The 41922-nt window shown below is 64.4% G+C and carries 44 protein-coding genes; 23 read left to right on the top strand and 21 right to left on the bottom strand.

The features are described 5' to 3' along the window. Positions 1 to 124: 124 nt before the first annotated feature. From FJ988_RS09330 to FJ988_RS09320, 3 genes are all read right to left on the bottom strand, one after another. Positions 125 to 1105: an SH3 domain-containing protein gene (locus FJ988_RS09330; protein ID WP_140816725.1), complete on the bottom strand. Its 981-nt coding sequence runs from the start codon at positions 1103 to 1105 to the stop codon at positions 125 to 127. A 153-nt stretch (positions 1106 to 1258) separates the two neighbouring features. Then, the gene (locus FJ988_RS09325; RefSeq protein WP_140816723.1) at positions 1259 to 2017 is read right to left on the bottom strand and encodes a metallophosphoesterase; all 759 of its coding nucleotides are present in this window, start codon (positions 2015 to 2017) and stop codon (positions 1259 to 1261) included. Between the two features lie 34 nt (positions 2018 to 2051). Then, the gene (locus FJ988_RS09320; protein WP_140816721.1) at positions 2052 to 2411 is read right to left on the bottom strand and encodes a helix-turn-helix transcriptional regulator; all 360 of its coding nucleotides are present in this window, start codon (positions 2409 to 2411) and stop codon (positions 2052 to 2054) included. A gap of 194 nt (positions 2412 to 2605) precedes the next feature. Here FJ988_RS09320 and FJ988_RS09315 point away from each other — a divergent pair, with 194 nt between their 5' ends. Further along, a complete protein-coding gene (locus FJ988_RS09315; RefSeq protein WP_140816719.1) occupies positions 2606 to 3784 on the top strand; it encodes an MFS transporter in 1179 nt (392 codons plus the stop codon). A 35-nt stretch (positions 3785 to 3819) separates the two neighbouring features. Here FJ988_RS09315 and FJ988_RS09310 read toward each other — a convergent pair whose 3' ends face one another. Continuing rightward, complete coding sequence (locus tag FJ988_RS09310; protein WP_140816717.1) at positions 3820 to 4284, bottom strand: MarR family winged helix-turn-helix transcriptional regulator; 465 nt, start codon at positions 4282 to 4284, stop codon at positions 3820 to 3822. A gap of 189 nt (positions 4285 to 4473) precedes the next feature. On the opposite strand from FJ988_RS09310, the gene FJ988_RS09305 reads away from it, so the two are divergent. Next, on the top strand, positions 4474 to 5268 hold the full coding sequence (locus FJ988_RS09305; protein ID WP_140816715.1) for an SDR family oxidoreductase: 795 nt from the start codon (positions 4474 to 4476) through the stop codon (positions 5266 to 5268). A gap of 21 nt (positions 5269 to 5289) precedes the next feature. Here FJ988_RS09305 and FJ988_RS09300 read toward each other — a convergent pair whose 3' ends face one another. Then, positions 5290 to 5889, bottom strand: a complete 600-nt coding sequence (locus FJ988_RS09300; protein WP_140816713.1) for a LysE family translocator — start codon at positions 5887 to 5889, stop codon at positions 5290 to 5292. An 89-nt stretch (positions 5890 to 5978) separates the two neighbouring features. Between FJ988_RS09300 and FJ988_RS09295 the strand changes: the two genes are divergently transcribed. Continuing rightward, the gene (locus tag FJ988_RS09295) at positions 5979 to 6854 is read left to right on the top strand and encodes a LysR family transcriptional regulator (protein ID WP_407067754.1); all 876 of its coding nucleotides are present in this window, start codon (positions 5979 to 5981) and stop codon (positions 6852 to 6854) included. Between the two features lie 58 nt (positions 6855 to 6912). Here FJ988_RS09295 and FJ988_RS09290 read toward each other — a convergent pair whose 3' ends face one another. Next, positions 6913 to 7755 carry a protein-L-isoaspartate O-methyltransferase gene (locus FJ988_RS09290; RefSeq protein ID WP_140816771.1) on the bottom strand — a complete coding sequence of 281 codons (843 nt, stop codon included), beginning with the start codon at positions 7753 to 7755 and terminating at the stop codon, positions 6913 to 6915. 71 nt (positions 7756 to 7826) lie between these two features. After that, positions 7827 to 9185 carry an Nramp family divalent metal transporter gene (locus FJ988_RS09285; RefSeq protein WP_140816709.1) on the bottom strand — a complete coding sequence of 453 codons (1359 nt, stop codon included), beginning with the start codon at positions 9183 to 9185 and terminating at the stop codon, positions 7827 to 7829. Between the two features lie 238 nt (positions 9186 to 9423). On the opposite strand from FJ988_RS09285, the gene mntR reads away from it, so the two are divergent. From mntR to FJ988_RS09265, 4 genes are all read left to right on the top strand, one after another. Then, a complete protein-coding gene (gene mntR / locus FJ988_RS09280) occupies positions 9424 to 9876 on the top strand; it encodes a manganese-binding transcriptional regulator MntR (RefSeq protein WP_140816707.1) in 453 nt (150 codons plus the stop codon). Between the two features lie 90 nt (positions 9877 to 9966). After that, entirely contained in the window at positions 9967 to 10155 is a 189-nt protein-coding gene (locus FJ988_RS31140; protein WP_140816705.1) for a hypothetical protein, read from the top strand. Between the two features lie 176 nt (positions 10156 to 10331). Next, positions 10332 to 11246: a neutral zinc metallopeptidase gene (locus tag FJ988_RS09270; RefSeq protein WP_140816703.1), complete on the top strand. Its 915-nt coding sequence runs from the start codon at positions 10332 to 10334 to the stop codon at positions 11244 to 11246. A gap of 166 nt (positions 11247 to 11412) precedes the next feature. Then, entirely contained in the window at positions 11413 to 12681 is a 1269-nt protein-coding gene (locus tag FJ988_RS09265) for a TCR/Tet family MFS transporter (RefSeq protein WP_140816701.1), read from the top strand. Positions 12682 to 12687: 6 nt separating this feature from the next. On the opposite strand, the gene FJ988_RS09260 is transcribed toward FJ988_RS09265, so the two are convergent. Continuing rightward, positions 12688 to 12993 carry a helix-turn-helix transcriptional regulator gene (locus FJ988_RS09260; protein ID WP_140816699.1) on the bottom strand — a complete coding sequence of 102 codons (306 nt, stop codon included), beginning with the start codon at positions 12991 to 12993 and terminating at the stop codon, positions 12688 to 12690. Positions 12994 to 13012: 19 nt separating this feature from the next. Beyond that, positions 13013 to 14218 carry a glutamine-hydrolyzing carbamoyl-phosphate synthase small subunit gene (carA, locus tag FJ988_RS09255; RefSeq protein ID WP_140816697.1) on the bottom strand — a complete coding sequence of 402 codons (1206 nt, stop codon included), beginning with the start codon at positions 14216 to 14218 and terminating at the stop codon, positions 13013 to 13015. Between the two features lie 262 nt (positions 14219 to 14480). Here carA and FJ988_RS09250 point away from each other — a divergent pair, with 262 nt between their 5' ends. Next, complete coding sequence (locus tag FJ988_RS09250) at positions 14481 to 14930, top strand: GatB/YqeY domain-containing protein (RefSeq protein WP_140816695.1); 450 nt, start codon at positions 14481 to 14483, stop codon at positions 14928 to 14930. An 82-nt stretch (positions 14931 to 15012) separates the two neighbouring features. Here the strand turns inward: FJ988_RS09250 and FJ988_RS09245 are convergent, their stop codons facing one another. Next, positions 15013 to 16008: a hypothetical protein gene (locus tag FJ988_RS09245; protein WP_140816693.1), complete on the bottom strand. Its 996-nt coding sequence runs from the start codon at positions 16006 to 16008 to the stop codon at positions 15013 to 15015. Between the two features lie 188 nt (positions 16009 to 16196). On the opposite strand from FJ988_RS09245, the gene FJ988_RS09240 reads away from it, so the two are divergent. Both FJ988_RS09240 and FJ988_RS09235 read left to right on the top strand, forming a co-directional pair. Further along, positions 16197 to 16754, top strand: a complete 558-nt coding sequence (locus FJ988_RS09240; protein WP_140816691.1) for a GNAT family N-acetyltransferase — start codon at positions 16197 to 16199, stop codon at positions 16752 to 16754. Positions 16755 to 16963: 209 nt separating this feature from the next. Further along, positions 16964 to 18505: a hypothetical protein gene (locus FJ988_RS09235; protein WP_140816689.1), complete on the top strand. Its 1542-nt coding sequence runs from the start codon at positions 16964 to 16966 to the stop codon at positions 18503 to 18505. An 18-nt stretch (positions 18506 to 18523) separates the two neighbouring features. On the opposite strand, the gene FJ988_RS09230 is transcribed toward FJ988_RS09235, so the two are convergent. The 3 genes from FJ988_RS09230 to FJ988_RS09220 all read right to left on the bottom strand — a co-directional run bounded on the left by FJ988_RS09230 (position 18524) and on the right by FJ988_RS09220 (position 21759). Then, positions 18524 to 19708: an MFS transporter gene (locus FJ988_RS09230; RefSeq protein ID WP_140816687.1), complete on the bottom strand. Its 1185-nt coding sequence runs from the start codon at positions 19706 to 19708 to the stop codon at positions 18524 to 18526. Positions 19709 to 19808: 100 nt separating this feature from the next. Continuing rightward, complete coding sequence (locus FJ988_RS09225; protein WP_140816685.1) at positions 19809 to 20018, bottom strand: DUF2061 domain-containing protein; 210 nt, start codon at positions 20016 to 20018, stop codon at positions 19809 to 19811. Between the two features lie 76 nt (positions 20019 to 20094). Next, complete coding sequence (locus FJ988_RS09220; protein WP_140816683.1) at positions 20095 to 21759, bottom strand: Na/Pi cotransporter family protein; 1665 nt, start codon at positions 21757 to 21759, stop codon at positions 20095 to 20097. Between the two features lie 361 nt (positions 21760 to 22120). Here FJ988_RS09220 and FJ988_RS09215 point away from each other — a divergent pair, with 361 nt between their 5' ends. The 6 genes from FJ988_RS09215 to FJ988_RS09190 all read left to right on the top strand — a co-directional run bounded on the left by FJ988_RS09215 (position 22121) and on the right by FJ988_RS09190 (position 28712). After that, positions 22121 to 22489: an RcnB family protein gene (locus FJ988_RS09215; protein ID WP_140816681.1), complete on the top strand. Its 369-nt coding sequence runs from the start codon at positions 22121 to 22123 to the stop codon at positions 22487 to 22489. Between the two features lie 139 nt (positions 22490 to 22628). Beyond that, positions 22629 to 24569 (top strand): DNA primase, encoded by a 1941-nt coding sequence (gene dnaG, locus FJ988_RS09210; RefSeq protein WP_140816679.1) that lies wholly within the window; start codon positions 22629 to 22631, stop codon positions 24567 to 24569. Positions 24570 to 24991: 422 nt separating this feature from the next. Beyond that, positions 24992 to 27019 carry an RNA polymerase sigma factor RpoD gene (gene rpoD / locus FJ988_RS09205; protein ID WP_140816677.1) on the top strand — a complete coding sequence of 676 codons (2028 nt, stop codon included), beginning with the start codon at positions 24992 to 24994 and terminating at the stop codon, positions 27017 to 27019. A 164-nt stretch (positions 27020 to 27183) separates the two neighbouring features. After that, the gene (locus tag FJ988_RS09200) at positions 27184 to 27477 is read left to right on the top strand and encodes a GYD domain-containing protein (RefSeq protein WP_140816675.1); all 294 of its coding nucleotides are present in this window, start codon (positions 27184 to 27186) and stop codon (positions 27475 to 27477) included. 68 nt (positions 27478 to 27545) lie between these two features. Continuing rightward, positions 27546 to 27926: a thiol-disulfide oxidoreductase DCC family protein gene (locus FJ988_RS09195; RefSeq protein ID WP_246688489.1), complete on the top strand. Its 381-nt coding sequence runs from the start codon at positions 27546 to 27548 to the stop codon at positions 27924 to 27926. 126 nt (positions 27927 to 28052) lie between these two features. Next, on the top strand, positions 28053 to 28712 hold the full coding sequence (locus FJ988_RS09190; protein WP_181183474.1) for a PadR family transcriptional regulator: 660 nt from the start codon (positions 28053 to 28055) through the stop codon (positions 28710 to 28712). Between the two features lie 83 nt (positions 28713 to 28795). Here the strand turns inward: FJ988_RS09190 and FJ988_RS09185 are convergent, their stop codons facing one another. Next, positions 28796 to 29056 (bottom strand): YiaA/YiaB family inner membrane protein, encoded by a 261-nt coding sequence (locus tag FJ988_RS09185; RefSeq protein ID WP_140816673.1) that lies wholly within the window; start codon positions 29054 to 29056, stop codon positions 28796 to 28798. A gap of 64 nt (positions 29057 to 29120) precedes the next feature. Then, positions 29121 to 29798, bottom strand: coding sequence for a PspA/IM30 family protein (locus tag FJ988_RS09180; protein ID WP_140816671.1), 678 nt, complete (start codon positions 29796 to 29798; stop codon positions 29121 to 29123). A 175-nt stretch (positions 29799 to 29973) separates the two neighbouring features. Between FJ988_RS09180 and FJ988_RS09175 the strand changes: the two genes are divergently transcribed. Further along, positions 29974 to 30615, top strand: coding sequence for a TetR/AcrR family transcriptional regulator (locus FJ988_RS09175; RefSeq protein WP_140816669.1), 642 nt, complete (start codon positions 29974 to 29976; stop codon positions 30613 to 30615). A 52-nt stretch (positions 30616 to 30667) separates the two neighbouring features. Continuing rightward, positions 30668 to 30964 carry an HlyU family transcriptional regulator gene (locus FJ988_RS09170; RefSeq protein WP_140816666.1) on the top strand — a complete coding sequence of 99 codons (297 nt, stop codon included), beginning with the start codon at positions 30668 to 30670 and terminating at the stop codon, positions 30962 to 30964. Positions 30965 to 31014: 50 nt separating this feature from the next. Here the strand turns inward: FJ988_RS09170 and FJ988_RS09165 are convergent, their stop codons facing one another. Further along, on the bottom strand, positions 31015 to 31947 hold the full coding sequence (locus FJ988_RS09165; protein WP_140816664.1) for a 3-keto-5-aminohexanoate cleavage protein: 933 nt from the start codon (positions 31945 to 31947) through the stop codon (positions 31015 to 31017). 195 nt (positions 31948 to 32142) lie between these two features. Then, positions 32143 to 32772: an FMN-dependent NADH-azoreductase gene (locus tag FJ988_RS09160; RefSeq protein WP_140816662.1), complete on the bottom strand. Its 630-nt coding sequence runs from the start codon at positions 32770 to 32772 to the stop codon at positions 32143 to 32145. Between the two features lie 114 nt (positions 32773 to 32886). Between FJ988_RS09160 and FJ988_RS09155 the strand changes: the two genes are divergently transcribed. Further along, on the top strand, positions 32887 to 33837 hold the full coding sequence (locus tag FJ988_RS09155) for a LysR family transcriptional regulator (protein WP_140816660.1): 951 nt from the start codon (positions 32887 to 32889) through the stop codon (positions 33835 to 33837). Here FJ988_RS09155 and FJ988_RS09150 read toward each other — a convergent pair. Continuing rightward, positions 33776 to 34396, bottom strand: coding sequence for a TetR/AcrR family transcriptional regulator (locus FJ988_RS09150; RefSeq protein WP_140816658.1), 621 nt, complete (start codon positions 34394 to 34396; stop codon positions 33776 to 33778). The two genes, FJ988_RS09155 and FJ988_RS09150, sit on opposite strands and share 62 nt — an antisense overlap. 66 nt (positions 34397 to 34462) lie before the next feature. On the opposite strand from FJ988_RS09150, the gene FJ988_RS09145 reads away from it, so the two are divergent. Beyond that, positions 34463 to 34885, top strand: coding sequence for a VOC family protein (locus FJ988_RS09145; protein WP_140816656.1), 423 nt, complete (start codon positions 34463 to 34465; stop codon positions 34883 to 34885). A gap of 5 nt (positions 34886 to 34890) precedes the next feature. Here FJ988_RS09145 and FJ988_RS09140 read toward each other — a convergent pair whose 3' ends face one another. Beyond that, complete coding sequence (locus FJ988_RS09140) at positions 34891 to 35838, bottom strand: S1C family serine protease (RefSeq protein ID WP_140816655.1); 948 nt, start codon at positions 35836 to 35838, stop codon at positions 34891 to 34893. 170 nt (positions 35839 to 36008) lie between these two features. Between FJ988_RS09140 and FJ988_RS09135 the strand changes: the two genes are divergently transcribed. The 3 genes from FJ988_RS09135 to FJ988_RS09125 all read left to right on the top strand — a co-directional run bounded on the left by FJ988_RS09135 (position 36009) and on the right by FJ988_RS09125 (position 38535). Continuing rightward, positions 36009 to 36884, top strand: coding sequence for a S1C family serine protease (locus FJ988_RS09135; RefSeq protein WP_140816653.1), 876 nt, complete (start codon positions 36009 to 36011; stop codon positions 36882 to 36884). 8 nt (positions 36885 to 36892) lie between these two features. Then, positions 36893 to 37534: a response regulator transcription factor gene (locus tag FJ988_RS09130; protein ID WP_140816651.1), complete on the top strand. Its 642-nt coding sequence runs from the start codon at positions 36893 to 36895 to the stop codon at positions 37532 to 37534. Positions 37535 to 37668: 134 nt separating this feature from the next. Next, entirely contained in the window at positions 37669 to 38535 is an 867-nt protein-coding gene (locus tag FJ988_RS09125) for an NAD(P)-dependent oxidoreductase (protein WP_140816649.1), read from the top strand. Positions 38536 to 38542: 7 nt separating this feature from the next. Here the strand turns inward: FJ988_RS09125 and FJ988_RS09120 are convergent, their stop codons facing one another. Together FJ988_RS09120 and FJ988_RS09115 are read right to left on the bottom strand one after the other, a co-directional pair. Continuing rightward, positions 38543 to 39058, bottom strand: a complete 516-nt coding sequence (locus FJ988_RS09120; RefSeq protein ID WP_140816646.1) for a TIGR00645 family protein — start codon at positions 39056 to 39058, stop codon at positions 38543 to 38545. Positions 39059 to 39430: 372 nt separating this feature from the next. Then, positions 39431 to 41785 carry an OmpA family protein gene (locus FJ988_RS09115; RefSeq protein ID WP_140816644.1) on the bottom strand — a complete coding sequence of 785 codons (2355 nt, stop codon included), beginning with the start codon at positions 41783 to 41785 and terminating at the stop codon, positions 39431 to 39433. Positions 41786 to 41922: the final 137 nt, after the last annotated feature.

The raw sequence follows: 41922 nt of genomic DNA, 5'->3' as shown, positions 1-41922 counted from the left end.
TATCGGGCAGAGTTTGGCGGGATGTAACCCCGAATATGTGGGAGTAGGGGAGTAGGGGAGTAGGGGAGTAGGGGAGTAGGTTGCTTCTTCCGCTACTGCCTTTCTGCCCTACTCCCTTACTCGCCTAGTTTCCCAACGCCAGCCCGTCCGTGATCTCGAACCGTTCGGAAACGCCGATGCGGATCATGTTGAGCGTGCCTTCGCGCGTGGAGCGGAAATCGGCATCCGCATCCGAGCCAGCCGGCTTGCCGGCATTGAACGAGATAAGACGCGTGCCGCCGTCCGGCCAGGTCACGGTGATGTCGGCCTTGCCGTCCTTGCCGCGCACCACCTTCACCGCGCAATGCGTCATCGGCTCGCCGACATAGCGCGCGCATGGGATGTCGCCGTCAGTACCCGCCGGAACCCAGGCAGCCTGCGGCGGTTTCGGCTCCAGCCGGGCGATGCTCTGCGTTCCGGCGGCTGCGGAATTGTCTTTGGCCACATAGGCCATGCCGATCGCATCCTGCATGGCATTGTCGGTGATGGTGGCGATGGAAGGCGGCGCGGCGTGGTCGCTGTTGCCGAGCCGCGATCCGAGATCCGGTGGCGGCGCGATCGGCTGCCGCGGCGCGCGGCTGGTCGCGCTGGCGTCCATCGGGGCAGGGGCTTCGGCGACGGGCGCGGTGTCGTTAGGGCCGACGCTGGTGATCATCTCGCCCGCTGGGTTGGCCGGAGCCTCACCGGCGTTTGCCGGCGGGGCGACCGCAATCTGGTCTTCCGGGACAGCGGCCGGGTTGTTGGGTGTGAGATAGCGCGCCGGCGCCCAGCCGAAGAGGCTCGGGTTCTTGAGATCCTGGACCTTGCACCAAGGGTAACCGTTGAAGATGTTGCAGCCGTAATTCTTCACGCTGGTGCCGCTCGGCAGGCGCGCCTCGGTCTTGCCGACGGCCGACGCGGTGGCGCGGAGGTTGAGCAGATCGTCGGGCGCCAGGCCGCTGACGATCGAAATGATGGGATCCGGGGAGGCTGGTGCCGACGCCTCCTGGGCGATGACCGGCAGCGCCGCGAAAAGCAGCGGGGCGGCAGTCAGCAGGGTTCTGCGGAGGGTCAGTCTGCGCCTCATCACCTGGCCGTGGGCGGCGAATTTCCGGTTCGGCGAGCCGGTTCCAAGGGATGGCCGCCAAGCGGTTTTATAGGGGACGGAATGTCGCGGTGTCATCCGCAAAAGTTCTTGATGTGGATGCGAGCTCCGTTCGATCCCGGATATGAGCTTCGCTCAATCCTTCATAAACCCCGTCCGCAGCGCGTGCGCCCATTCCGGCCGGCCGGCTTCTTCGGCCTGCCGCGCCGCCGCTTCGTGGTCGTAGTTGACGGCAAAGGTTTCGAAGCGGTGCGGTTGGCCCTGGCGATCGAGCTCGACGATGCCGTAGCGCGCGTGCGGCGTGCCCTGCTCGGAGACATGCGCCGGCGGCGTGTCGTCGTCATAGGCGGGACAGCCGACGCTGCCCGGATTGAAGATGACCGTGCCATCCGGGATACGGATCAGCTCGCTTCGGTGGCTGTGGCCGCACAGCACCAGCCGGCAGGCGGGATCGAGCGGTTTCAGCCGCCGCCTGATCGCGGCCAGCGGCGCGCGAACCAGCTGGCCATCGACAACGGCATCGGCGAGATATTTTTCATCATGGTCGGGCCTTGCGTGGAAGGCGATTACGCCGGGCGCGATCTCCAGCGTCAGCGGCAGGCCGAGCAGCACCTCGCGCTGCGCCTTTGTCAGCCGCTCCCGCGCGTAGCGGTCGGAGGGCCACATCGGTTCATCGGCCGGGTCCTGCGCCACGCGACGGTCGTGGTTGCCGCGCACCGTCGGCAGCTTGAGCGCCTGCAAGCGCTCAATCGTCTCGCGCGGCCAGAGCGGCCCTGAGACGCAATCGCCGAGATCGACGGTGATGTCGGCGCCGCCGCGCCGCTTCAGATCGTCGAGAACGGCCTCCAGGGCAAGCACATTGCCATGGATGTCGGCGATGACGGCAATGCGCATGAGGGCTCCGTGGTGAGGCAGCAGCGTCGGGCGGTCAGGCCTGGACTTCGATGTCGGCGGTCGTGCCGACCGCGGGCAGGGCCGGATCGCCGTCGGCCGCCAGGATCACGCTGTCGAGCAGGCCTGGGAAACGCTTGTCGAGATCGTCGCGGCGCAGCGTGATCAGCCGGCTGGTGCCGACCGCTTCGGCGCGGGTGACGCCCGCCTCGCGCAGTTTGGCGAGGTGGTAGCTGAGGTTGGTCTTGGAGGCAAGGTCGAGGAACTGGCTGCAGTTCATCGCCACGCCTTCCTTGCTCGCCAGATAGCGCACGATGGCGAGCCGGGTCGGGTCGCCGAGCACGGCGAGCACGATCGGCAGGCTGATCTGGTCGGTGGTCGGATGGGGCAAGGTCATGGCTCAGAATTAAGCACAAACGGCACGAACTTCAACGCAGCTCCTTTTATGGCCGATGCTAGGTGCTTCCTCATTTCGGTCCTGTCCTGACACAGGGCTGTCAGCAGGGTTCAGCTATTTTTCCCCTCATTGGTTGACATCATGCCCTGTTATGTCCAATTGTTCAATAACTTTTGAACTAAGGACAGTTCCCCATGGACAAGCGGATTTTTTGGCTCGCGCTCGGATCGTTCGCGATCTCGACCGAAGGCTTTGTCATCTCAAGCCTTCTTCCCGATATCGCCGCGGATTCCGGCATCTCCGTGCCGCTCGCCGGTTCGCTGATCACCGCCTTCGCGCTGGCCTATGCGCTCGGCACGCCGGTCCTGGCGACGCTCACCGGCGAGTGGGACCGGCGCCGCGTCATCCTGTGGACGCTGGTGTTCTTCGTTATCGGCAACATCGTCGCGGCGTTGAGCTCATCCTTCGAACTCCTGTTGATCGCGCGCATCGTCATGGCGCTGTCATCCGGCCTGTTCGCCGCGACCGCGCAGGGCACGGCGGTGGCGCTGGTCGACGACCATCACCGGGCGCGCGCTATCGCGGTGGTGGTCGGCGGCACCACGGTGGCGGTTGCCATCGGCGCGCCGCTCGGCGCGCTGGTGGCGGCGATTGCCGGCTGGCGCGGCACTTTCTACGCCATTGCCGGCCTCGGCGCGCTTTCCGGCGCGATCCTGTGGTGGCGGCTGCCGCGCGGCCTCATCGGCACCAGGCTGCCGCTGCGCGCCAGGCTGGCCGCCGCCGTGCGGCCCGGCGTGCTGCCGATCCTGGCGACGACGACCTTGGCTCTTGTCGGCGCCTTCACCGTCTTCTCCTTCATCGCGCCGCTGGCAATCCAGGGCGGCGGCCTCAGCCCGCTGGCGCTGCCCGGCATGCTGCTCGCCTTCGGCGTCGGCGCCGTCATCGGCAACATCGCCGGCGGTCAGGCGGCGGACCGCTTCGGCGCCACGCGCACCGTCGGCTGGTCGCTGACGCTGTCGGCCGTGATGCTGGTTACCTTCTCGCTGATCCCGACCTTCCTGCCGCATTCGGTCGCCGGGCCGGCGCTGATGGCCATGATGGTGCCGTGGGGCATCGTCGGCTGGGCTTTCCCGCCGGCGCAGGCGAGCCGCATCATCAAGCTGGCGCCGGATGCCGCGCCGATCGTGCTGTCGCTCAACGCTTCCGCGCTCTATCTCGGCGTGGCGCTCGGCGCCGTGGTCGGGGCAAGGGTATTGCGCTTCGGCGTGCCCGCCGATCTCGGCCTGGTCGCGGCGGTGTTCCCGATCGTCGGCCTGGGTGTCGTGCTGGCTGGCCGGGTCTTTGCCAAGCCGGTCGCCATGCCCGCCGAGTAGGAAACAGGTTGCGGAATTGAGCGGCGGCCGCTTCTTCAGATCGAGGGGGCGGCCGTCGGCAGTTCCAGATCCAGGTCGGCCACGGCGTCTAGCGCTGCGCGCAGCTTCGCGGCCTGCTCCACGCCGACCTTCGCCTCGAATTGCTGCTGCGCGACGCTCCACAATATGAGCGCCTCGTCGAGCTTGGCCTGCCCCTGCGGCGTCAGCCGCAAACGCTTAACGCGGCGGTCGTTCGGGTCGGCAAAGCTCTCGACATAGCCGTCGCGGACCAGCGGCTTCAGCGTGTGGCCGAGCGCGGAGAGATCCATGATCAGGGCGTCGGCGACGGTGCTCATCGCCGGCTCGTCGCTGACATGGATCTGGAAGAGCAGGCCGAACTGCGTGCCCTTCAGGCCCGACGGCGCCAGTGCGTCGTCATAGAAGCGGCCGAGGCTGCGCGCGGCGCGTCTGAGCGTGGCGTTGTTGCAGCGGCTGAATCCCGGGCTTTGAGCCTTATCCATGCGAACTCCTTGCCGGGGAAAGCCTGTGCCGGCCCGCCTCAAAAATAGTTTTCGCCGTCGCCGTTGACAAGATAGTGGCATATACCTACTTCGGCAAAAGTGGCATATGCCACTAATTGAAATTCGAGCCGAAACGCGGATCTCCGGCCGGCTGCATCGCGCTGGCCAACAGGACAAAGGAACAGGACAATGAGCACGAAGGACAACAAGGGCACGGCCGTCATCACCGGCGCATCGTCGGGCATCGGCGCGGTCTATGCCGACCGTCTGGCAGGACAGGGCTACGATCTGGTGCTGGTGGCGCGGCGCGCCGACCGGCTTCAGGAAGTAGCGGACAAGCTGTCTTACGCCTATGGCCGCAAGGTCAGCACCATCGTCGCCGATCTCGCCGACGATCGCGATTTGCGGCGGGTCGAACAGGCGATCGCCGCCGACGAGAGCGTGACGCTGCTGGTCAACAATGCCGGCGTAGGTGGCCTGGAGACGATCGCCGACGCCGACGCCGACGCGGCCGAGCGCATGATCAAGGTCAACGTCGTGGCGCTGACCAGGCTGACCCGCGCTGTGCTGCCGGGCCTGCTTGCGCGCAATCGCGGCGCGATCATCAACATCGCCTCGGTCGTCGCCTATGGCATCGCCGTCGGCGGCATCTATAGCGGCACCAAGGCCTATGTCGCTAACTTCACCGAAGCGCTGCAGAAGGAGGTCGCCGGCACTAATGTGAAGGTGCAGTCGGTGGTGCCCGGGCCGGTCCGCACCGAGTTGTGGGACGTCTCTGGAATCAGCCTAGACAGGATCAATCCGGACTGGATCATGAGTGCCGACGATCTGGTCGACGCAGCACTTGCCGGGTTCGCCCAGGGCGAAACCGTCACCGCGCCAGGCCTTGCCGACGCGGCCGAGCTGACGGCCTATCTCGGCGCCAGGGATCACTTCTTCGGCAGCCTGTTCTCCGGCAAGCCGGCGGCGCGCTACGCGGCTTGAATGGAAATTGGCGGTCGGCTTTCAGGCCGCCCGCCACATCGGGATGATCGAGGCGGCGAGCACCAGCGCCAGCACGATGTTCAGCGCCCGCCACTGCCATTCGGTCTTGAGCAGCCGCGCAAGCAGCATGCCGGCCACGCACCAGATCGACAGTGAGATCGCCGCGGTGAGGCCGAAGGTCGAGCCGAGCAGCAGCGCGAGCTGCCCCGGTCCGTCGGCGAGGGCCGCGAAGGAGGCCGCCGCGCCCAGCCCTATCGCCCAGCCCTTGGGATTCATCCACTGGATGCCAGCGCCGCCGAAGAAGCTGTTCGGCCTAGCCATGGTGACATCGAGATTGGGCGGTCCGGCTCGGCCGATCTTGAGTGCCAGCCATAAGAGATAGAGCGAGCCGGCGATCTTCATGGCAAGCTGCAGCGACGGCATGGCCAGCAGCAAGCCGGCGAGGCCTGCCGCTGCGGCTCCGGTCACCGTGGCGAGGCCGGCAGCGCTTCCGGCCATCAGCGGCAGCGAACGGCGAAAGCCGAACTGCGCGCCGGACGCCGTGGACAGGGTTGTGGCGATGCCGGGCGTGGCGGTGGCCACGAAAGCGAACAGGATGAGCGGCAGGATGGGCTGGAGCATGCGTGGAACCCTTCATCGAAGGCTCCATCGTAGACTCGGGCCGACATCAGTAAATGCAATGTTTGATATGGTTTGCATTAGTATCTATAATGCCAGCCATGATCCGCGATCTCGACACCACGCTTATCCGAACGTTTGTTACGACCGCCGACAAGGCGAGCATGACGGCCGCCGCCAACGCCCTTCATCTGACGCAAGGCGCCGTCAGCCAGCAGATCAGACGGCTGGAGGACGTACTTGGGCAGGTGCTGTTCGAACGCGACCGCCGCGGCTTGAAGCTGACGCTCGCCGGCGAGCGGCTCCTGGAGAAAGCCAAGCGCCTCTTGCGACTCAACGACGAGATCCTGGCCGAGATCAGGGGTGGGACGGTGGCGGGCCAGGTCCGGATCGGCGTGCCCTACGACCTGGTCGGCACGCTGCTTGCGCCTGTGTTGAAGGCCTATGCCGAGGCCTATCCGCAGGTCGAGATTTCGCTGGTCTGCGCATCGTCGCCGGAGCTTGCAGCGGCCCTGGCTGCCGGCACGATCGACCTCGCCGTCATCGAGGAGCGCGTCGGCCCGACCGCCGGCGAATGCCTGCTCGTCGACCGGCTGGTCTGGGTCGGCGCCAGGGGAGGCTCGGCCCGGCTGAAGCGACCGCTGCCGGTGTCGATCGTCGCCGACACCTGCGCCTTCCGGCCGGCGGTGCTTGCCGCGCTTGGCGAGCATGGGCTCGACTGGCGCACGGTGTTCGAGAACGGCAACATTGACGCCACGACAGCAACGGTGCGGTCCGATCTCGCTGTGACGACATGGCTGGCCTCGACGGTGCCGGCCGATCTCGACATATTGTCGGACGTCGGCTTGCCGGCGCTGCCGAATTTCTCCGTCAATTTGCACCTGCCCAAGCATGCCGTCTCGCCGGCGGCGCGGGAGTTCGCCAGGCATATCCGGGACGGTCTGACGCGCCGGCGCGAAGCGGCTTGAATTGTCCACCTCCGCAATGTCGGGGGATCGGGCAGCCTCGGGGCCGGTCGATAAATCTTCAGCGCTTGTCGTCGCCTCGGATGCTGCGCGACGAGAACCAGACATCGCCGAACACGGCGGTTGCCGTGCGGTCCGGCGGCTTGTTCTCAGTCAGCCATATCGAGCGTATCCGTGTGGCGCGCTCCCGCGTCGGGATTTTTGCCTCGGGTCCGGCGACGGAGGCGCCGACGCATGGGATGAACCATGACCTCATGAAGGGTAGGCAGGCGAAACCGTTGCCCAGACGGGTGACGAGAACCGCGAGGCCGACGGTATCGGACGGACGCCAAGGGAAGATCAGGCGGCCGCCCGGCTTCAACGCCTTCAGCCAGGCCGCCAGCGGCGCGGCCACGCCGGCATTGACATAGACGATATCGCAGCGCGGCAACGGGCGCGCGACGGCGTCGCCGTGAACGACCTCCACATTCGGATAGTCCTTGAGATTGGCCCCGGCGCGCGCGGCGAGATCGGCCTCCAGCTCGAAGGCGACGACCGTGCCTCCAGGCGCGACCAGCCTGGCCAGCAGCGCGCTGTAATAGCCGGTGCCGGCGCCGATATGGGTGACGGTCTCGCCCGGTCTCGGCGCAACCTTGCCCAGCCACATGGCGTGCAGCAGCGGCTCGCCATTGTTGATGCCCTTGTCGGCATCGAGCGCCACCAGCACGTTCTGGTAGATATGGCTGGGATCGGCGCTCGGCGTCTCAATGCGGCTGGTTCCGGCGATGATCGTCCACGGTCCAGGGCCGAGAAACGCCTCGCGCGGCACCGAGGCGAAGACCGCTTCGAGGCGCGGATCGGCGGAGCCCGCTTGGGCGGCCAGTAGCCTGGCGTAGAAGCTGCGGGCGTCGGTGGGTCCCATCATACCAGGCAAGATAGCGCGGCCTGCCGCGATGTCGCGCCCGGCCGCTCGCTATTGTCGGATCATGCTTCGGCTCAGACGCCGAACAGCGTGTCGTAGAGCAGCTTGAAGTTCAGCACCAGGATGATGGCGGCGACAACCCAGGCCAGCAGGGCAACACCGCGCGGGATGGCGAAACTGCCCATCTTCTTCTTGTCCGACACGAACTGCACCAGCGGCACTACCGCGAAGGGCAATTGCATCGACAGCACCACCTGGCTGAACACCAGCAACTGTCCGGTGCCTTTCTCGCCATAGAGCGCGGTGACGACGACGACCGGGATGATGGCGAGGCCGCGTGTGAGCAGGCGCCGTGCCCAGGTCGGGATGCGCAGGCGCAAGAACCCTTCCATCACGATCTGGCCGGCAAGCGTCGCCGTCACGGTCGAATTCAGGCCGGAAGCGAGCAGCGCCACCGCGAACAGGATGGAGGCGATGCTCAAGCCGAGCAGCGGCGACAGGAGCTTGAAGGCGTCCTGGATCTCGGCGACGTCCTGGTGGCCGGTGTTGTGGAAGGCGACCGCCGAGACGATCAGGATGGCGGCGTTGACGAACAGCGCCAGCATCAGGGCGATTGTGGAGTCCGTCGTCGCCCATTTGATGGCGTCGCGTTTTCCCGCATCGGTGCGCTCATAGGCGCGGGTCTGCACGATCGACGAGTGCAAATAGAGATTGTGCGGCATCACGGTGGCGCCGATGATGCCGATGGCGATGTAGAGCATTTCCGGGTTGGTGACGATCTCGGACGATGGCACGAACATCGAATGCAGGATGGTGCCGGCCGGTGGCGCGGCGACGAAGATCTGGATGGCGAAGCAGCCGAAGATGATGATCAGAAGCGCGATGACGAAGGCCTCGAGATAGCGGAAGCCCTTGTTCATCAAGAGCAGCACAAGGAAGGCGTCGAGCGCGGTCAGCATGGCGCCGCCGACCAGCGGGATGCCGAACAGGAGCTGCAGCGCGATCGCCGTGCCGATCACCTCGGCGAGGTCGCAGGCGATGATGGCCAGCTCGCAGGCAATCCACAGCACGAAATTGACCGGGCGCGGATAGTAGGCGCGGCAGGCCTGGGCGAGATCGCGGCCGGTGGCGATGCCGAGGCGCGCTGCCAGCGCCTGCAACAGGATCGCCATCAGGTTCGACAGCATGATGATGAAAAGCAGCGTGTAGCCGAACTGGGCGCCGCCGGCGAGGTCGGTCGCCCAGTTACCCGGGTCCATGTAGCCGACCGAAACCATGTAGCCCGGGCCCATGAAGGCGAACAGGCGGCGGAACCAGACGCCGGTCTGCGGCACTGCTATCGAGGCGTTGACCTCGCGCAGGCTTGGTTGCTCGCCCTCATCCGGGCGGGCAAAACGCCAGGAGGAACGGGACACGGCTTCGGCGTCTGACATTGGGAATTTCCGCTGGAAAGTGTCGATAGTGCCTCTTATCTACGCCATGGCTCAACATTATGCAATAGGCTATATTTCATTGATCGTGCTTTCGTGATTGTCGGAGCAAGCCTTGCGGCAGGCTGTCGCAAACGCCGGTTGCGCCCGCGCCGGAATGCAAATAAACGGCCGAGCCTCAAGGGTTCGTGATATGAATGCTGTCCCGATTCAGCATTCGGACAACAGGAAGGAGCGTTTGTTGGCGCCGAGGATCAGACCCGTTCGACGGGAAGAGCCGCTGCCCGACGCCGATGTCCATTCGGAAGGGTTCCGGCAGCAGCGCCAGGCGCGTCGCAGCGCGCTGGTCGAGGACTATGTCGAACTGATCGCCGACCTTATCGAAGACGGCAACGAGGCGCGCCAGGTCGATATCGCCGCCCGGCTCGGCGTGGCGCAGCCGACGGTGGCCAAGATGCTGACCAGGCTTTGCGCCGACGGGCTGGTTTCGAGAAAACCCTATCGCGGCGTGTTCCTGACCGAGGCCGGCCGCAAGGTCGCCGAGGAAAGCCGCATCCGCCACCAGACAGTGGAAGCCTTCCTGCGCTCGCTCGGCGTCAGCGCCGAGACGGCGCGCATCGACGCCGAAGGCATCGAGCACCACGTCAGCGCCGAAACGCTGGACGCATTTCGGCGGGCGATGACCCAGCGCTAGCCATCCGCCGAAAGCAAAGGTCTGCGGAACCGCCGCATCTTGAACTCGTTGCTCTGACACCGCGCGATTGTCGCGCTGACGGAGGAAGCAATGGGCGTAGAGCAAGCACCGACCGCGAAGGGAAAACAGGCAGCCAAAGGATTGCGACAGGCTGCCGCCCGCGATGAGCGCAAGACCGAGGCCGAAACCGGTCATCCCCTGAAAAAGGGTGCTGCGCGTTTCGAGGAGCGCTCGAAAAGCTCCGACGGCAAAAGCGCCGGCGCCAAGCAGAGAAGCTGATGGATTTTGCCGGTTTATGGTCAGTCAAGATTTACCTGTTTGGCTGGCGTTGCCTGCGCATCGGACCTTGGCCGGGACGAAAAATTCTGTGACTTAGGCCACCCGTTGCGATAATTGTCTGGTGGGGGCGGCGAAGGCCTTTCCCTCCAGGACATTCGCAAGTGCGAGGAGTTGCCATGCTTTGGAGAGGCCGTCGTCAGAGCGACAATATCGAGGACGACCGCAGCGACAGCGGCGGTGGTGGCGGATTGGGCGGCGGCGGCCAGTTCCGCGTTCCGATCGGCGGCCGGACCGGTGGCGGCGGCAGCATCCTTCTGGTCATCCTGGTCGTGCTCGCCGGCTGGTATTTCGGCTTCGACCCGTCGCAGATCCTGGGTGACGGAAGCGGTGGGCTGGGCGGCGGCCAGGTCACCGACAACAGCGGCTCGCAGGACAATGGCGGCGCGCCCGCCAATGACGAGATGAAGCAATTCGTCGCCACCGTGCTTGCCGACACCGAGGATACCTGGACCGGCATCTTCAAGTCGCAAGGGCTGACCTATCAGGATCCGAAGCTGGTGCTGTTCAGCGGCCAGGTCCGCTCTGCCTGCGGTTTCGCCTCGGCGGCGGCCGGGCCGTTCTATTGCCCGGGCGACCAGAAGGTCTATCTCGACATGACCTTCTTCCAGCAGCTGGACCAGCAGTTCGGCGCTTCCGGCGAGTTCGCCCGCGCCTATGTGGTCGCGCATGAAGTCGGCCATCACGTGCAGAACCTCACCGGCATCATGGCCAAGTTCAACCAGATGCGGCAGGGCCTGAGCGAGGCCGACGCCAACCAGCTGTCGGTACGCATCGAATTGCAGGCCGACTGTTTCGCCGGCGTGTGGGCGCATTTCACCCAGCAAAAAGGCATTCTGGAGCAGGGCGACATCGAAAGCGCGCTGAACGCGGCCAAGCAGATCGGCGACGACACGCTGCAGAAGAAGATGCAGGGCTATGTCGTGCCGGAAAGCTTCAACCATGGCACCTCGCAGCAGCGGCAGACTTGGCTGGCGCGCGGCTTCAAGAGCGGAAAGCTCTCCGACTGCAACACGATGAGCGGCCCGATCTGAGGCGGCGTTTCCGCTTCTTTCGACAGTAGCGATAGGCGAGGAGTGATCCTGGCAAGTGGTGTCAGGATCGGACGCCAGTCTTCGTTCGCGTATTGTTCCGGCCGGCAAGCTCGCCTATAAAGTCCGTCCCGCCTTTGCCCGCAGTCGGCCGGAGGAGCTTATCGCCATGATCGACCCCAAAACCGCCAAGCGGGGCCTTGCGCTCGTTTTCACCACGCTTTTGCTCGACATCATCGGCTTCGGCATCATCATGCCGGTGCTACCGGCCTATCTGCAGGAGTTGAGCGGCGTCAGCGTCAGCCAGGCGGCGATCGAGGGCGGCTGGCTGTTCTTCGTCTACGCGGCCATGCAGTTCGTCTTCGCGCCGATCATGGGCGCCTTGAGCGACCGCTTCGGGCGGCGTCCGATCCTGCTTGCCTCGGTGCTGACCTTCTCGATCGACAATCTGATCTGCGCCGTCGCCTGGTCCTATCCGATGCTGTTCATCGGCCGGGTGCTCGCCGGCATTTCCGGTGCCAGCTATTCGACGACGTCGGCCTTCATCGCCGACATCTCGAACGACGAGAACCGGGCGAAGAATTTCGGCCTGCTCGGCATCGCCTTCGGCGTCGGCTTCGTCATCGGCCCGGTGCTGGGCGGGCTGCTCGGCACCTTCGGGCCGCGGGTGCCGTTCTATTTCGCCGCCGGGCTTGCCTTCGTGAATTTCCTGATCGCGATGGTCTTCCTGCCGGAGACGTTGGACCAGAAACATCGCCGCCGTTTTGAGTGGAAGCGGGCCAATCCGGTCGGCACGCTTCTGCAGATGCGCAACTATCCCGGTATCGGCTGGATCGGGCTGGCCTTCTTCCTGATGACGCTTGGCCACATGATGTATCCGGCGGTCTGGTCCTTCGTGTCCAGCTATCGCTACGGCTGGAGCCAAACGCAGATCGGCTTCTCGCTCGGCGCCTTTGGCCTGTGCGGCGCGATCATCATGGCGACGGTGCTGCCGCGCGTCATCCCGAAGCTCGGCGAATGGAAGACGGCGGTGATTGGCCTTACCTTCACCGCGCTCAGCGCCTTCGGCTATGCCTTCGCGACGCAGGGCTGGATGATCTATGCGGTGATCGTCGCCGGCTGCCTGGAGGCGCTTGCGGATCCGCCGCTGCGCAGCCTAGCCGCCGCCAAGGTGCCGCCTTCGGCACAGGGCGAATTGCAGGGCGCGATGACCTCGATCTTCTCGATCACCTCGATCATCACGCCGTTGCTCTATACCGGCATCTTTTCCTGGTTCACCGGGCCAAGCGCGCCGGTGGTGTTCGGCGGCGCGCCCTATGTGCTGGGCGCGATTTTCCTGACGCTGGCGGTCATCGTTTTCGTCACGAAAGTGGCCAAGCCGACACCGAAGGAAGTCGAGCGCATGCACGCGGAGGAGGCCGCAACAGACGCGGTTTGAGGATGACTAGAACTCGATCCATTCGCCGGGGACATCGAGCGCCTCCGCCAGCATTGCACTGGTCTGCTCAGACGGCTTACGACGATTGGACTCGAGGTCCGGCAGGAAACCCTGGCTGACACCGATCGCATTCGCCAATTCGGCTTGAGTCAGATTGCGCCAATTGCGCAGCGCCTTGAGCCGACTGGAACCGCGCAGGATATCGATGGTGACGTCGGCAGGCAGAGCCTTCTCTGTTTTAAGCGCGGCCTTCCGCTCATCGTATATCGCTACATCCGCAGCATCTTCCAAAGCTTCTTCAACTGCACGCATCGCAGAACCTCGAAAAGGATCAGGCCCTTTCCGCCAATTTCTCCTCGCCGCGGCGCTCGCGGATCAGGTTGACGAAGCGGCGGAACAGATAGTGCGAATCCTGCGGGCCGGGCGAGGCCTCCGGATGGTGCTGGACCGAAAACACCGGCCTGCCGGTCAGCGCGATGCCGCAATTCGAGCCGTCGAACAGCGAGACGTGGGTTTCCTCGACGCCTTCGGGCAACGAGTCCGCGTCGACCGCGAAACCATGGTTCATCGAGACGATCTCGACCTTGCCCGTCGTGTGGTCCTTGACCGGATGGTTGGCACCGTGATGGCCCTGATGCATCTTGGCGGTCTTGCCGCCGAGCGCCAGCGCCAGCATCTGGTGCCCGAGGCAGATGCCGAACACCGGGATATCGGTCTTCAGCAGGTCCTGGATCACCGGCACGGCATAGTCGCCGGTGGCTTCCGGGTCGCCGGGGCCGTTCGACAGGAAGATGCCGTCCGGCTGCATGGCCAGGATCTCGTCGGCGCCGGTCTTGGCCGGCACGATTGTGACCTTGGCGCCGAGGCCGGCGAGCAGGCGCAGGATGTTGCGCTTCACGCCATAGTCGATCGCCACGACATGCATAGAGGGTTCGGCCTGCTCGCCATAGCCTTCGTTCCACACCCAGGACGTCTCGCGCCAGACCGACGACTGGCCGGACGTGACCTCCTTGGCGAGATCGAGCCCGATCAGGCCGGACCAGGCGGCGGCCTGCCGCTTCAGGTCTTCGACGTCGAAGACGCCGTCCGGCGCATGCGCGATGACGGCGTTCGGCATGCCCTTCTCGCGGATCAGCACGGTAAGCGCACGGGTGTCGATACCGGAAAGTGCCACGATGCCGCGCCGCTTCAGCCACTGGTCGAGATGGCCGGCGGCGCGATAGTTGGACGGGTCGGTGACGTTGGCCTTGAAGATCGCGCCGACGGCGCCGGCGCGGGCCGCCGGGTTGAGGTCCTCGATGTCCTCGTCATTGGTGCCGACATTGCCGATATGCGGGAAGGTGAAGGTGACGATCTGGCCGGCATAGGACGGATCGGTGAGGATTTCCTCGTAGCCGGTGAGCGCGGTGTTGAAGCACACTTCCGCGACGGCCGATCCGGTGGCGCCGAGACCGCGACCCTCGATCACCGTGCCGTCGGCGAGCACCAGAAGGGCGGTCGGCTTTTCGGTGGCCCAGGGGGCGGTGATCGTGGCCATGGCGGCACTCCTGTCGGGCGTTACAAGCGGTGGTCGGGACCGTTTGCGCGGCAAGGCGCGCGAGCTGGATATCTCAGCTCCCACGCGTCGGTTTCATTGTCTTATGCAGGACCGAGTACATAGGGGAAGGTGCGGGAGTGGTCAATGCAGCGGCCCCTAGCCAGGATAGATTTGCATTCGTCCAGCAAAATCAGTGGTTTGCCGGGATTTGCGTCACGCGACCGACGAAGCTATTGTCCGGCGCATTCGAAGGAGAAGCACCATGCGCGAGAAAATCGCCGAATCCATGAAGAGCGCGATGAAGGCGCAGGACAAGGAGCGCTTGCCGACGCTCAGGCTGATCCAGGCGGCGATCCATGACCGCGACATCGTCAATCGCGGCGCCGGCAAGCCGCCGGCCGGCGATGACGAGGTCCTGCAGATCCTCTCCAAGATGGTGAAGCAGCGCGAGGAATCGGCGAAGGCCTTCGAGGACGGCAAGCGGCCGGAACTGGCGGCCAAGGAACGCGCCGAGATGGAGGTCATCCTCGAATTCCTGCCGAAGCAGCTCGACGATGCCGCCATCACGGCCGCCGCCCGCGAGGCCATCGCCGCCACCGGCGCCGCCAGCCAGAAGGACATGGGCAAGGTGATCGGCGTGCTGAAGCAGAAATATGCCGGGCAGATGGACTTCGCCAAGGCGAGCGCCATCATCAAGGGGCTGCTGTCGTAGAAACCTATCGGCTCTATCTCTTTGTTTTACGCAATTCCGGACGGAAAACCGCTGCACACTTTTCCTGGAATTGCTCCAACGGCTACTTGCACATCGGCACCGGCTGCGGCAGCGGCGCCGGATGGTCCTTCTTGTACTGGGCGATGATCGGCTCCAGCGTCTTCTTCGGCCAGAATTTCGGCGCGCCGATCTCGCCGAGGCAGGACGCGTTCCAGTAAAGGCCTGCGCCGGCCAGCGACTGGCCGGCGGCCTTGGCCCGCGCGACGGCGGCGATGTCGCGCGATTCCGGATAGATGTAGAGCGTCGTCGGGTTGTTCTTGACCATCGGGATGATCTGCTCGGCGTCCGCCGGCGACCAGCTGGTGCAACCGTTGCTGCGGCCGCCGGCATAGTTGACCAGCTTGCCGAAGGGGACCAAGCCGTCATGGCCGGCGTAAGAGCTTTGCGGGTTCTTGCGCATGCACAAGCCCTTCAGGATGGCCGCCGGATGGCCGCCGATGACGCGCTGCCTGGCGTTCGCCGCTTCGCCTTCGCCGTCGAACTGGATGAAGGTGCGCATGAACACCGCGTCCTGCGCGCCGACGCGGTAGTAGCCCTTGAAGGAGGTCTTGGTCTCCGCGGTCATGTAGGCGCCGCCGGCGGTCAGCTCGGAGTCCATCGCGTTGCCGAAATTCTTCGCGCAGCGCCTGCCGTTGGAGAAGTCGGCTGCGCCCTTCAGGTTGCGGCCACCGCCATGGCCTGAGGAAACCGCGCGAAACAGCTGCTTGGCTTCGCAGATGATGTAGTAGCGCTGGCCGAGCACGCTGTTGCCGAGGTCGCCGGGGCGTGTTGCGTCCATGGCGAAATAGCAGTCATTCCTGACCGAGCCGTCGCTTACCTTCTTCTGGTAGAGCGCGCGTGCCCGTTCCAGCACCACCTGCGAGATCTGGCCCTCACCATCGCCGACATGGCGCTGCAGCCAGTCGGGTATGGTCGAGGGCCGCAACGCCGCGAATGAAGAGACCGACACCGTCAGCACGGCCAGAAAGGCGACAAGGCAAAAGATGGCCGCACCCAGCGGAACAGATCTCAACCGCACCGGTTTGCCCCTTCTGTCAAAGCGTCGTCTCGCACCGTGAATCACCCGTGCCGAGCATAAAGCGTCTCGCATGGATCGGCGAAACACTTCTAGTTCAGCGACATCTTTGGAGATCGAGAGGCGATGCGTTGGCTTGTGACCGATCGTTGCGGCGATTATGCCTGCTGGTCTCGCCTGAGAGACGAACCATGATCCAAATCGTCAAGCCCGCGCTCGAACATCTGCCGTCCTACAAGGCAGCACTTGAGCGCGGGTGGTCGCCGGACAATGTGCGATTGCTCGAGGCGACGCGCGAGCAGCTTGCGGCCATCGAACGAGATCCCGTGGCCTTTCTTGCCGACCTCGACGATCCGCACGCGAAGGGCTCGCCGATCACGCTGCCGGACGGCACCAAAGTCGCGCGGCTGCCGGGATTCCGGCGCTGGATCTGGGACGGCGAGGCCGCCGGCTCGATCGGCTTTCGCTGGCAGAAGGGCACGTCCAAGTTGCCGTCGCATGTGCTTGGCCATATCGGCTATGCGGTGGTGCCGTGGAAGCGGGGCCGCGGCTATGCCACCGAGGCGCTCAGGCTGATGCTGGAGGAGGCGAGGGCGGTCGGCCTCGACTATGTCGAAATGACCACGGATCTCGACAACCCCGCTTCGCAGCGGGTGATCGTGGTCAATGGCGGCAAGGCGGTCGGGCGGTTCGTGAAGCTAGCTGCCTATGGCGGCGCCGAGAGCTTGAGGTTTCGGATCTATTTGTAGCCACAGCCGGAGATGGCGTTGTGGGCTGCAGCCGGCGATTCCACGCGCCGTTGGCGCTGGGCGGGTGATTTGTACCACATGGTTTCATTGCATGGCGATATTGGTTAGCAGCTTGCTGACAGCTCACTGAAAACCGGACAGTTTTTCGCCATACGCGGGTAAAACATTCGCTCTAGAGTTGCAGATCTGAAAGCCTCATTGGAGACGAAATGAAACCTGGTGTTGTCCTAGGGTTAGCCACAGTCTGTCTTTCCAGCGTCGCCTCGGCTGCTCCGCCCGAAGAGCTTTATCCGCCCGCCGTAGCGCGCAGCATAAGGGAAGGGCAGACACTCGAAGCATTTCTGCAGTCGGTGATGTCGCCGTTCCGAATCGGTGCCGACCGCCAAGGCACGTTAACGCGCGAGATGGTTGACCGCGTCGCCAAGCAAGGTGACGCCGGCAACAAGGTCGCGATCTTGGCTCAGTTCATCAAGCTAGATCTCAATCAGGACGGGATGATCTCCAAAGCCGAGATAGAGGAGCTTCGTGCCCAGCCTGATGGAAATGTCGCCGTGCTGCTCTCCAAAGCCATGCTTTCAACGGACACCGATGGAGACGGAAATGTATCTCTACTCGAAGCCTATCGACATGCGCAGCCAAGTCAGCAGTCCGGTCGGCGAGGAAATCTCGCCGACTACCTCGCCTTGGGTGACGGCAGCAAGGTGACGGCCTCGCAGGTCTTGGACAAGGCAATGGCCGTGTTCCAGCAAATTGACAGCGACCGCAACACTGTCTTGTCTCGGGATGAAATAGCCAAAGTTGGCTCGCGCCTGCCGCCAGAGCTCGGGCGAACTGTTGTCTCCAATGCGCAGAGCCAAATCTCTTCATGCGAGGTCCCGCGCCCCTCCGCGAATGCCGAAACAGTACTTCTCGGCACCTATGAAGGGGACGCCATGGCCGATGTCCATGTAAACAACCCTGATGACGAAACGACCACGTCGTCCATCGTTGTCCAACCGGGGAGGACACCACTCTACATTGTGGTCACGAGCTATGAAGCTCAGATCTGGGATGTATCAGGAGCGGTTGAACGGGTTGAGAAACTCATTGTTGCAGCGCCCGTGGGTGGCGTGCGCTCCGGCGTTGTCGGTCTATCCAAGGATCGTGTTGCCCTCGCGACAAACGGAGGTCCTGGTTGCATGACCTATTTCTACAAATCCGGCACCGGCGAGACTGCCAATGCAAGGAGAGCATTCTTGGGCATGGTTGGCAGCGATGCGGATCATGTCAGCGGGATCTACAGCCTTTCAAGGGTTTCTGTGCCAGACATGACCTTTGAAGATCTGGCGCCCACCTCGGAGTCGCGCAAAGTCCCCGAGCAATTCGACGCCTCAAGCTGGCGGAGCGGGCTGCGTTTCACGCCGCGAGGGCTGGTTCGCTTCGATCCGGCCAGCGTCGTTTCGAGCGTGCCGGCCAAGCGCTACGAGGTGTTGCCGCAGGAGTTTGGTCTATCACAGCTGGTGCATAGCGGCCATATGGAGCAGCGGGGTTCGGGAACGTTCAGGATCGTGCGGTCGATCCCGCAATTCCCGGCGGGCCTGGCAGGCGCACATTCCGTGCAGTTTTCGCTCGCCAAAGGGGTGCCGATGCCGGCCGGCGATCCCGGTCACTCCTGCGTCGTGTCAGAGGAAAAGGATGAGGCCGTCGGCCCATCCGCAAGGGCATGCCTTATGATGCATCCGAAACTCGATCCGCAGGGCAAGTTCAAGTGAACCTGGCCACCTGACGCTCTACTCCGCTGCCGTCGGCAGCGGCGGCGCCGCTCGGCTGCGCCATTCGAAGGCCTGCGAGGCGACGGCCACCACGACCGCCACCAGCATGGCGAGCACGCCGGCAAGCGGCAAGCTGCGGTAGCCGAGGCCGGCATTGAGCATTGCCGCGCCGAGCGAGGCGGCGAGCGCGATGCCGACATTGAAGCCGGACGGGATCAGCGAGGATGCGAGGTTCGAGGCATCCGCGGTCCAGGTGAGGATGCGGGTCTGGACCGGCGCGCCGATGGCGAAGTTGAGGCCGCCCCAGAGGACGATCGCCGCGACCATCGGCACCGGGTAGGGGGCGACGGCATGGATGACGGCCAGCATCACCGCTTGCAGGCCAAGCAGGGTGATGAGCGACGGCATCAGCTTCCAGTCCGAGAGCTTGCCGCCGACGAAGACGCCGATCGTCGCGCCGACGCCGTTGAGCAGCAGCACCCAAGGGATCAGGCTTTCGTCGAGGCCGGTGACGTCGAGCAGCGTGGGCGTGATGTAGGTGAACAGCGTAAACTGGCCGATCATCAGCATCAGCATCAGGATGAGCGACGTCCAGACCTGCTGGCGGCTGAGCACGCGCACTTCGCGCGCAAGGCCAGCGGGGCGGTTGGCTGCACCTAGAGTGCGCGGCAACAGCAAAAGCATGGCGATGATGGCGACGATGCCCAGCGCACCCATCACCCAGAAGGTGGCGCGCCAGCCCCACAGGGCGCCGATGGCGGTGCCGGCCGGCACGCCGATGACGTTGGAGACCGTCAGGCCAGACAGGATGACCGCCACGGCGCGACCGCGCTGGTCCTCGCGCACCAGGCTGACGGCGACCACCATGGCGACGCCGAAGTAGCAGCCATGCGCGACGGCGGTCGCGACGCGCAGCAGAAGCATGGAGGCAAAGTCCGGCGCCAGTGCACAGGCCACCTGACCAAGGGTAAAAGCGATCGCAAGACCGAGCAGCAGCGTCTTTCGCGACACCTTGCTGGTGGCCAAAGCGAGCAGCGGGCCGCCGATGGCAATCCCGCAGGCATAGCCGGAGACGAGATAGCCGGCGGTCGGCACCGAAACGCCGAGGCCTTGCGCGACCTCGGGCAGCACGCCGGCGATGACGAATTCGGTGGTGCCGAAGGCGAAAGCGGCAAGGAAAAGGGCAATCAGCGGCAGCATGATTCAGATAAGCCTGAGGAATGCCTGCCTCAAACCACGGCTGGCGGCGATCGGCAATGCAGAAATTGTCGACGCCGATTTAGCTTTTCTTGAGCGTTGGGCCTTACGTGGCCGTCCGGCGCCCATAAGGGATCTTCAGCCAGGCACGCTCATGCAGATAATAGAGCAGCGACTTGGTGACGACTTCGGTAGCGCCGATCGCGGCCGCGAGCTTGATGCTGCCGGTCACCACCAGTGATATGATCATCGTGTCGATGGTGCCGGTGGCGCGCCAGGAAAGCGCCTTGGCAAAGCTGCGCGAATGCGTGTCCATCGATGGTCGTCCTCCCGAGATCCTCGATCGATCCTTAGCCGACGGAGGCGAGGACGGGCAAGATCATTGAACGGCGTCAGCTTGCCTTGAGCCGCGAGCCGCCGAGCAGGCCGCGTTCCTCAAGCACGGGATAGGCCATGGAAGCCAGCAGCGAGTTGATCTGCTTCAAGTCGCGGATCGTGTCGAGATGGATCGAACTGGTCTCGACGCTCTTGGCGGTGCCATCGCGCAAGCGCAGGAAATGGCTGGCGCTGGTTTCCTTCTCGCGCTCGCGCAACAGGTCCTTTTCCAGCACCAGCTGGCGGGCGGTTTCCGGATCGCGCGAGACCAGTACGTTGAAGGCAAGGCGCGCGTTGGCAAGCACCGAGGCGTGGAAGGCGCATAGCTCGCGCCAGCCTTCAGGCGTGAATTCCAAACCGCGATCCAGCTTCTTCTTCACATGCACCAGCATGTTTCGCACGATGATGTCGCCGACCTGCTCGAGCTTGACGCAGGCGCCGATCAACTCCTGGCAGCGTAGCGCTTCGTCCTCCGTCAGCGGGTTGCGCGTGATCTTGGCGAGGTAGAGCTTTATCGCAGCGTGCTTTTGGTCGACGCGGTCGTCCAGCGCGGCCAGCGCCTTGATCTTGGCGGGGTCGGCATCTTCGTAGAGCTCGATGATGCGCTTCAGCATGATCTCGACGATCTCGCAGACCCGCACCACCTCGCGCGTGGCGTTCGCGAGAGCCTGGCTCGGCGTGTCGAGGGCGCTGTCGTTGAGTGCCGACAACTCCACCACTTCCAGCGCGGCGGCAGGCGCGGGTTTGGCGCCCAGCGCCACGATCTTTTCGGAAGCGCGGTAGACGAGGCCGGCGAGCGGCAGGCCGGCGAGCAGGATCAGCACGTTGAACAGGATGTGAGCGTTGACGATCTGCGACGGCGCCGTCGCGCCGAGGAATGCGACATCCGGCTTCAGCGTCATTACCAGGATCAGCATGATCAGCGAGCCGAGCCCGCGCATCAACAGATTGCCGATCGGCACGATGCGGACCTCGGGGGGCGCCGAGCGCGTCAGCATCGGCGCGATGAGCGAGGAGCCGAGATTGACGCCAAGTACCAGCACGACGCCTAACTCAGGCGTGATCAGCCCGCGGCCGGCCAGCGTCGCCATCAGGAGCACGGCGGCGATGCTGGACTGGAACAGCCACGTCACCAGCGCCGCCAAGAGATAGGTGGTGATGGAATCGCCCGAAAAATAATTGATGATCAGCGGCATCAACTGGCTGTTGCGCAGCGGCTCCGATGCCTGGCCGATCATTTCGAGCGACAGGATCAGGAGGCCGACGCCGATCAGGATGCGGCCCAGCTGCCGCCAGTCGCGCCGTTCGGTCGCCATGAACATGACGGTGCCCGCGATCAGGCAGAGCGGCACCAGGAGCGTGAGATCGAAGGTGAGCAGCTTCACCACCAGCGCCGAGCCGATCTCGGCGCCGCGCACCGCCAATTGCCCGGCGGCGCCCGAGACGATGCCGGCGCCGGCGAAGGAGCCGACCAGCAGCGTGACGGCGGTGGAGCTCTGCAGCGCGATCGACAGCCCGCAGCCGGTGAGCACCGCCATTATGGGATTGCGCATGGTGGCGCGCAGCCTGTGGCGCAGCACGTCGCCATAGGCGCGCTCGACACCGGTCTTGACCATGCGGGTGGCAAACAGCATCAGCGCCACCGCGCCGGCAAGGTGCAGCAGGACGACGGAGCCGCTCATGGCCGGCCTCGCGGGGCGGCGCTTGCGGCATGCAGAGGGTGGCGAATCGTAGTCATTTCAAGCTGTGCGAATATACCCAATTACCATTAGCCGGATAATAGATTCTTCTGTCGCGATGATCGCCTGCGTTCGACGGCGCATGTCGGAAATGAATGGGCGATCCATTGGTTGCACCTCTGTCGACGCCTCACTCGGCCGGGCGAAGTCGTTGCCGGCCGACAGTCGTGGACGCGGCTTGAAAGTCTGTTGAGCGTGATAATGCAAGCTTCTGAAACCATTACAGAATTGTAATCTAGCGTTCAGTTTCAGTTCATCCGCCCGCGCTTATTCCTCAGCCTATCGACAACCAAGGAGTTTGACCATGAAGCGTCTCATATTGTCCGCCGTCACAGCCTCGATGCTCGCCGCTTCGGCCTTTTCGGGCCAGGCCGCGCCGCTCGCCCAGCCGAGCGCGCCGCAGTCGAGTTACACCCAGGTCGACTGGCAGAAGCCCGGCACGCATCGCGACGTGAAGAAGCGCGTCATCAAGAAGAAGGTGATGGTGAAGCGCAGCCATTGGCGCAACGGCCAGCGCTATTCCAACTGGAAGCGCCATCAGCCGGTGCGCGATTGGAACCGCTACGGCCTGCGCCGTCCGGGTCCCGGCCAGGAGTGGATCCGCGTCGGCAACGACTATGTGCTGGTCAGCATCCTTTCCGGCATCATCTTCGGCGCGATCGCCGCGCAGTAGTCCGGCGACAAAATCTCAAACCAAAAGAAGGCGGCTCACGGGCCGCCTTCTTTTTGCCCTGTGGAAACCGGGTACGGTCCGCATTGGGAGTCGTCGGATTTCGCCAGCGTGATTATATGGGAGACAAAAGAGTGTTCCGATGCGCTTTCCGCCCGCCTTTCTCGACGAGATACGCGACCGCGTACCGATTTCATCGGTCATCGGTCAGCGCGTCGCGTGGGACCGCAAGAAGACCAACACCTCGCGCGGCGACTATTGGGCCTGCTGCCCGTTCCATGGCGAGAAGAGCCCGTCCTTCCACTGCGAGGACAAGAAGGGCCGCTACCACTGTTTCGGCTGCTCTGTCTCCGGCGACCATTTCAAGTTCCTCACCGAACTCGAGGGATTAAGCTTTCCCGAAGCGGTCGAGAAGATCGCCGACATGGCCGGCGTGCCGATGCCGGTGCGCGACGAGCGGGAGGAGCGGCGCGAGAAAGAACGCGCCAGCCTGACCGATGTCATGGAAATGGCGACCGCCTTCTTCCAGGAGCGGCTGCAGGGGCCTGAAGGTGCCAAGGCTCGCGCGTATCTGAGGGAGCGTGGGCTGACCTCGGCGACGCAGCAGTCGTTCCGCTTGGGTTATGCGCCCGACAGCCGCAACGCGCTCAAGGAACATCTTGCGGCAAAAGGTGTGCCGAAAGCCGACATCGAGGCCTGCGGACTGGTGCGGCATGGCGACGACATCCCGGTCTCCTATGACTGGTTCCGCGACCGCATCATGTTCCCGATCCCGGATTCGCGTGGCAAGATCATTGCCTTCGGCGGCCGGGCGCTGGCGCCGGACGCTTTAGCCAAATACATGAACTCGCCCGACACCGAGCTCTTCCACAAGGGCAACGTGCTCTACAATTTCGCGCGCGCCCGCAAGGCGCTGGCCAAAGGCGGCACGGTGATCGCCGTCGAAGGCTATATGGACGTGATCGCGCTGGCGCAGGCCGGCTTCGAGAATGCCGTCGCGCCGCTCGGCACGGCGCTTACCGAAAACCAGCTCGAGCTTTTGTGGCGCATGGCGCCGGAGCCGGTGCTGTGTTTCGACGGCGACAAGGCCGGGCTGAAGGCGGCATGGCGGGCCGCCGATCTCGCGCTGCCGTCGGTGCAGGCAGGGCGCTCGGCGAGCTTCGCGCTGCTGCCCGAAGGCAAGGATCCCGACGATCTGGTCAAGGCCGATGGACCTGAGGCTTTCCGCGCCGTACTGGCGGACGCGCGGCCGCTGGTCGACCTGTTGTGGATGCGCGAGACGGCGGGCGGCGTCTTCGACACGCCGGAGCGGCGGGCGGAACTGGGAAAGACGCTGCGCGAGCTCGCCAGCCGCATCCGCGACGAAAGCACGCGCTATGAATACCAGCAGGAAATGCGCGAGCGGGTGCAGGGCTTCTTCGGTTCGCAACGTGGTCCGCGGCAGGGCCGTCAGGATGGCGGCCGGCCAGGCGAGCGGGGCAAGGCACCTGCGCCCGGCGGACAATTCGCCAAGGCCGGAAGCGGCCGCATCGCCATCACCGAAAGCCTCGGACAGTCGGCCCTGGTCAAGCGCGGCGGCGAGGGGATGTCGGTGCGCGAGGCAACGATCATCGTCGCGCTCGTCAACCATCCGCCGCTGATCGACGAGAATTTCGCCCATGTCGAATTCCTCGACCTGGCCAATTCCGATTTGAAGAAACTGCATGCCGCCATCCTCGACGCGATGGCGCATGACGCGGCCGACGAGCGTAGCGCGGTGATCGCCACCATCGAGCGGGCCGGCTGCGGCGTCATCTGGGAGCGCGCGGTGGAACTGATCAAGCGCGCGCGGCAATGGCCGGCGCTGGAAACCGCCGCGCTCGACGATGCCCGGGACGCCTTCAACCAGGCGCTGCACTTGCAGCGCAGCGCCCGCACATTACATAGGGAGCTGAAACAGGCGCAGGCGGCGCTCGATGCAGACCCTTCGGACGAAAACTTCCGGCATCTCGTCGAGATTCAAGCGCAATTCAACGATGTGCAGGCAACGGAAGCGCTGATCGAAGGGTTCGGCGTCTCCTCGGGCAGGGTTGGCCGCGTTTAGGGGCCGGATACCCAGCCATTGGAAGTGAAGTGGAAATGCGCAGCGCGTCGAATCGACGCCTCTAAGTCGGGTAATTGATTCGCTTTTTTCATGCGAATCATGCCAGAGGCGCTTGACCTTCTGGCAGATTGGCGGAATCAGGACGATTCGAAACGTTAACCGTGCCCCGACGTCGGCGGGAAATTTGAGCGATGTGAGGTACCGGTGACGGCTGGACAGGCAAAGCGCCTGCTCCAGATATCAGGGTTAATCTGGACTTAATGCATGTCGCCCAAAAGTGGAAACCGATTTTGGGGCAACGACACGCACAAAACGAAGAGATGATGCGGGGCCGGTAAAAGCGTTCTGGTGAGGATGCGTCCGGCATACCGGTCCGGCAGTTTACGCGGCTTCGATGTAGAGCCGCCAGGAGACGACAGAGAATGGCGACAAAGGAAAAGGAAGAGGTCGAGACCGAACGCGAAGGCGCCACCGATGGCCCGCTGCTCGACCTTTCCGACGATGCTGTCAAGAAGATGATCAAGGCCGCGAAGAAGCGCGGCTATGTCACGCTCGACGAGCTCAACGCGGTGCTGCCCTCGGAAGAGACCGATCCGGACCGCATCGAAGACATCAATGCGATGCTCAACGACATGGGCATCAATGTCGTCGAGGATGACGAGCAGGGCGAAGAGGCCGAGGCAGAGCCCGCCGGCGACAGCGAGGAAGACGCCAACGAGCTCGCCGAGCAGACCGGCACCGCCGTCGCCGCCACGACCACCAAGAAAGAGCCGACCGACCGTACCGACGACCCGGTGCGCATGTATCTGCGCGAGATGGGCTCGGTCGAGCTTCTGTCGCGCGAGGGCGAAATCGCGATTGCGAAGCGCATCGAGGCCGGCCGCGAGACGATGATCGCGGGCCTGTGCGAGAGCCCGCTGACCTTCCAGGCCATCATCATCTGGCGCGACGAGCTCAACGAATCGAAGATCCTGCTGCGCGAGATCATCGATCTCGAAGCGACCTATGCCGGCCCCGAGGCCAAGCAGGCGCCGGTCGTCGAGCGCATCGAGGAAGCGCCCAAGCCGGAAGAGAAGCCGCGCGGACGCGCCGCGCAGCGCGAGGAAGAAGACGACATCACCAATGTCGGCGGCGACACGCGCGGGCTCGAGGAAGAGGAAGACGACGAGGACGAGGCGAGCCTGTCGCTGGCGGCGATGGAAGCTGAACTCCGCCCCCAGGTGATGGAGACGCTCGACGTCATCGCCGACACCTATAAGAAGCTTCGCAAGCTGCAGGACCAGCAGGTCGAGAACCGTCTGGCCGCGGCCGGCACGCTGTCGCCCAGCCAGGACCGCCGGCTGAAGGAGCTGAAGGACCAGCTGATCAAGGCGGTGAAGTCGCTGTCGCTCAACGCCGCGCGCATCGAGGCGCTGGTCGAGCAGCTCTACGACATCAACAAGCGCCTGGTGCAGAACGAAGGTAAGCTGCTTCGGCTCGCCGAAAGCTATGGCGTTCGTCGCGAGGAATTCCTCAAAGAATACCAGGGCTCGGAGCTCGATCCGAACTGGATGCGCTCGATCGCCAACCTGACCTCGCGCGGCTGGAAGGAATTCACCAAGAACGAGAAGGACACGATCAAGGAACTGCGCGCCGAGATCCAGAACCTCGCCACCGAGACGGCGATCTCGATCCTGGAATTCCGCAAGATCGTCAACCAGGTGCAGAAGGGCGAGCGCGAGGCCGCGATCGCCAAGAAGGAAATGGTCGAGGCGAATTTGCGCCTGGTCATCTCCATCGCCAAGAAATACACAAACCGCGGCCTGCAGTTCCTGGATCTGATCCAGGAAGGCAATATCGGCCTGATGAAGGCGGTCGACAAATTCGAATACCGCCGCGGCTACAAGTTCTCGACCTACGCAACATGGTGGATCCGGCAGGCCATCACCCGCTCGATCGCCGACCAGGCGCGCACCATCCGCATCCCGGTGCACATGATCGAGACGATCAACAAGATCGTGCGCACGTCGCGCCAGATGCTGCACGAGATCGGCCGCGAGCCGACGCCGGAGGAACTGGCCGAAAAGCTCGCCATGCCGCTCGAAAAAGTGCGCAAGGTCTTGAAGATCGCCAAGGAACCGATCTCGCTCGAAACCCCGGTGGGCGACGAGGAGGATTCGCATCTGGGCGACTTCATCGAGGACAAGATGGCGATCCTGCCGATCGACGCGGCGATCCAGGCCAATCTGCGCGAGACGACGACGCGGGTGCTTGCCTCGCTGACGCCGCGCGAAGAGCGCGTGCTGCGCATGCGCTTCGGCATCGGCATGAACACCGACCACACGCTGGAAGAAGTCGGCCAGCAGTTCTCGGTGACGCGCGAGCGCATCCGCCAGATCGAGGCCAAGGCGCTGCGCAAGCTCAAGCATCCGAGCAGGTCGCGCAAGCTGAGAAGCTTTTTGGACAGCTGAGCGGAAACGCAATCATTGGAAGTCGAGAGGGCGCTTCGGCGCCCTTTTTCGTTTCCGCCCGCGCTTGCCGGGAGAGGCAGGCAGTAGGATACTCGCTCGTCGAATGCATTTCCGGACGGTTGGCCGGATGCCCTGGCCACCTTGCTCCGATGGGAGGTAATGCCATGACGACTTACATCTTGCTCCTCAACTGGACCGAGCAGGGCGCCAGGAATGTTCGAGAGTCGCCGAAGCGTCTCGACGCAGCCAAGAAGCAGCTCGCTGACATGGGCGGGTCGTTCAAGGCGTTCTATCTGACCATGGGCGAGTGCGACATGGTGGCGGTTGTCGAGGCGCCCGACGACGCTGTGCTGGCGCGCTTTGCGCTCATGCTGTCCTCCGGCGGCAGCGTCAAGACGCGCACGTTGAAGGCTTTTCCGGAATTTGCCTATCGCGAGATCATCAGCTCGCTCGGATGAAGCGCTGAAAGCGCCGCGGGCTTTGCGTCACATTGCGGCGCCGCATTCGGTCGCCGATAGTGATGACCATGCCCAAGCCGCTGCTGACCGTCTGGTACAACACGCGCTGCCCGGTCTGCGATGTCGGCATCAACCGGCAGAAGCGGCGGCTGATCGAAGCGGTCAAGGCCGGCCGCATCGAATTCCGCGACATCAATTTCGAACCTGACGCGCTTGCCGCTTTCGGCGCTTCGCTGGAACACATCCGCCGCCGCCTGCATGCCACCGATGCCACAGGCCGGCTGCTGGTCGGCGCCGATGTCGCGGTCGCGGTCTGGCGGCTGACGCCGGGCGAGGGCTGGCTGGCGACGCTGTTCGGCAACCCGATCTCGCTGCCTTTGACGCGCTTTGCCTATGATCGCTTCGCCGATCTCCTCTACGCCTGGAACCGGCGCAAGGGGCATTGGTAACCTGACCTTCGAGGCAGGGCACGGGCTCCTTGGCATCATCCGCGATACATCGTAAGATATATCTTGACTCTCGATGCGGCCGAGCTTACGTAAGATATATCGTTAGATATAACTATGGAGCAAATCATGCACGGCAGACACAATCATTTCGGCGAGCGCATGTTCATGCATATGGCCGGCAAATTCGGTGGCAGAGGGGGCGGCGGCTTCGGGCCGTTCGGCCATGGCGGCAGGGGCGGTGGACGCGGCGGCCCGGGCGACATGTTCCGCGCCGGCCGCATGCTGGCCGACGGCGATCTCAAGCTGATCACGCTGTCACTTTTGGCCGATGCTCCGCGCCACGGCTACGACATCATCAAGGCGTTGGAAGAGCGCACCAGCGGCGTCTACAGCCCGAGCCCGGGCGTGGTCTATCCGACACTGACCTTCCTGGAGGAGGCGGGCTACGCCGTGTCGTCCAGCGAAGGCAACAAGAAGGTGTTTTCCATCACCGACGCCGGCAAGGCGCATCTGGAGGAAAACCGCGAGATGATCGACAGCGTGCTCGACCATCTCGAGCGTTTCGGCCGCAAGATGGCGGCGGCGCGCGAATGGTTCGGCTGGGGCGACGACAAGGACGAGGGGCGCCGCGGCCGCTCGGAAAAGCGCGACCAGTTCCGCGGACTACGTCATCGGCTGCGCGCCGCGCTCGGCGACATCGCCGACGCGCCGGAGGACAAGCAGGCCGAGGCGATCAGCATCCTGGAAGACGCCGCCGAGGCGATCGAGGCGCTGGCTCGCCGCTGACGCCTTCTGCAGACCTTCAGAGCAACGAAATGAGCCCGGAGCGATCCGGGCTTGTTTCGTTCGGTTGGAATCGGGAAGGGCGGTCAATCCTTGCCGACATACTCGCTGATCAGCTTCTCGTTGCGTGCCTTCTCGATCTTGGCGGTGGTTTCGGCAGAGATGCGCTCGTCGGTGCGGTACTTGACCAGGTTCACCAGGCTGCCGGTGAGCAGCAGCACGCCCATCGCCCAGTAGCCCTTGGTGGAGAGGTCGACCGGGGCCAGCCACAGCGACAGGCCGAGCATGAAGTAGGCGGCGCCGACGGAGATCGTATTGAAGAGGATGTAGGTCTGATTGCCGTTCATCGTGTTGCTCCTTGGATTTTGATCTGTTTCGGGGATTTGGTCTGTTTTCGAAAAATTGCGGGGTTCAGTTCAGGGATTTCAGCCGCGCGAGGACATCCTCGGCGCGGACCTTCGTGGCCGGTCCATGGCCTGCCTCGGCGAGGCGGTCGCGGATCGCTTCATGGCGCAGCTCTCCGTCGATCTCGTCGAGAATGCCGGATTCCTCGAACGGGTCCGGGCTCGCCTTGATGCGGGCAAGCAGATCTTCCGCCTCGTTGATGCTGGCGGTGCGGCCGATCGAACGGTTGAGGCGTGACTGCGCCTTGCGTTCGGCGTCGATCGCCCGCGCCGAAATCATGCCCTGGTTGAGATCGACGATGCGGCGATGCGCCTGCTCGACGGAGAGCCGCATGCGCAGCGTCTTTTCGCCGAGGCTCTTCACCGTGGCGCGGCGGACCTCGCGTTCGTTCTCGAGCTCGGCGATTGCCGCGGCACCGCCGTCGGCCAGCGTCTGGTTGTTGCCCGAAAGCGCGCTCAGCGTACGCGTTTCCAGGTCGGCGATGCGGCGGTCGAGCTGGTCGAGGCTCGATTGCTCGGCGCGCTGGCGCACGATCAGCGAGGCGAGCGTCTGCTTGGCGGCGGCAAGGCTCGCCTCCGCGTCGCGGATGCGTTGCGCCAGAAGGTCGATGGCGAAGCGGTCCTTCAGATTGTCCTCGGCCCGGGCGCTGGCGCCGTCCAGCAATGTCTTGATCAGGCTAAGCATTTGTCTTCTCCCTGTTGATGTGAACGTTGTTCACGAGATCAACATAACAGGAAATGAACATTGTTCAAGCGGTATTTTGAACGCTGTTCACAGAGCGTCAGGCATGGTAAACGCAAGCGAATGGAGATGAATTGCGGCCGGTCACGCGGGCGCTGCCAGATCGACGGGAAAGAGCATGGCGCTGGACAAGGAAGAGATGAGCGAGAAGGTCCTCGCCATTGCGGAAGTGCTGCTCAACGAGGGTGGCGCCGGAAACCTGAAAGCGCGCACCATCGCCGAGCAGGCCGGCATCTCGGTCGGATCGGTCTATAACCTCTTTGCCGATCTCGACGAGGTGCATCGCGCCGTCAACATGCGGCTGCTCGACCGGCTCGGCGCGACCGGCCTCGCGGCGATGGCCGATCTCGAAAGGCAAGGGGTGACCGACGTCCAGCATCGCATCCTGGCGATGGCGGCGGCCTATGTGCAGTTCGTCGAGGCGCATCCGGGCAGCTGGCCGGCGGTGCTTGCCTTCAACCGCCGCCGCGCGACGCGGCCGGGCCCCGATGCCTATGACGCGTTGCTCGACGCATTGTTCGACATCGTCGCCGGTGTGCTCAAGGCCGGCGACTTCGGCCTCGACGACAAGCGCCGTGCGCTTGCCGCCCGCACCTTGTGGTCAAGCGTGCATGGCATCGTGACCAGCGGCTATGTGGCGAATTCGGACAGCCGCCAGGCCGAAGAGATCTGGCAGCAGGTCGAGCTTCTGGTCGGCGTCTTCGTCAAGGGACTGGAACACGGCGGCGCATTCGCGCATGCTGAGACAAAGTCTGCGTGAGCAGGGGATGCCGTGATTCCACCGGCGCCCGCGTGAATAGGAGTTTTGAAGAATGTCTTTTCTGAAGAAGCTTTTCGGCGGTGGCGGCAGCAGCGAGGCGACGGAGGCCGGCGCTGCCAAGCCGGCCAAGCAGGTTGAGCACAAGGGCTTCCTGATCAGCGCCACGCCCTACAAGGCCGAGGGCCAGTACCAGACCTGCGGCGTCGTCTCCAAGGAAGTGGACGGCGTGATGAAGGAGCACCGCTTTATCCGCGCCGATCGTTTCGCCGGCCTCGACGATGCCGTCGACATCTCGATCAAGAAAGGCATTCAGCTCGTCGACGAGCAGGGCGAGCGGATGTTCGGCTAGCTGCCGCGTGGCGGCTTCCGATCAAGCCGGCTCTACGCTCTCTATCCCGATCAGAACGAGACCTTGTCGCCGCCCTTGAGCTGCAGGATCTGGCGCGCCTCGTCGGGTGTGGCGATGGAGGCGCCGAGGCCTTCGATGATCTGGCGCACCCTGGTCACCTGTTCGGCGCTGGAGCGGGCAAGCTGGCCCTTGCCGATCCACAGCGAATCCTCCAGGCCGACCCGCACATTGCCGCCGAGCGCGATCGCCTGCGTGGCGATCGGCAACTGGTGGCGGCCGGCGCCCAGCACCGACCAGTGATAGTCGATGCCGAACAGCCGGTCGGCGGTGCGCTTCATATGGGCGACGTCTTCTGGATGCGTGCCGATGCCGCCGAGGATGCCGAACACGCTCTGGACGAAGAACGGCGCCTTCACCAGGCCGCGCTCGACGAAATGCGCCAGCGTGTAGAGATGGCCGATGTCGTAGCACTCGATCTCGAAGCGCGTGCCGTTGTCGGCGCAAGTGCGCAAGATGTGCTCGATATCGCCGAATGTGTTGCGGAAGATGCGGTCGCGCGAGGATTCGAGATAGGGTCTTTCCCAGTCATGCTCGAAGGTCTTGAAGCGCTCCAGCATCGGGAACAGGGCGAAGTTCATTGAGCCCATATTGAGCGAGGCGACCTCGGGCGCGAACACCTTGGCCGGTCTGACGCGTTCTTCCACGCTCATCGTCGCGGCACCGCCGGTGGTGATGTTGATCACGCAGTTGGAGCGCTGCTTGATGACCTGCAGGAAAGGCGCGAAGGCCTCGGTCGACTGGTCGGGGCGGCCGTCGACCGGATTGCGGGCGTGAAGATGGACGATCGCGGCGCCTGCCTCGGCCGCCTCGATGGCCGCGGTGGCGATCTCTTCCGCCGTCACCGGCAGATGCGGTGACATCGAAGGGGTGTGGATCGAGCCGGTTACGGCGCAGGTGATGATGATCTTGTTCTGGTTCGCCACTGATGCCTCGACCTTTTTCCGCAATTTGACCGCCCACTTAATGTCAGTTTCGTCAAATTGCCGGCGCCGGTCAGCACCAGGGGGAAGAAAAAGTCATTCCAGACCGGCATCGCGTTTTCCGGATCTCCGCGTAGCCGAACATGCAAAAAGGCGGGCGCCGGCCGGCACCCGCCCTTTTTCAATTTCGAACCGAACTTACGCGGCGATTGCCGCTTGGTTGGCGGCGATCGCGTCGACCTTGGCGGTCGCCTTCGCAAGCGCAGCGGTGATGGCGTCAGCGCCCATGCCGACACCCTCGACGCGGATGACTTCGACATCGGTCATGCCGAGGAAGCCGAGCACGCTGCGCAGGTAAGGTACGGCGTGGTCCATCTGGACCGCGGCGCCTTCCGAATAGATGCCGCCGGAAGCGAGCACGATATAGACCTTCTTGCCGTTGACGAGGCCCTTCGGGCCGCCTTCGCCATAGGAGAAGGTCTTGCCGGAACGGGCGACATGGTCGACCCAGGACTTCAGCGTCGAGGAGATGTTGAAGTTGATGAAGCCGGTGGCCAGGATGATCGTGTCGGCGGCGAAGACCTCGTCGAGCACGGCATCCGAAACGCCGACGACCTCGGCCTGACGCGGGGTGCGGGCCTCGGCCGGTGTGTAGATGCCGGTCGAATAGTCGGGATCGATATGCGGCAGCGGGTTGGCGACCAGATCGCGCACGACGAGCGTGTTCGACGGATCGGCGGCAACCAGCTTGCGGGCAAGATCGGTGGCGACGCTGGTCGAGTGGGAAGCGGCGCCGCGCGGGCTGGAGGTTACGAGAAGAATAGACATAGCGGTGTCCCCTTGGGGTTGGATTGAATTGTCCCGCCAGATATGGGGGCATCGCTCTATCCAGAAAACTGGTATAATCTATATACAATCCATCAACAAAGCGGATAACACTCCATGCAGCCCAACCCGACCCTCGACCAGCTTCAGATCCTGGTGGCGGTCGCCGACACTGGCAGCTTCTCGGCCGCCGGCCGCAAGCTGAACCGGGCGCAGTCGGTGGTGAGTTACGGCATCGCCAATCTGGAGGCGCAGCTCGGCTTGAAGCTGTTCGAGCGCGAAGGGGTGCGCGAGCCGCAGCTCACCGATGTCGGCAAGGCGGTGCTGGAAGACGCGCGGCGCATGGTCAGCGTGCTGCAGCATATGCGCGCGCGGGTCGACGGCCATCATCAGGGGCTGGAGGCCGAGGTCGCGCTGTCTGTCGATGCGTCGCTGCCTTCGCAGGTGCTGGTCAGGGTGCTGAAGGCATTCGAGGCACAGTTTCCGACGGTGATGCTGCGCCTGCATATCGGCACCCTCGGCATCATCCCCGACCATGTCGTCAGCGGCCAGGCCGATCTCGGCATCGGCGGCCTGCTGGGCGAGGTCGACGTGCATCTCGAGCGCATCGGCTTCATGTCGATCGTGCTGGCCGCGGCGCCCGGCCATCCGCTGGCGCTGCTGCCGAAGCCGGTGGCGATCGAAGACGCGCGCGAGCACACGCAGCTTGTCGTCACCGACCAGTCCGAACGCACCAAGGGCCGCGACTTCGGCGTCTTTGCATACCGCACCTGGCGGCTGACGGATGTGCGCACCAAGCATGCGCTGATGCGAGAGGGGCTGGGCTGGGGCGGGCTGCCGCGCTGGCTGATCGCCGACGATCTGGCGAGCGGCAGGCTGGTGGAAATCGACCTCGAGGTTTTCCGGGAGGTGCGCTCGCCGCTCTTTGCCATGCATCGCACCGATAGCAGCCCGAAGCCGGCGGCCGCCTGGCTGATCGATCAGTTCAAGCGCCAGCTCGGCTGTTTCAACGAGTTCGAGCCAGGTCCGGCGCTGGAGGAGGAGCCAACCCGTCGATCAACGCCATAAGAACGGCGCGGTAATCCTCGGGCGGGTTGCCGGCCTCGATAGCCAAGGCTGCCCGGTCGAAGGCGGCGGCCAGCAGCGCGGTCAGCGCCTCGACCGGAAGCCGCGATATCGACTGCGCGCGCATGGCCGCGACGAGGCCTTCGCGCAGCGAGCGGTTGCCGTGGCGATCGTCGATGGCGTCCATGCCGGCGCGGCCCAGCACGGCCGGTCCGTCGATCAGCAGAAGCCGGGTTCGGCCGGGCGCTTGCATCGCCGCCAGATAGGCGTCCGAGCCGGCGATCAAGGCATCGCGGGCGGAGAGGGAAGGCGGCGAGGCGTCATCGACCTCGGCCGCCACGGCGGCAGCCTCCTGCTCGACCACCGCGGCGAACAGCGCCTGCTTGTCGGCAAAATGATGATAGAGCGCGCCGCGCGTCACGCCGGCTGCGGCGACGATCTCGGGCGTGCCGGTCTCGACATAGGTTTTTTCGGTGAAGAGTTTGCGCGCCGCGCCGATCAGATCGGCGCGCGTCGCCTCGGTGCGGTCGCGGTTGGAGCGGCGTCCGGATTCCTGTTGCATACATACAGCCTGTATGTTATTTGCATTTACGTACAGATTGTATGTTATGTTAGAGGAGAAGGAAAGATGAAGACAACGAGCTACTACCCGGTGCTTATGACCGACGATGTCGCAGCCACGGCGGCATTCTATGTCGAGCATTTCCGTTTCAAGCCGCTGTTCAACAGCGACTGGTATGTGCACCTGCAGTCGACCGAGGACAAACGCGTCAATCTCGGCATCGTGCATGGCGACCACGAAACGATCCCGCAGGAGGGGCGCGGCCGCACAACCGGACTGCTGATCAATTTCGAAGTGCGCGATCCCGACGCCGTCTATGAGCGCGTCGTCGCCGCCGGCCTGCCGATCCTGCGCTCGCTGCGCGACGAGCCGTTCGGCCAGCGCCATTTCATCACCAAGGATCCCAATGGCGTGCTGATCGACGTGATCAAGCCGATCCCGCTCAGCCCGGAATTCCAGGCGCAGTTCGTCGAGGCCGGGGCGGCCTGACGCGTTCAGCTCGCCCGTGCCACCGGCGTCACCGCCATCTGGCTGACGCCGGTGCGCCGCACCACGGTGCAGAGCGTCTCGCGGCCGATGCGCTCGGCATCGAGCATGCGCACGAGATCGTCGACGCCGGTGACCGGACGGCCGTCTATGGCCGCGATGATGTCGCCTTCCTTCAGGCCGGCCTTGGCGGCCGGGCTGTTCTTCTCGACGCTGCGCAGGCGCACCGCCGTGCTGGTCGAGACCTGCGACAGGAGCGCTGCCCGGCGCGGCAGATTGGTCGTGTCGGCCGAGACGCCGATGAAGGCGCGCCGCACGCGGCCGAAGCGGATGATCTCGGAGATGACGAAATTGGCGGTGTTTGAAGCAACTGCGAAAGCGATACCTTGCGCGCCGTGGATCATGGCGGTGTTGACGCCGATCACCTCGCCCGCCGACGACACCAGCGGGCCGCCGGAATTGCCGGGGTTTAGCGCGGCGTCGGTCTGGATGACGTCGTCGATCAGCCGCCCGGTCGAGGCGCGCATCGAGCGGCCGAGCGCCGAGACGACGCCAGCGGTTACCGTCCATTCGAAGCCGAGCGGATTGCCGATGGCGATGGCGATCTGGCCACGGCGCAGCCGCTTGGAATCGCCGAGCGGCGCGACATCGGCGAAACTGCCGTCGGCGCGCACCAGCGCGATATCGGTGTCGGGATCGCGGCCAAGCACATGGCCTTCATGCGCGGCGCCGTCCGGCATGGTGACGCGCACGGCGCGCGCGTCGCCGACGACATGGAAGTTGGTGACCACCAGCCCGTCCTGCGCAATGACGAAGCCCGAGCCATGGCCGCCGGCGCCGACGCGCTCGATGCGGCAAACGGCCGGTCCGATGCGGTCGACGGCGTCGGCGACGGTCGAGGAATAGGCGTCGAGCAACGTGTCGTCGGATTGGAGTTTTTCGGCGGCGAAGGCCATGGGCATGTTCCCGTGTAATCTTGCAAAATCGATAACTATATGTGCGAAGCGGCCCTCACAGCCGCGACCTGACCATGTGGCCAGTCCGGCCGCCGACTAGCCGTCAGGCGAGTACCGGCGGCGACGGCATGGAGCGATATCTGGGTCACCGAACCCAGGAGATTTTTGACATGAGCGACTTCAACCTCAGCGCCTTCTCCGAAGCGATCGCCGATGTCGCGGCCGCGGCCGCGCCGGCGGTGGCGAGCTTTGCGACGCACCACCACCGCACCGCCAGCGCGTTCCACTGGCGCGACGGCTTCTTCGTCACCGCCGAGGAAGCAGTCGAGGCCGGCGAAGAGATCGAGCTGACGCTTGCCTCCGGCGAGACCGTCAAGGCCGAGCTCGTCGGCCGCGATCCTTCGACTGGCGTCGCCCTGCTGAAGCCGGCTTCGGCGCCCGCCGGCCTGCCTCTACTCGCTCAGGCCGGCGCCGTGCGGCCCGGCAATCTGGCGATCGCCGCCGGCAACAGCGATGGCGCCGCCCTTGCCGTGTTCGGCAGCGTCGGCGAGGTCGGACCGGCCTGGCGCTCGATGCGCGGCGGCACGATCGACCGGCGCATTAATCTCGCCATCAACACCGGCGGCCGCTTCGAGGGCGGTCCGGTGCTCGACGCCAAGGGCGGGCTGATCGGCATGCTGTTGTTCGGGCCGCGCCGGCGCGCGCTGATCATGCCTTATGAGACGATCGAGCGTGCCGTGGCGACGCTGCGCGAGAAGGGCCATGTCGCGCGCGGCTATCTCGGCGCCGGGCTGCACCCGATCCGCAACGGCGACACGCATGGCGCCATGGTGATGAGCCTCGACGACAACGGCCCGGCCAAGGCGGCCGGCCTGCATGTCGGCGACATCATCGCCACCTGGAACGGCGAGGCGGTGCATGGTCCGCGCGAACTGATACGCAAGCTTGGGCCGGACAGCGCCGGCACGACCGTCACGCTCGGTGTTTCCAGCGGCGGCGCTCAGCGCGATGTCTCGATCACCATCGGCGAAAAGCCGCTGAGTTGAGGGAGCCGATGGCGAACGCGGCAGCACAGACGATCGCGAGACCAGAGCCGGCAAGCCACCGGCTGACGGTGCTGGTCGCGCTGGGCGATGCCCAGCGTGCCGAGCAACTGGCCGACCAGCTCGCCGCCAGCGACGATCTGCTGCCGATCATGGCCGGAAGCGGCGGCGTCCAGGGCGCCGACGTCGCGGTGATCGACGAGGCGGCTTTGGGCGGCGGCGTTGCAGGTCCGTCCACGCCGCTCGTCCTGCTTTCTCGGCGGGGCGGCGAAGCGCCCTCGGCAAATGTCCTAGCCGTCCTGCCACCGTCCGCCGACGGCCAATTGATCGCCGCGGCGGTGCGGCTGGCAGCGTCAGGCTACCGCGTCAGCAGGGCAGGGCTTTCTGCGGTCGCGCATGGCGATTTCCACGGCGAGCCGTCCGACGAGGACGCCGCGGACGACAGTGCTGTCCGGCCGACCCTGTCGCCACGCGAAGCGGAGGTGCTGGCGCTGCTGGCGGAAGGCGCGCCGAACAAGGTGATCGCGCGGCGGCTCAACATCTCGGTGCACACGGCGAAATTCCACGTCGCCGCGATCCTGATCAAGCTCGGCGCGTCCAACCGTACCGATGCCATTGCGATCGCCATGCGGCAGGGGTTGGTGCTGGTTTAGGATCACCTGAGACTCGGGCGATGCCGGCTTGTGAATGCCGCTTCCTGTACGTAACTACTTTGGCTGCTTTCGGCTCTTGCGCCAGGCGTGTCGCCCGCGCAAGTTGCCTCCCGCATTGAAGAGGGAGGCGAGACATGTCGCTCAAGGGAAAGACGCTGTTCATTTCGGGTGGATCGCGCGGCATCGGCTTGGCGATCGCGCTGAGAGCGGCGCGCGACGGCGCCAATGTAACGATCGCTGCCAAGACCGCCGAGCCGCATCCGAAGCTGCCGGGCACCATCTATACGGCGGCCGAAGAGATCGAGCAGGCCGGCGGCAAGGCGCTGCCGGTGCTGTGCGACATCCGCGAAGAGGCACAGGTCGCCGATGCGGTGGCAAAGACCGTTGAGAAATTCGGCGGCATCGACATCTGCGTCAACAATGCCAGCGCCATCCAGCTTACCGGCACGCTGGAGACCGACATGAAGCGCTACGATCTGATGCACCAGATCAATACGCGCGGCACCTTCCTGGTGTCCAAAATGTGCATTCCGCATTTGAAGTTAGCCGGCAACCCTCACATTCTGAATCTGGCGCCTCCGCTCGACATGAAGGCCAAGTGGTTCAAGAACCATGTCGCCTACACGATGGCCAAGTTCGGCATGTCGATGTGCACGCTGGGCATGAGCGCCGAGTTCGCTGGAGCCGGCATTGCGGTGAATTCGCTGTGGCCGATCTCGACGATCGACACCGCCGCGGTGCGCAATCTGCTTGGCGGTGCGACGGTTGCCGCGATGAGCCGTTCGCCCGACATCATGGCCGATGCCGCCTATGCGATCTTCATGCGGCCCTCGCGCGAAGCGACCGGCAATTTCTACATCGACGAGGAAGTGATGCGCGCCGAAGGCGTTACGGATTTCTCGGTCTATGCGCCGGACGCCGCAGGTCAGCTCGCAGGCGACTTTTTCGTGCCGGACGAGGTGTTCGCGAATTCGCAGACGAAGGTCAAAAGGATCTACTGACGGCGACTCAGTCCTCGATCTTCTTGCCCTTGGCCAGCGCCATCACCTTGTCGATATAGGCGAGCATGAACGCCGAGACGACGAAGGCGAGGTGGATGATGGTCAGCCACATCAACTGGTCCGTCGTGTAGGACACGGAGTTCAGGAACACCTGCAACAGGTGGATCGAGGATATGGCTACGATGGTCGAGGCAACCTTGACCTTGAGCGAGCCGACATCGATCGTGCCCAGCCAATGGACTTCGCCATCCTGGTCGTCGAACCGGCTGACGAAGTTCTCGTAGCCCGAGATGATGACCATCACCACCAGCGAAGCGACAAGGGCTGCATCGATCAGGCCGAGCATCTTCAGGATCGTGTCGGTGTCGCCGAGTGTGAAAGCGCTCATCACGAACTCATAGAGCTTCTTGCCGAAGGACAGCGCGTAGATCGCCAGCGCCACCCCAAGCCCGAGATAAAACACCACCAGCAGCCAGCGCGAGGCCAGGATGATGGATTCGATGGCGAGTTCGAGACGCTTCATAGGGGCTTCCGCTCCATCTCTTTGTTCGCAGTTCCGAACGGAACGCTACGGCGAAGTCGCCGAGCCAAACCGATCAAGCTTTTCCTCCGGCATGCGGCCCGTATTTCGACCAGTTGGAAATAGTTTTCAAGACAAAAAACCCCGCCGGAGAGGGGACCCGGCGGGGCTCAGTGCGTCCCGCTGGAGTCGGGACAGGGCAGGGAACGCCCTGCACAGAATCTGGGTGTCGCAATGCGGCGATTCAATGAGCAGGTCCTAATCGACAGGACAAATCTTCTTGATCCGGGACAAGAAAAGGCCCGTCCGGCAAGGGACGGGCCTGATCTGTTGCGCTGATTCCAAAAGCCCTGTCAGGCTCTTGAAATCAAATGCTCATTGTTGCTCGCTGTTGCTCGCCACCGGCGCCACCAGCGAGGTGATGCGGCGGATGGCGACGCGGCGGTTCTCGCGGTTAGGAGCCGAGGTGTCCACCTTGAGATACTCCTCGCCATAGCCCTGCGTCGTCAAGTTCTCGGCCGGGATGCCGAAGGCATTGGTGAGCGCCTCGGCGACCGCCTCGGCGCGGCGGTCCGACAGAGCGAGATTTGCATCCGGCGTGCCGACGGCGTCGGTGTGACCCTCGATCAGGAAGGTCTCGGCCGGGTTCTTCTGCAGCAGCTTTTCAATGGCGTTGGCAACGCCATCGAGCTTCTGCACCTCGGTATCCGAGATCGTCGCCGAACCGAAGTCGAAGTTCAGCGTGTCGAGATCGATGCGCCGCGCGATGTCGCGGACACGGGCGGAGCGCTTGACCTCGTCGATCGAATAGAGGCGCTGCACCTTCTCCACCGGCGGCTGCTCGAGGAAGGTGTAATAGTCGTCATCGCTCTGCACATCCTCCGAATCGAGGATGTAGTCGCGGCGCGGGATGGTCAGCCGCATCGGCGGCAGGTCGTCGCCCGGATCGCGCCAATCCTGGTCATCGTCGCGGTATTGCCGCTCGTCGACATAGCTGAGGATATATTCGCGGCCGTCGGGCATGACACGCGAGCGCTGGATGACGTCGCCATAGCGGTTGCGGATGGTGACGACGCGGACGCCGTTGCCGCGCTCGACCGTTTCGCGGGTGCGGCCGCCCGATAGATCCTCGTAGTAGACGTCCTTGGCGCCGCGGGTGATGCGGGGCGCCTCGTTGCTTTCCACGAAGGTCTGGTCGTTGAACTGGATGATGACGCGGTCGCCGAACTTCTTCAGCACGTCGGCGCCCCTCGGCCGCCGGCGATCGCGGGCGAATTCTTCCGGTGTGCGCTCGATCCGCTTGCCCTTCTCCTCGTCCACGGGAACGATCTTTTCAGGCTTGATCGCCTGCTGCGCCGACTTGTCGTCGGTGGGCGGCGGGCCCTGGTCGACAACAACCGGCTTCGGCGGCTGCTGGCCACCTTGCTGCCCGGCCTGATTGCCGGTTTCGCCATTGCCGCCTTGAGCATTGCCGCCTTGAGCATTGCCAGCCTGGCCGTTGTCGTTCTGAGCGCCGCCATTCTGGCCGCCGCGACGCTTGCGATCCTTCTGGCTGTCCAGGATCGGCGCCTCGTTCGGATTGCCGGTCTCGCCCTGCGCGGCAGTGCCGGCAGCGGCCGGCTGGTTGTTGTTCGCCGGCTGCTCGCCGGTGACAGGTTGCTGCTCGCCGGTGGCGGGCTGCTGGCCGGTCTTTGTCTGCTCGCCGGTCTCGGGCTGTTCACCACTGGCAGGCTGTTCGACCGCCGGTTTCTTGCCGCGCTTCTTCTTGTCCTGGGGCTGTTCGCCCTGCACCGGCTGTTCGCCGGTCTGCAGCGGCTCGGCCTGGGGCACGGGCTCACCCGCGGGCGCGGCCTTTTGCGTCGGTTCGATCGCAGGCGTCTGCCCGGCGGGCTGCTGCTCGCCCTGCTGGTTCTGGCGATGCTTCTTCTTGCCCTGGCCGCCGCCCTGCTCGTTGTCGTTGGCGGGCGCGGCCTGCTCGGTCGGCGTGGCTTGCTCGCCTGCCTGCCCAGCGCCTTCCGTCTGCTGCTGCTGATCGTGCTTGCGCTTCTTCTTGCCCTGATTGCCTTGCTGCTGGTCGTCGCCCGCGGGCGCGACCTGCTCGACAGGTTGCTGATCGGCAGGCGCTGCCTCGATCTGCTGCTGGTTGCGTTTCTTGCGCGGCTTGATCGGCTGCTCGTCGGTCGTAGGCTGGCCGCCTTGGTCGGCGGGCGCCGCTTCGATCTGCTGCTGTTGTTGATCGCGTTTCTTGCGCGGCTTGATCGGTTGCTCTTCGGTTGCGGGCTGGCCGCCCTGGTCGGCTGGCGCCGCCTCGATCTGCTGCTGCTGTTGATCGCGCTTCTTGCGCGGCTTGATCGGCTGCTCGTCGACAGCGGGTTGGCCGCCCTGTTCGGCAGGCGCTGCCTCAGTCTGCTCGACCTGCCGCTTCTTGCGCGGCTTTTGCTCAGACTCGGCGGGCGCGGCCTGCTCAGCCGCCGGCGCCGATTCGGTCTGTTGCTGCTGTTCGCGCTTCTTCTTGCGCGGCTGTTCAGCTTCCCCCTGCTGGCCGCCGCCCTGCTGGGCGCATTCCTCGGCCGATTGACCTTCGGCGCAGGCCGCCTGCGCCAGGACGAGCGGCGCGCTCTGCGAAGTCCCGAAAGCAGCACTCCCCTGCAGCGGGTACGCGCCCAACGGCGCGGATGCCATCAGCAGGCCGATTGCCGTGCCCGCCAGAATCCGTGGTTGGCGTTTCATAGTCGATTCTCCTTGTGGGGTCCCATCCCTGCCCAAACTTTCATCAACCGCAATTGGTTCCGATTGCAAGGCATTGACCCCAACCAAGGCCGTCCGGCCGGCCTTTTGAAGGCAATTTCTTGTTTTTCTAATGTTGA

The sequence above is a fragment of the Mesorhizobium sp. CU3 genome (genome assembly GCF_006442965.1).
Classification (GTDB): domain Bacteria; phylum Pseudomonadota; class Alphaproteobacteria; order Rhizobiales; family Rhizobiaceae; genus Mesorhizobium.
The sequence above is the reverse complement of the archived record's forward strand: the minus strand, read 5'-3'. Positions and strand labels throughout refer to the sequence as shown.

Coding starts and splice junctions, on each gene's coding strand:
- FJ988_RS09330 (WP_140816725.1), bottom strand. CDS start 1,105: ATGAGGCGCAGACTGACCCTCCGCAGAACCCTGCTGACTGCCGCCCCG.
- FJ988_RS09325 (WP_140816723.1), bottom strand. CDS start 2,017: ATGCGCATTGCCGTCATCGCCGACATCCATGGCAATGTGCTTGCCCTG.
- FJ988_RS09320 (WP_140816721.1), bottom strand. CDS start 2,411: ATGACCTTGCCCCATCCGACCACCGACCAGATCAGCCTGCCGATCGTG.
- FJ988_RS09315 (WP_140816719.1), top strand. CDS start 2,606: ATGGACAAGCGGATTTTTTGGCTCGCGCTCGGATCGTTCGCGATCTCG.
- FJ988_RS09310 (WP_140816717.1), bottom strand. CDS start 4,284: ATGGATAAGGCTCAAAGCCCGGGATTCAGCCGCTGCAACAACGCCACG.
- FJ988_RS09305 (WP_140816715.1), top strand. CDS start 4,474: ATGAGCACGAAGGACAACAAGGGCACGGCCGTCATCACCGGCGCATCG.
- FJ988_RS09300 (WP_140816713.1), bottom strand. CDS start 5,889: ATGCTCCAGCCCATCCTGCCGCTCATCCTGTTCGCTTTCGTGGCCACC.
- FJ988_RS09295 (WP_407067754.1), top strand. CDS start 5,979: ATGCCAGCCATGATCCGCGATCTCGACACCACGCTTATCCGAACGTTT.
- FJ988_RS09290 (WP_140816771.1), bottom strand. CDS start 7,755: ATGATGGGACCCACCGACGCCCGCAGCTTCTACGCCAGGCTACTGGCC.
- FJ988_RS09285 (WP_140816709.1), bottom strand. CDS start 9,185: ATGTCAGACGCCGAAGCCGTGTCCCGTTCCTCCTGGCGTTTTGCCCGC.
- FJ988_RS31140 (WP_140816705.1), top strand. CDS start 9,967: ATGGGCGTAGAGCAAGCACCGACCGCGAAGGGAAAACAGGCAGCCAAA.
- FJ988_RS09270 (WP_140816703.1), top strand. CDS start 10,332: ATGCTTTGGAGAGGCCGTCGTCAGAGCGACAATATCGAGGACGACCGC.
- FJ988_RS09265 (WP_140816701.1), top strand. CDS start 11,413: ATGATCGACCCCAAAACCGCCAAGCGGGGCCTTGCGCTCGTTTTCACC.
- FJ988_RS09260 (WP_140816699.1), bottom strand. CDS start 12,993: ATGCGTGCAGTTGAAGAAGCTTTGGAAGATGCTGCGGATGTAGCGATA.
- carA (WP_140816697.1), bottom strand. CDS start 14,218: ATGGCCACGATCACCGCCCCCTGGGCCACCGAAAAGCCGACCGCCCTT.
- FJ988_RS09250 (WP_140816695.1), top strand. CDS start 14,481: ATGCGCGAGAAAATCGCCGAATCCATGAAGAGCGCGATGAAGGCGCAG.
- FJ988_RS09240 (WP_140816691.1), top strand. CDS start 16,197: ATGATCCAAATCGTCAAGCCCGCGCTCGAACATCTGCCGTCCTACAAG.
- FJ988_RS09235 (WP_140816689.1), top strand. CDS start 16,964: ATGAAACCTGGTGTTGTCCTAGGGTTAGCCACAGTCTGTCTTTCCAGC.
- FJ988_RS09225 (WP_140816685.1), bottom strand. CDS start 20,018: ATGGACACGCATTCGCGCAGCTTTGCCAAGGCGCTTTCCTGGCGCGCC.
- FJ988_RS09220 (WP_140816683.1), bottom strand. CDS start 21,759: ATGAGCGGCTCCGTCGTCCTGCTGCACCTTGCCGGCGCGGTGGCGCTG.
- FJ988_RS09215 (WP_140816681.1), top strand. CDS start 22,121: ATGAAGCGTCTCATATTGTCCGCCGTCACAGCCTCGATGCTCGCCGCT.
- dnaG (WP_140816679.1), top strand. CDS start 22,629: ATGCGCTTTCCGCCCGCCTTTCTCGACGAGATACGCGACCGCGTACCG.
- rpoD (WP_140816677.1), top strand. CDS start 24,992: ATGGCGACAAAGGAAAAGGAAGAGGTCGAGACCGAACGCGAAGGCGCC.
- FJ988_RS09200 (WP_140816675.1), top strand. CDS start 27,184: ATGACGACTTACATCTTGCTCCTCAACTGGACCGAGCAGGGCGCCAGG.
- FJ988_RS09195 (WP_246688489.1), top strand. CDS start 27,546: ATGCCCAAGCCGCTGCTGACCGTCTGGTACAACACGCGCTGCCCGGTC.
- FJ988_RS09190 (WP_181183474.1), top strand. CDS start 28,053: ATGCACGGCAGACACAATCATTTCGGCGAGCGCATGTTCATGCATATG.
- FJ988_RS09185 (WP_140816673.1), bottom strand. CDS start 29,056: ATGAACGGCAATCAGACCTACATCCTCTTCAATACGATCTCCGTCGGC.
- FJ988_RS09180 (WP_140816671.1), bottom strand. CDS start 29,798: ATGCTTAGCCTGATCAAGACATTGCTGGACGGCGCCAGCGCCCGGGCC.
- FJ988_RS09175 (WP_140816669.1), top strand. CDS start 29,974: ATGGCGCTGGACAAGGAAGAGATGAGCGAGAAGGTCCTCGCCATTGCG.
- FJ988_RS09170 (WP_140816666.1), top strand. CDS start 30,668: ATGTCTTTTCTGAAGAAGCTTTTCGGCGGTGGCGGCAGCAGCGAGGCG.
- FJ988_RS09160 (WP_140816662.1), bottom strand. CDS start 32,772: ATGTCTATTCTTCTCGTAACCTCCAGCCCGCGCGGCGCCGCTTCCCAC.
- FJ988_RS09155 (WP_140816660.1), top strand. CDS start 32,887: ATGCAGCCCAACCCGACCCTCGACCAGCTTCAGATCCTGGTGGCGGTC.
- FJ988_RS09150 (WP_140816658.1), bottom strand. CDS start 34,396: ATGCAACAGGAATCCGGACGCCGCTCCAACCGCGACCGCACCGAGGCG.
- FJ988_RS09145 (WP_140816656.1), top strand. CDS start 34,463: ATGAAGACAACGAGCTACTACCCGGTGCTTATGACCGACGATGTCGCA.
- FJ988_RS09140 (WP_140816655.1), bottom strand. CDS start 35,838: ATGGCCTTCGCCGCCGAAAAACTCCAATCCGACGACACGTTGCTCGAC.
- FJ988_RS09135 (WP_140816653.1), top strand. CDS start 36,009: ATGAGCGACTTCAACCTCAGCGCCTTCTCCGAAGCGATCGCCGATGTC.
- FJ988_RS09130 (WP_140816651.1), top strand. CDS start 36,893: ATGGCGAACGCGGCAGCACAGACGATCGCGAGACCAGAGCCGGCAAGC.
- FJ988_RS09125 (WP_140816649.1), top strand. CDS start 37,669: ATGTCGCTCAAGGGAAAGACGCTGTTCATTTCGGGTGGATCGCGCGGC.
- FJ988_RS09120 (WP_140816646.1), bottom strand. CDS start 39,058: ATGAAGCGTCTCGAACTCGCCATCGAATCCATCATCCTGGCCTCGCGC.
- FJ988_RS09115 (WP_140816644.1), bottom strand. CDS start 41,785: ATGAAACGCCAACCACGGATTCTGGCGGGCACGGCAATCGGCCTGCTG.